Here is a 49667-nt window from a genome sequence, read left to right on the forward strand (position 1 = left end):
CGGGCTTTTCCGCCCCGCACTCAAGTGCGGGGCTACCAAGCTATCCTTTTGTGTGCAAAGTCAGCCAAGGAAGGGCTTGTTCAGGCAAAGATCGCCTGTACTCCCAGGTTGACCGCCTCGGATTTCACAAGCCACGGCTTGCTTTCCCCTCTTCTACTGCCCCAGGGACTGCAGCCAGCCGATGAGAGTAGTGCCAGACAAGGCTTCAAACAGGATCAGGGCAACAAAACCGATCATCGCCAAACGCCCGTTCAAGCGCTCTGCATAGTCGGTGAAGCCCACCCGCGGAACGGTGTCCACGTACATCTCCGGCTCGATGGCGTAGTTGTTGAGGCGGCCACCTTCTTCGACTACGACGGAGCGATATCTGCTCATAGGATTCTCCTTGCTTTTTCTCTACTAGCGTAGCGCGCTCTACATAGGACTGTAAAGTTTTGTTTACAACTTTGTTCACCCCCGCAACAAGCCGACACTGACTAGGCTAGGAAGAGTTTGTAGGCCGGATTGTGGCTTTCGTCCCAGTAGCGATAGTTCAGGGTATCCAGAAAGCGCTGCCAGGCGGGCATTTCCGAGGTGGGCACTTGCATGCCGATGAGGACGCGACCGTAGTCGGCGCCGTTGTTGCGGTAGTGAAAGAGGCTGATGTTCCAGTTGGGGCTCATGCAAGACAAGAACTGCATCAGGGCCCCGGGCCGCTCCGGGAACTCGAAGCGGTAGAGCAGCTCGTTCTCGGCCAGGGGGGAGCGCCCCCCCACCATGTGGCGTAGATGCAGCTTGGCCAGCTCGTCGTCGGTGAGATCCAAGGTCTTAAAGCCAGCCCGCTCCAGATCCAGGGCCGCTGCCTGGGCATCGGCCCGATCCCGCACCTGTAGGCCGACAAAGATGTGAGCTTCGTGGGTATCGGCAATGCGGTAGTTGAACTCGGTGAGGTTGCGCTGGCCGATGTGGGCGCAGAACCGACGCAGGCTGCCCCGCTCTTCGGGGATGGTGACGGCGAAAATGGCCTCCCGCTGTTCGCCGATCTCGGCTCGCTCGGCCACAAAGCGCAGGCGGTCGAAGTTCATATTGGCCCCGCTGGCCACCGCCACCAGGGTCTGTCCCTGGATGCCGGTGCGGCTGACGTAGGCTTTGAGGCCGGCAATGGCCAAGGCGCCGGCGGGCTCCAAAATAGAGCGGGTATCTTCAAAGACATCCTTGATGGCGGCACAGGTGTCGTCGGTGCTCACCAAGAGGATCTCGTCCACGTACTGCTGACAGAGGCGGAAGGTTTCTTCCCCCACCTCTCGCACCGCCACCCCATCAGCAAACAGGCCTACCTGAGAGAGGCGCACCCTTCGGCCAGCTCGTAGGGAGCGGTACATGGCGTCGGCGTCCAGCGGTTCTACCCCAATGATTTTGATCTCCGGGCGCAGGCGCTTGACGTAGGCGGCGATGCCCGAGATCAGGCCGCCCCCGCCGACGGCGACGAAGATGGCGTGGATGGGCTGTTGAGACTGGCGCAGGATCTCCATGCCGATGGTGCCCTGGCCAGCGATCACCAGGGGATCGTCGAACGGATGGATGAAGGTCAAACCTTTCTCGGCTTCCAGTTGCCGCGCGTGAGCATAGGCATCGTCAAAGGTGTCGCCGTGCAAGACCACCTGGGCCCCCCGCGCCCGCACCGCGTCTATCTTCACCTGGGGGGTGGTGACGGGCATCACGATGACCGCGTGGGTGCCCAGCCGCTGCGCTGCCAGGGCTACCCCTTGGGCGTGGTTGCCCGCAGAGGCCGCGATCACCCCTTGCGCCAGTTGCTCCGGAGGCAGGTGGGCCATCTTGTTGTAGGCCCCCCGCAGCTTAAAGGAGAAAACCGGCTGCAGATCTTCCCGCTTGAGCCAGACCTGGTTGTTCAGGCGGCGGGAGAGGTTAAAAGCCGGCTCCAGGGGGGTTTCTTGGGCGACGTCGTAAACGCGAGCCGTGAGGATCTGAACAAGATAGTCACAATACATCGGGATGTATCGACGTCGATAGGGTTGAAAAATGTCGAAAAACGTTGCTCCCGGTGGTGCGGGCTGCTCAAACGGGCAATGGATATTATCCCAGGGATCCAACCCTTCTCAAACGAGGGGGGCTTGGGGATAATAGCAGGGGCAATGGGAGAAAAAGCGATGTCGGCGCAGGAAAAGTTGAAGGCGCTGCTGGAGGGCCAGCCGGTGGCCAGCTTGGCGGTGCTGGATCACGGATCCCCGGCGGTATCGTTGGTGCCCTTCGTGGTGCAGTGGGATCCCTTGCGCTTTGCCATTGTCATCAGCGACCTTTCTTCCCACACCCAGGCTTTGCGGTCGGATCCGCGAGCCAGCCTGCTCATCCACGAGCCGCCCACGCCGGGGGATCCCCGCAGCAACCACGCTTTGCCGCGGGTGATGGTGAGCGGAAAAGCCCAGTTCCTCAGCCGCAAGGAAGCGCAAGCCCAGGGGTTCGAGGCTCTTTATCGCGCCAAGTACGAGATTGCCGAGATGATCCTGGGCCTAGCGGACTTCCACTTCTGCCAGATCACCCCCACCGGCGGCAGCTTCATTCAGGGGTTTGGCCAGGCCTTCCGGCTGAGCGGCCCCAACCTGGATCAACTGGAGCACCTCGGTCGCTCTTAGGCGGGAGAACCCAGACCTTCCTCCTCGCGGGAGTTGCTAGGGGATCCCGAGCTCAGGTTTTCGGGTGGGATCCCGGATCCAAGCCAGCAGCAGCGGGTTGACCAGCTCCGGGGCCTCGTCTTGGGGGCAGTGGCCAACTCCCGGCAGGGGGATGAACCCCACCACGCAGGGGAACTCGGCCAAGGCCCGCCCCAAAGCAATGGGCTCCCAGGGATCCACCTCTCCCCAGAGGATGAGGACGGGGCAGGTGACCTGGGGCAGGAGATCCTCGGCCAAGGGCCCCTGGGAGTAGCGCACAAAGGCCAAGAACACCTCTGCCGCTCCCGGATCGAGGGCCGGTCGCAGCAAAAGCTGCACCAGGTCTTCCGTAACCGCTTCCTTGCGCCCATACGCTTGGAGGAGGATGTTGCGAATGGCCCAGGGCTGGGCTATCTGGGCAAAGAAAAACCGGCCGAAGGGGGGCCACCCCAGCAAGGACTGGATGAGGGGGGTGGTTCGGCGGCGCAGCCAGGAGATCTGGCGACGCTTGCGCTCGTGCAACAGCCGCAGTGAGGGATCCAACATCGCCACCCCCAAGGCCTGGCCTGGCTCGAAAACAGCCGCCTGCAAGGCCACAATGCAACCAATGGAGTTGCCCACCAGATAAGCTGGCTCCCCCACCACCTCCCGCCCAAAATCGGCCACCTGGGCGCCCCAGGTTTCAAAGGTGTAGGGGAAAGGGGATCCCGGCAAGGGCTTGGCGGATCCCCCAAATCCCAGGAGGTCAAGGGCGTACACGCGGCAGTGCCGCCCCAGCTCCGGCAAATTTTTCCGCCAGTGGTCGCTGCTGGCCCCAAAACCGTGGATAAGCACCACCGCCGGGCCGGCGGATCCCGCCTGTTGGTAGCGGATGGACTGGCCCTGCCAGAGCCAGCGCCCCTCGCGGGGGGCCAAGACGCTTGTAGAAGGCTGTTCAGAGAGCATGGAATCCCTATCTCACCCCGAAGGATAGCGCTCTTTTTTGTTGGCACAATCTGGATTGGGAAGCAAGTTCTCTCCCTAGGCCCGTGGCAATGTCGTTGGTAACCTACTCCCTTTTGGGCGTCAACCTGCACCTTACCCTGCCGGAAACCCATCTGCAGAGCTATACCGCCTGGATTGAAGCCCGCATCAGCCAGGGCCTGGGTGCTCAGGTAGTCACCTGCAATCCGGAGATGATCATGCAGGCGCAGCGGGATCCGGCCTTTGCCCAAGTGCTGCAGGAGGCTGAGCTGGTGATCCCAGACGGCATTGGGGTAGTGTGGGCGTTGCGGCGGCAGGGGATCCGCGTCCAGCGGGTGCCAGGGATCGAGCTGGCCGAAGCCCTAATCTCGACGGCAGCTGCGCGGGGGTGGCGCCTGGCTTTGGTGGGGGGGAAGCCGGAGGTCAACCGGGCCGCGATTCAGCATTGGCAAGCCCGCTTTTCTTCCTTGGCCATCTGGGGCCACCACGGCTACTTCTCCCCCGCCGAGGAGGAAAACCTGCTGCTAGCTCTCCAGGCTTTTCAGCCGCAACTGGTGTGGGTAGGGCTGGGATCCCCGCGCCAAGAGCTGTGGATTGCTCGCTGGCGAGCTCTTTTGCCCCAAGCCATCTGGATGGGAGTAGGCGGCAGCTTCGACATTTGGGCCGGCCAAAAACGGCGAGCCCCCCGCTGGTGGCGTGACCATCACCTGGAATGGTTGTATCGTCTCTATCAGGAACCTTGGCGCTGGCGACGCATGTTGGCTTTGCCCAGGTTTGCCTGGCGGGTGCTGTGGGATCGCTCTTCTCCCTCGCGCTCCTAGCCTGGCAGCTCCACTCGTTCCCTTCTCTCTAGGCGCTTTACCACGATGCTTGGTCAGCACATCGGCTACGCTCCCCGCCTTCACCCTTGGGCTGGTACAGCCCCAAACCCCTCCCTCCTCGTCCCAACCGACCCAGAAACCACCTTGGGCCTCTACCGCAAGCCCCAGACCGGATCCCTGCCAGCCCTAGGTAGCGCTGAGAGCATGGTGTCGCTGCGGGGGGTGAGCAAGGTCTTTCCCAACGGCAACTGGGTTTTCCGAGATGTGAACTTGGAGGTGCGCCGCGGCGAGTTTGTGTTCGTAACCGGGGTGTCGGGGGCGGGCAAGTCCACCCTGCTACGGCTGCTCTACGGGGCCGAACAGGCCACCGAGGGCACGGTGATAGTGGATGGGGTGTGTCTGTTTTCTTCGGAAGGTCGGCGGCGGCCCTACCGCATCCCGCCCCGCCCCCTAGCAATGTTGCGGCGGCGCTTGGGGGTGGTTTTTCAAGACTATCGCCTCTTGGCCAATCGCACCCTGGCGGAAAATGTGGCCTTTGTGCTGCGCGCCCAGGGACTTTCCCCAGCAGAGATTCGCCGCCGCCTGGGGCCGACTTTGAAGATGGTGGGGCTGACCGAGAAGCGGGATTGCTTCCCGGACGAGCTTTCGGGAGGGGAGCAACAGCGCCTCAGCTTGGCCCGCGCCATTGTCAACATGCCCGTCTTGTTGCTGGCCGACGAGCCGACGGGAAATCTGGATCGGGAAAACTCCCTATTGGTGCTCCAAATCCTGGAGCGGCTCAATTCTTTTGGCGTGACGATCCTCATGACTAGCCACGACCCCTATCTGGTGGAGCGGGCGGGTCACCGGGTGGTGCGCCTGGAGGGAGGACATCTGTACGATATGCGCTGAGGGGCTCCCGCCAGAGCGGCGCAGCCCCATCTTCCTCTCCACAACTGCGACGCTAAAGCTTAGAGCGGGCAAACTCTTGGACGGTAGGCAGCATGCACTCTCTCTCCCGATTTCTCAATAAAATCCGCTATCTCCTACAGGAGACTTTTTTGGGGTTGCGGCGGGGGGGCTGGCTGAACTGGGCTGCGATCAGCACCCTGTTGGTGTTGCTGTTTTTGGTCGGGATCGGCGTGGAGCTGTCTCGGGGGGTGGATGCAACGGTCCAGTCGCTGGGGGGGCAACTGGAGATCTCCGTCTATCTGGAGCCGGAACGCCGGGGGGTGGATTTGCAGCCCCAAGTGGCCCAACTGCCTCATGTGGCGGAGGTGAGGGTGATCACCAAAGAGCAAGCTTGGCGCGACCTTTTGCTGGAGATGGGGATCCAGGATGAGGCGGCCCTGGAGACCCAGTTGGGGGATAACCCTTTGGTGGATGCCCTGCGAGTCAAGGCCGATTCTGCCGAGATCCTAGGTCAAGTGGCCGAGCAGATCCGCCAACTGGAGGGGGTAGACGAGGTGTACTACGGCGACCGCATTGTGGAGCAACTGGCCCAAATCCAGGAGGTGCTACGTCTGGGATCCCTGAGCATCACCGGGGTGTTGGCCCTGACGGCAGTGGCGGTGATCACTACCACCATTCGCCTGGTTGTCATGGCGCGGCGGCGGGAGATTGAGGTGATGCAACTGGTGGGTGCGACGGCGACCTGGATTTACTTGCCCTTTATTTTGCAGGGCTGCCTGTTCGGGGTAGTCAGTGCGCTGGGGGCTTGGGGCTTGGTTCTGGGATCCCAACAGTTACTGCAGGAGGCGCTGGAGCAGTTGATTGCGCTGCCCTTCCTCAAGGTGATGCAGGCCGATCCCGGCCAGGCGGAGTTTTGGTTTCTGCCGCTGCTGTTGCTGGGGATGGGGGTTTTTCTGGGCACCAGCAGCAGCTTGATTGCAGTGCGCAAGTCGGCGGGGCGTTGGTTTTGATCGGGGATCCCTCGCCCTGGGCCGGGCTGACGCCCTTATGAGCTGCGAGAGGTTTGCTAAGATAAAAGGCTACCTGGTAACAAGACGCCGACCATGACCTTGCGTAACCCTCACTTGGGCATCGACAACGACGAGCTGATGCGTCGGGTAGAGGCGTTAATTAACGCTTCCAAAAACCGCTATCGCATCACAGTGCAGGTGGCCAATCGGGCCAAGCGTCGCCGCTACGATGACCCCAACGATGTGGAAGAGGGCTGGATGAAGCCCATTCGCCGCGCCATCATCGAAATGTCCGATGAGCTGACCGAGCCGGAAATCATCGGCGACGAGTAGCCGCCTGGCCCCCTTGGAGCTGCGATGGCCAGCTAGGGAGGAAGTTGGCCGGCTCGCTCCTCAGAAATGGGATCGGGGTTGCTCAGCCGTGACTCCATTGGGTGCAAAAGGCGGTGGGTTTCTTCCGGGCTGAGGCCCTGGATGCGCATCTCCAGTGGGCTGCGGAACCAGAGGGCTTGTTGCGGAAACGGGATCTGGATCCCGGCTTGGTCGAAGGCATGCTTGAGGCGACGGCGGTATTCCCGCGTCACCCGCCACTGCTGCAGCGGTTGCACCTTGATCCAGATGCGCAATGTAATCCCCCGCTCCCCCAGGTCATCGACGCCGTGCATCTCGGGGGGCTCGCGGATCTTGTCCCGCCAGGCCGGCTCCCGATACATCTGTAGAGCCACCTGCTCGGTAATGCGGATGGCCTGTTCCAGGTCGTTTTCGTAGGCGATCACGATCCCCAGATCCACCCGCGACCAGCCGTTGGAGAGGTTCTCCACCACCCGAATGGCGCTGTTGGGAATGGAGCGGGCCCGCTGCGACACCGGCGGCAGGCTGCCGGGATCCCCCTGTGGCGCGGCGACCAAGAACAGCCGCCGCCCATCCAGTGTCACGGCCTCCGTTTGGATGGAAGCGGTGGGCAGGCTGAGCGCTTGCCGCAGCTCTTCCAGAGCATCCAAGCGGCTGAGCAAAGGCACGTTGGAGGCGGTGCCGTGGTTTTGAGAAGTTTCCTGCCCCCAGGCAGGCTCGATGGCCGGAGATAGGGCGAGGGACGCGCCGAAAAGGAGCGGCCACAGCAGGGATCCCATTTTCCCCGACTTATCTACCGGTCGCAGCTGGCGCAACATGAATCGTTTGCGTCCGCGGTGTGGAGTACTTGAACAACCTCACTCCAAAAAGAAAAAAGCAATGCCGAGAATGGCATAGGTGGCCAAGAGCAACAGCCCCTCCAGCCAGTTGGAGCGACCGTCGCTGCTGACGGAGTTGACCAGCAACACCGAGACGGCAATGGCCACCAGCTCCACTGTGCCGAAGTTAAAGTTCATCGGCTGGCCCAGCACGTTCCCGGCCAGCACCAACAGAGGCGCCACGAACAGGGCAATTTGCATCGTCGAGCCCAGAGATACTGAGAAGGAGAGATCCATCTTGTCTTTCATGGCCACCGTGATTGCCGTCGCATGTTCGGCCGCATTGCCGATGATCGGCAGCAAAATCACCCCCATGAACAGCGAGGTAATGTGCAAGTGCTCCAGAGTATGCTCCAGGGTGCTCACCAACAGTTCCGACTCCAGCGCCACCAACACCGTCAACCCCAAGAGGGCCAACAGCCAAAACCCCAAACCGGCCCGCTCGGGCGGGGCCGTCAACACTTGGGGAATGGATCCCTCTGCCTGCAAAACCGGATTGGGGGCGAGACGGGCAGCGGCTTCATGTTCTGCCGCCTCTGCCTCGTGAATGGTGTAAAGGTAGCTGTGGGTTTTGAGGGAAAACAGCAAGGTAAGGCCATAAACCCCGATCAGCACCAAAGCCACCGCTGTAGAGAGCTCTTGGATGGAGAGCGCGCCCAAGTTGGCGTCGGCATAGGTGACCACGCTGGGCAAGATCAGGGCCACCACCGCCAGGTTCATTACCGAGGCGTTCATACGCGCCACTTCGGGCCGAAAGCTCTGCTCGCGAAACTTAATGCCGCCCAAAAACATGGCCAGCCCGGCCACCAGCAGCAGGTTGCTGATGATCGAGCCGGTGATGGAGGCTTTCACCACCTCCACCAGTCCCGCCTGCAGCGCCACCAGGCCAATGATTAGCTCGGTGGCGTTGCCAAAGGTGGCGTTGATCAGTCCCCCGATCGTCGGCCCGGTCAAGGCAGCGATCTCCTCGGTGGCTTGACCCATAAACTTCGCCAAGGCCACCACCGCCAAGGCCGCACAAAGGAAGACCAGATTGGGATCCCAGCCCTGCAAGTGGCCTGTCCACGAGAGGGGAACCCCCAGCAGCAGCAGGAACATCAAGCCGTTCAGCGCTCTCTGCCAGCCTGCTGCAGGGCGAACTGAGGAAACCAGAGAATTTGCATCGGCCAGAGTCATAGTTCCGGGGAATAGAGGCTGATAGATAGTTTCAGAAGTGTGGCGGCGGCAGCAGCGGCCTTCCAAAGCAGTCTAGCTGCTGCCAGGGAGGCTTGAGTAGGTACTGCCATTAGAGGGAGATGACTCGATGGCGCTGCAGCAGGCGGAGGAGCTCGGCTCCCAGTTGATCCACCAGGTGCTGCGGATCGCCGATTTTCAAAAAGCTGCTGCCTTCCACCTCAAAGGGAAAGGATCCCTCGATGCCGTGGCGGGGCAGTTGCACCAGCAGCAGTTGCTCGGGGCGCTTCGATTGCAGGGCATAGCCCAGCTCCAGACAGACCTGTGGGCTGGGCAGAGGCCGCCCCCGGCCATTGACCTGCACAGGGGTGACATCGGCCACCACCAGCAACGCCTGCTTGAGCTTGCGAATCAGCGCTGCGTCGATGAGGGGTGTCTCTGGGGATCCCTGCAGTTGTAGCGGAAGAACCGGCTGATGATGGCGGTTAATGGCCTCCACCACCGTCTGCAACGCCTGGTGCAGCGTGGCGCTGGAGTCGGGGTAATCTGATTGGCCACAGAAGTAGATGGCCGGCTCCGTGATGCTTAGGGCAGCCCGCTTATTGAAGTAGATCTCGCGGCTGATTAAATCGAGGTTGGAGATGCTGTAGGCGCCGCTGCCCTCGATGTAAAACTCCACCAGCTCCCCTTCCAAGTAGCGCTGCCACCAGACAGAGGCCTTCACCTGCTCCACATCGTCGAGGAAATCGGCTCGCATCGCCGTTTTCAGGAGGCCGGTACGGCTTAGGCGCAAGTCAGGGGCTCGCTGTTGCACTTGGGAGGCAGACAACACCGAATCCAAATACCAGGCTCTCAAGACAATGATCGCCATCGGATCCCTCTGCGCTTAGCCTCAAAGGTACCTGATTTTGGCCGGCTATCCAAGTCAGCCTAGGCGCAGGGCCAGATCCAGCAGCCGGTGAGCCAGGGTCGATTTGGTGGCCAACGGGAGCAGTTCCGGGTTGCCCTGCCGCGGGATCCAGTAGCCTTGGTTGTGGCTGCTGCCAAAGCCGCTCTCCGGCTGGTCGATGGGGTTGGCCACAATGGCGTCCAGCCCTTTCTGCTGCAGCTTCTCCTTGGCCGGGGGGAGAGGATCCCCGCTCTGGGCAGCAAAGCCGATAAGAAGCTGGCCGGGACGTCGGTGACGGGCTAGGGCTGCCACCAAATCGGGGACAGGCTCCAAGGGCAGCAGCAGGGGCAGCTCGGCCTTGGCCAGCTTGCCCGCATAGGTCTGCGTGGGCCGCACATCCCCCACTGCCGCTGCCATCCAGAGCACGTCCACCTGGGGAAACTCCGCCCGCAAAACCTGCTCCAGTTGGGCTGCTGTCTCCACCGGGATGGCCCGAATGGCGAAGGGTGCTGGATCAAAGGGGATCCCCAGCGGCCCATGCACCAGCGTGACTTCGGCCCCCCGACAGGCGGCGGCCACCGCCAGCGCCACCCCCATCCGCCCACTGGCCGGGTTGCCGATAAAGCGCACCGCGTCGATGGGCTCGCGGGTGCCTCCTGCCGTCACCAACACCCGCTTCCCTTGCCAGTCTTTTTGCCCCCCTGTCCAGAGCAGAGCCCGCACATACTCCTGCAGCGCCTCTGGCTCCAGCAGGCGCCCTTCCCCCACCGCATCGCAGGCCAGGCGGCCCCTGGCCGTGGGCAAGGCCCAGAAGCGGGGATCCCGTTGCAGCCGCTGCCAATTCTCGGCCACTGCTTCAGCCTTCCACATGTGGGTATTCATGGCCGGCGCCAAGGCCACCGGACAGTGGGAGGCCAAAACCACGTTGGTGAGCAAATTGTCCGCCAGCCCCTGGGCCAGCTTGCCCAAGGTGTTGGCCGAAAGCGGCGCAATCAGGAGAGCCTCGGCCCATTCCCCCAGCTCGATGTGCAGCGGCCGTCCCCGCGCAGCTTGCCAGAACTCGGCATCTGTAAAAGCCGGCTGACGGGACACAGTGGCAAACGTCAGCGGGGAGATAAACTGTTGTGCAGCTTGCGTCAAAACCACCCTCACCTCTGCCCCCTGCTGGGCCAGAGCAGACACCAAAACCGCAGTTTTGTAGGCAGCAATTCCCCCGCTCACCCCAACCAGCAGACGCCGCCCCGACCAAAAGGGATCCATATCAGCGAATACTCAAACAGCCCTGTTTCCAGTTTCCCTGCCTTTGCCAGCAACACAACAGGAATCCCTCGCCCAAAGTGCTAGGGCTCAGGCCGCCGATCCCGCCGAGAACAGCACTTGCGAGCCTAGGGCTTGCCTGGGGAGAACCCCTCTTTCGCAAGTCCGACCTCGACTCTACAGGTTCTGTCCCGCAGGGGGAATTCGCTACTGCTGTTTTGCGCACTCGCCTCTTCAGATCCCATTCCGCTTGCCGAACTTGTCTCCTCTAATAAGAAAGAGTTGAAGGCAACTTATTGCAATCGCTATTTGTTTTTGGCTACACTAACTGTTGTCCTTGAGCCATCTTGATATGACTACGACCGGTAAACCAAAACCACTCACTGGCCAAGAGCTCCTCGACAAGGTAACTTCGATGGGAAATGCGGATCGCAAGGAAAAAGCTCGCGCCTGTGGCTACGTCACCTATACCAAGAATGGTCAGGAGCGAGTGAATCTGATGCAGTTCAACAATGCCTTGCTGAAGGCAGTCGGTGTGGATCTCGATGCTAGTGATGAGAACGGTTCCCGCGGTCGGGCTCCGACTTACCGGGTTTCGGTTCACAAGAATGGCAACCTCCTCATCGGAGCTGCCTACACCAAGAAGATGGGCCTCAAGCCGGGGGATCAGTTCGAGATCAAGTTGGGCCACCACAACATCAAGCTAGAGCGCATCGACTGATTTCCTGTCGCCTGCCTTGTCGAGGTTCTCTCTGCTGATAACAGCGTTTCAGCTTGGGTAAAGCCCTCGATGGTTAGGGAAGAGCGAGATGCTTCTTTCCCTCCATCGTCACTCTGTTTTTAGGCGGACAAGGGATCCTCGTATTCGTTGAGGATCCCTATCTGTCTGTATCATCTGTATCAATAGGTATCAATTGATGGCTGAAGCGCAGAGGGCTTCGTTATTCTGACAAAAGTTAAAGTTCATGAGGGCGGCGGCAATGTACACTCCAACTGCACAGAACCTGGCCCGTCGGTGGCGACGCTGGCGAATTTGGGTGGGGCTGGTGGTGTTGGCAGTGGTGTTCTGGGCCGTTCAGCCTCATCTGCAGGTTGAGTCGCAATCGAATGCGCCGCTGCAGTGGGTCTCCTCTCAGCCAGCCCCCGAGCAGCAGGATGTTTTTGTGGACGGGGTTCTACGGCTGCAATTCGATCGGCCGCTGGATCCCAATCTACAACGGCTGGCGGTTCAGTTGGAGCCGCCGGCAGCGGTCATTTTCGACGTGCAGGGAGACGAGTTGTTGCTTAAACCTCGGGATCCCTTGCGCTTTAGCACCGACTACACCCTCACGATCGCGCCGCAGGAGGGGCTGCCGCTGGAGCAGACCATCCAACTGCGCTTTCGCACCGAGCCGCAGTTTACCTACGAGCGGGACATCAAGCCGTTGCTGGAGGCCAGTTGTGTCGGCTGCCACCAGCCGGCAGGGCGACAGCGCACCCAGTTGCTGGACAGCTACGAGGCGGTTCTGGCCTACGTCAAGCCAGGGGATCCCAACAGCGAGTTGATCGATCCCCGCTGGACGCGCCGCCACGCCACCATCCTCAACGCCAACAACCCCAACCGCCCTCAGGCCCGCGGCGGATCCCCGGAGATCGCCTACCTCCAGGCCCGCGGGCTGCCCCTCTCTCGTCTGGGCTTTTGGACGCCGGAGGAGGTGGAGATCGTCCGCACTTGGATCGTCCAAGATGGGGCCCCCCGCAGCAGCGCCCGCGCTCAGGCGGGCAACTAGTCTCACCGCCATGACCGCTCCCCAACCGCTAGCCACCGTCATCCAGGGATCCCTGAGTCGGGGCTTGGAAGCTCGCCTCAACCCCGGTGTCTCGGTAGAAGACCTGCGGGTGGGCAAGTTTGTGGTGATCCAGGGGGAGCGCCACCGCTTCTTCGGCCTGCTCACCGACGTTACCTTAGCAACCAGCAACCCGCAGATCTTGGTCAATCCCCCCCGCCCGGAAGAGACCCTGCTGCAGGAGGTGCTGGCGGGTACCGGCACCTACGGGGTTATCGCCCTCACGCCCATGCTGATGCTGGTGCCGCGGCAGACGGAAGCAGAGAGGCTGTATCCCCTCATCGATCCCAAGCGGCCAGACGACTGCGGCTCAGCCCCTCCTGCTGCCGAGGCGATGGAGCTGTTGCCGGTGAAAACGGTGCCGGCCCACTTTTCCCAGGTGTACGAGGCGCGGGAGCTGGACTTTCGCACCGTCTTCGGCTGGGAAGACGACCCCACTCGGCGCAACTTCGCCATCGGCCAACCCTTGGACATGGCGGTGCCCATTTGTCTGGATCTGGATCGCTGGGTGGAGCGCAGCAACGGCATCTTCGGCAAGTCCGGTACCGGCAAATCCTTTTTGGCCCGCCTGATCCTGGCGGGCATCATCCGCAAACGGGCGGCGGTAAACCTGGTTTTTGATATGCACTCTGAGTATGGCTGGGAGGCGGCCAGCGAGGATAGGCAGGCCACCACCGTCAAGGGGCTGCGGCAGCTCTTCCCCGGCCAGGTGCAAATCTATACCTTGGATCCCGATTCCACGCGGCGGCGAGGGGTGCGGGATGCCCGCGAGCTGTTTATTGCCTACAACCAGATCGAGGTGGAGGATCTGGCGCTGTTGGCAGAGGAGCTCAACCTCTCCGAGGCCAGTCTGGAAAACGCCATTATCCTGCGCAACGAGTTTGGCCGCGACTGGATCAGCCGTCTTTTGAGCCTTTCCAACGCCGAGATTCAGGAGTTTTGCGAGCAAAAAATGGGCAACAAGGCCTCGATCCTGGCCCTGCAGCGCAAGCTCACCCGTCTCGACGACCTCAAGTACATCCGCAACAGCCTGCCCCACAACTACATCGGCGAGATCCTGGAGGCCCTCAGCCGCGGCATTCACGTGGTCATCGAGTTCGGATCCCAGTCCAACCTGCTCTCCTACATGTTGGCGGCCAACGTCATCACCCGCCGCATTCACCAGGCCTATGTGCAGCAGACGGAGCGGTACTTGCAGTCCAAAAATCCCCTCGACCGGCCCCGGCAACTGTGCATCACCATCGAGGAAGCGCACCGCTTTCTGGATCCGCGGGCGGCCAAGCAGACCATTTTCGGCACCATCGCCCGCGAGATGCGCAAGTACTTTGTGACGCTGCTGGTGGTGGATCAGCGCCCTTCCAGTCTCGACCGCGAGGTGATGTCGCAGTTGGGCACCCGCATCACGGCCCTTCTCAACGATGACCAAGATATCGAGGCTGTGTTCACGGGTGTAGCCGGCAGCCAGAACTTGAAAACGGTGCTGGCCAAGCTGGATTCCAAACAGCAGGCCCTGGTTCTCGGCCATGCCGTGCCCATGCCGGTGGTGGTGCAAACCCGCTCCTACGACCAGAGGTTCTACGCCGAGATCGCCGATCCCGATTGGTCAGAGGCCGCCGATGCGGAGGTGCTTTGGGCAGCTCAGAAGGCCAAGGAGGAACTGGGGCTGTAGGGAGGGCTGCCCCACAGCCCGGTCATCAGGCGCAGCAAAAAGCGCCGCAGCGGCGGAAAGCGTATCATCCCTATCAAAACCAAGCGCCGCAAGACCACCAGGGGCCAGTAGGAGTTGGAGAAAGTGCGGGTGAGGAGATCCGTAAAGAGCAACACCACCCAGTTTTCCCAGCGGCGACGGCGACCGTAGCGCCGCAGGACTTGGACCTTTCCCAAATCCTCCTGTCGTCTCCAGGCGTCCAGCAACACTTGGGCCAAGGCAGCGGCATCGCGGATGCCGAGGTTCAGCCCTTGGCCAGCTACGGGATGACAGTGGTGAGCGGCGTCCCCCACCAAAGCCAGGCGGTGCTGATAGTAGCGGCGGCTCTGGCGCAGGCGGGCCGGGAAGACTTGGGGCGGGTTCAGCAAGGTAAGGTAGCCGCCCTGGTCGCCGTAGTAGCGCTGCATCTCGGCCAAGAAGTCGGCCTGGGAAAGGGCCAGCGTGGCCTTGGCCTGCTCGTGGGGCAGGATCCAGACCACCTGGCAGCGGTTGCCGGGCAGGGGCAGGATGGCGAAGGGGCCGGCAGGCCAAAAGCGCTCGTAGGCGACGTTTTGGTGGTCTTGGGCAGGGGCCACCAGGGCGGTGATACACGACTGCCAGTAGTCCCAGCCGTCGCTCGGGATCCCTGCCCGCTGGCGCACTTGGGAGCGCAGGCCATCGGCGGCTACCACCAGGGAGGCGGCCAGCCGGCGGCGGCCTTGGGTCGTTTCCAGCTCTACCTCAGCCGCAGCCTCCCCGTAGGTTACGCTCTCCACCCTGGCTTCGTAGTAGCAGGTGATCTGGGGATCGGCAGCCACCCGCTCCTGGAGCGCCTGCTGCAGCCGAGCATGTTCGCCGCAGTAGAAAACTGCCGTTTCCCCCACATCCTCCGGCCTAAACGTCACCCGCTGGGGAGCGTCGGCGTCGGTCAGAATCACCTGGGCAAAGGGTGTGATGTGGGGAGCCAGCGCCTCCCACACCCCGATGGCCCGAAAGATGCGGATCGACAACGGCGAAAGGGCATAGGCCAAGGGGCGCTGCCTGACTGCCTCAGCCGACTGGGCCTCAATGAGGGCCAAGCGCAGGCCGGATCCCTGCAGGGCACAAGCTAGGGTCAAGCCCGCAATGCCGCCGCCGACGATGATCACGTCGTAAACGGCTGCCAAGGTAGTCGGAGTGGGAGCAAGGGTTGTCATTTCTAGTGCTGAGTGCTGTGGGCAACTACTTCTGGGCGGGCGGAGTTTGCCGGCGTGGCGGCCCGCACCGCTCGGAACATGCCAAAGCGGCAGAGGCCAGTGCCGAAGGCCAGGCGCATGAGCAAGAAAGTGGGCACCTCCCGCAGCGACTTGATCAAGCCCACCAAGCCAAACTTCAGCAACCCTTCGGGACGGACAACCCCCTGCCAGATGGAATCCAGCCAAGAAGGAAGAGTTTCTTGCGTCCAGTCGGCAGTTTGCACCTGTCCTTCCACCAGGCCCGTGGCTTGCAACTGTTCGGCAAACCCCTCGATGCTGGAAAAGGCGGGGTGCGACCACTGATCCAACAACTGCCGCATCACCAGCCGCTCCCAGAAGTTGAGGGGCTTTTGACGGTCGTCGCGCTGGTTCCAGTCCGCCACCACCAAGATGCCGCCTGGCTTGAGCACCCGCAGCATCTCGCTGGCGTAGCGAGCCTTGTCCGGCATGTGGGGCCCCGCCTCGATGGACCAGACCACATCAAAGCTGGCGTCGGGGAAGGGCAGGTTGAGGGCGTCGGCCACCTGAAACCGGACGGGCAGATCGGGGGGGGTGAGCTCCTGGGCCCGCTGCACCTGCTGCGGGCTGATGGTGATGCCGGTCACCACAAAGCCATAGTCGCGGGCCAAGATGCGACAACTACCGCCAATGCCGCAGCCCACATCCAACACCGTCGTCCCCGGCGGCAGCCGATCCAGCCCGCCCCAGCGCACCATCTCGTGGACAAAGTCGTGCTTGGCCTGGATGAAGTTCTTCCGCCGCGGCGGGGATCCGTAGTGGCCCAGGTGAATATGCTCGCCCCAGTAGAACTCCAGGATCCCGTCTCGCGTCCATTCGTCGTAGGCGCGGGCTACCGATTCAGGAGAGCGGTACTTGCGGGCGGTCAACAGGTAGGCTCCCAATCCTATAGCTAGGAGCAGGACTAGGCCCCAAAAAACCCAGAGTGTTGGATTCATTAGAACTACCTTGAGATGGCTAGAGATGGCAATTGATGATTGTTGCTGCGGTGGCAACAGACACAGCGGGGATCCCTTCTGGCCTCCGTTGATCCAGCGGAGCAAAGCCCCACTCTCATCTTGCCCTATTTGCCAGCCGCAAGGCGGCCTAGGAGTGTCGTAGCCGCACGGTTGCCCGCGGAGGAGACGCTGGCCTGAGCAACCTTGCCGGGGGCTAGGTGGCCTGGAGCTCCTCCCTTAGACGCTGAGTGGCTGCCACCATGTTTTTCAGGGCAGGGATCACTTCCTCCCAGCGGCGGGTTTTTAGGCCGCAGTCGGGGTTGACCCAGGTTTGCTCTAGCGGCAAGTGGGCCACTCCCAGGCGCAGTTGCCGGAGAATCTGCTCGGTGTCGGGCACCGCCGGGCTGTGAACGTCGTAAACGCCGTTGCCTACCTGGTGGCGATAGCCGGCTTGGGCAATCTGCAGCAAGGTTTTGTTGCTGCTGCGGCTGTTTTCGATGGAGAGGACGTCGGCATCCAGACGCTCGATGTGCTCGATGATGTCCCCGAACTCCGAGTAGCACATGTGGGTGTGGATCTGGGTTTCGGGCTTGGCGCCAGCGGTAGTCAGGCGGAAGGCCTCCACCGCCCAACTTAAGTATTCTGGCCAGCGCTCTTTTTTCAAGGGCAGCCCCTCTCGCAGCGCTGGCTCGTCCACCTGCACCATCGCGGCTCCGGCAGCTTCCAAGTCGGCCACCTCTGCCCGCAGGGCCAGGGCAATTTGCAGGGCCTGCTCGCGACGGGAAACGTCAACGCGGGGGAAGGACCAGTTGAGCATGGTTACCGGCCCTGTCAGCATCCCCTTGACCGGCTTTTGAGTCAGAGATTGGGCCACCTTGAACTCCCGCACCGTCATGGGGCGAGGGCGAGACACGTCGCCGTAGAGAATGGGGGGACGCACGCAGCGGCTGCCATAGCTCTGCACCCAGCCGTGCTCGGTAAAGGCAAAGCCCTGCAGTTGTTGGGCGAAGTATTCCACCATGTCGGTGCGCTCGAACTCACCATGCACCAGCACATCCAGGCCAATTTCTTCTTGGATGCGGATGCACTTGGCAATTTCGGCGTCGATGGCAGCTTCGTATTCGGCCTGGGAGATCTCGCCCTTTTTGTACTTGACCCGCCACTGCCGGACTTCGGGGGTTTGGGGAAAAGAGCCGATGGTGGTGGTCGGCAGCGGTGGCAGCTTGACCTGCCGGCCTATACGCTGCTCGTAGGGAAGGGAGCGCTGGAAGTCCTGCGCCGTCAGGTTGGCCAAGGCCTGGCGCACTGTAGAGTTGGGGGGATTGAAGTCCTGGAAGGCCTGCCACTGCTGCTCCAGCTCCTGCTGCTGGGCGGCGGTGTCTTCGCCGTTGAGGGTGCGGGCCAGCAGAACCACCTCGGCCAGCTTCTGCTCGGCAAAGCTGAGAACATTGCGCAAAGGCTCTGGCAGGTGGGTTTCCAGAGCAGCGTCGTGGGGCACAAATTGGAGCGAGCAAGAAGGCTGCACCCGCAGGTTGGGGGCTAGGGCTTGCAGCTCTTGCAGAGTGGCCAGAACGGCTTTGGGCTGGATCTGCCAGACGTTGCGCCCGTCCACTACCCCCGCCCCCAGGATCTTGTCGGCGGGGAAGCCGTGGGCTCTGACCAGTTCCAGGTTGTGGCCGCGGGTGAAGTCGAGGCTGAGGCCAGCTACCGGAAGCTCCACCGCCCAGGGGTAAGTCTCCCCCAAGTCGTCAAAGTAGGTAACCAGGTGGAGAGGGATCCCCACGCTTGCAAGCCAGCGGTAGGTCTGCTCCACCGCTTCCTGAAGACTTTTGCCTTCGCTGGTCACCAAGATGGGCTCATGGACTTGCACTTCCCGGATCCCCAGGCGCTGCAGCTCCTGCAAGAGTTCTCTGTAGAGAGGAAGCAGCTTCTCCAGATCCCCCCGCAACTCGCCAGAGCGCTGGCTTAGAGCAAGAAGGGTAACCGGACTGAGGAGGACGGGGCTGGTGCGGTTTCCTAGGATCCCTTGCGCCCGTCGCACCGTGGCCAGGAAGTCGTCGAAATGGGCCTGAGGGATCGCGTCGGCCTCAATTTCCGGCACCAAGTAGTGGTAGTTGGTGTCAAACCACTTGGTCATTTCCAAGGCCGGCAGCCCCTCCTGCCCCCGCGCCATGGCAAAGTAGCGCTCCAGGCCTGATAAGCTCTGAAACCGGGAGGGAATCAGCCCCAGCCAGGTGGCCCAGTCCAAAACGTGGTCGTAGAGGGTTTGATCTCCTACGGCAATGTGGTCGAGGTTGGCCTGTCGCTGGGTTCGCCAGGCCTGACTCTCCAGATCCTGCAGCGTCGCCAACAAGGCTTCCGCCTCCAGGGTGCCGCCCCAAAAGGCCTCCAGGGCTTTCTTCAGCTCGCGGCGCTTGCCCATGCGGGCATAGCCTAGGGTTTGAGTTTCAATGGCCATAAGGTACCTTGTCCTGAATCGAATTCGGTAATTGAGGTTGCCGCCAGTTGTCATCCAACCTAGGCAGCAAGAGATGGCCGCCGACATGCCTATCGGTGGCATCCCGGCAGAAGGTTTTCCCTAGGCCAGGAAACCTGCCGGAGCTGTCAAGGCGTTCCTTCACCCTGGCGGCTTGCCCACTCTGCACAGGGGGATGCCCAGAGGACTCTTTTGTGCAACCAAAGCGAGCAACCGTCCTCCTAGCTGCCCCTGAGCTAACTGCTCAGCTCTCTTGTCCGCGCTTTTGACTGAGTGCCTACGATCCGAGAGCGTCGAAAATCCGTAAGCAGGCCGATGAAAAAACTTCGAGACGGGAACGGGCTAACGTCAAAATGGGGAGCATATCTGTACCTCGCAGATATGGTGAACTGTGGAAAAACCGCCGGCGGGCATTCTGACTTGCTCAGTTTTGGAGGGGCTGGCTTGCGTCTCAAGGCCTCTTGCAACAACGAACTAGGGATCCCAAGTCCAAAACCGGCTCACAGCTGCGGGACAGCGGCAGATTCTCACTGCACTTTCCCCGTTGCCTCTGACGGCTGATCCCCGTCAGAACCGACAGTAGACTTTATCCTATCACTGGTTTTAGCGGGACTGGGCGGATTTGAACCGCCGACCTAGCGCTTAGGAGGCGCTTGCTCTATCCAGGCTGAGCTACAGCCCCAGGTCAGGTACCTCACTGATACTAGCAGAGAGGCTAGGGGGTATCGCCGCAAGGCTGCCGAGCAATAGCGTTCTTATGGAATTGCTGGAACAAAGGCTTTGCTTTCTGACACAAAACCCAACGCGGCGGCTCACCCCAGTAGTACTCTTTTTTCCAAATGGGCAAGCGCTCCTTGATTGCATCAATGATGTAACGTGCTCCAGCAAAAGCGGCGCCGCGATGTTCAGCTGTAGCACCAACCCAAACCGCAATATCACCAATTGCAAGATGACCCTGGCGGTGACAGGCAACAGCACCGCAGAGGCCAAACTTGGCGTGGGCTTCTCGGAGGATCTTCTCGCCCTCCTTCTGGGCAAGGATCTCGTAGACTTCGTACTCCAAGCTGAGAACAGGTTTGCCCTGGCTGTGGTTGCGTACCCAGCCCTCGAAGGTTACTAAGGCACCCGCTGTGTTATTGACGAGCAAACGACTGAGTTCAGCTGGCTGGATGGTGCTATCCACAATTAGAAAACGCAGCATTTAGCCCCCACAAACTGGTGGAATGAAAACTGCCAAGGCACCTTCATCTATCGGCCTAGTCAAGTCACAGAACTCATGATTGACAGCAACCTTAACGTCCTCCGCTGCTAGCGAAAATCCATACTTTGCTTGCAGCTGCTGATAGAGCTCTAGGTAGTTTGCTGCACTGGTTTGCAGCACTTCGCTGCTCCGCTGAGCCTGTTCCCGCAGCACTGCTACATATTGAATTGTTACGGTCTTACTTAGGACAGATTGAGTTACCATGGCTGCAACTACCCCAAACTGATTGGAAAGTGGCATACTCCTCGGCGGTATTGACGTTCATGAGCTCGACCTCATGGTTGGGGGTAACTAGGGTGCAGGGCTGCCTGCTGAGGATTTCCACAGGGCAGTACACCCCTTCCGCGTAAGCCCTTTCTAGTACCGCTGCAGCTTGAGGAGTATAGATGGCGCAAAGAGCTTCCGGGAAGCCGCGCTCGGGGTTAACATAGCAAGTCGCGATTGTTTCGGCTTGGTAGTGATCCAGCAGCTTTTGGATTGTTTCTGACCGAAGGTTCAGTAGATCACAGGCAACAACCAACCAGTTAGCTTCAGGATGAGTATTCAAGGCAGTCAATAGGCCACTGATCGGGCCAACGCTTTCTACTAGATCTGGTAGTGTGGGCAAGAGCTCTAGAGCTGTGCCCGACCACTGACCGGCACGCGCTGACAAGTAAACCTGCTGGCAGTAGGGCTGCAGCAGTTCATAGAGATAGGCGGCGTGGGGTTTGCCAAAAGGGTTCAGCAGCGCTTTATCGCGACCCATGCGCTTGCTACGTCCCCCTGTGAGCACCAAGCCATAGAGGGGACGTTCCAGGAGGGCGTTTTTGCCGCCGGACTTAGTTACTAGGCGGGTCTCCTGGATGCAGATATGGGGCGACACCGACTTGCACATGTCATAGATTGTCAGCGCTGCTGTTGCCGCACCACAGAGAGCTTCCATTTCAACCCCTGTCTTAGCGCTGGTCTTGACAGTGCAGTGGATGGTTACAAGCAAGTGATCATCAATTGTGATATCAAAGGTGCAGTCTTCAACAGGGATCTGATGACAAAAGGGGATCAGTTGGTCAGTTCTTTTAACAGCCATTGTACCGGCAATGGTTGCTGTCTGAAATACCGGTCCTTTTTTCAGGTGGATATCTTGGCCAACAACATAGGATCTGAGAGCAGGTGGCAGTTGAACTCTTGCCCGTGCTGTGGCCGTTCGCAAAGACACCGATTTGTGGCTAATATCTACCATATGCGGATGGCCTTGAGCATTAAGATGGGCCCATGTACGATCAGCTTTGTCCATAGAGCTAGCCCCCTAAGCCGTACATTGGGTGTGAGACCTGCTCAACCCGGCGCAGTGGTTTCATCCCCAAAAGCTGCTGGTAAATTTGCTGACGTTGGCCTGGTGTTTTGTCTCGAACCGAGAGACCCTCCTCACTAAATAGGCAGGCAAAGAGACGACCATCAGCTGTCAAGCGCCACCGGGAACAGCTGCTGCAGAAGGGCTGAGACTCAGAGGCAATAAATCCAACTTTAACATTCTCGTCGATTGTAAAGTAAAACGCTGTCGAATCAGGTGCCGCTGGAAGGGGGGTTAGAGTATAGCGTTCTTGCAGACGGGCAATGCACTCTTGTGCTGAAACGTAGTGTTCTTCATAGAGAGAGTTGGCATAGCCGACCCGCATCAGCTCCAGAAAGCGAACTGTCACGCCTGTCTTGCGGGCAAACTCAACGAAATCAAATAGCTCGCAATCGTTGATCCCCCGCATTACAACCGTATTGACTTTGAGGCTAAATCCCCGGGCAATACCCTCCTGGATATTACGGAGAATATCCGCCAGGCAGTCGCGACGGGCAATTGCAGCTTGGGTGGAGGGCTGTAGGCTATCGAGGCTGACATTAAGGTTGAGAACATTGGCAGCCTTGAGAACGTCCCAGTAGCGGTGGAGCAGCAGGCCATTGGTTGTTAGGCTGAGGGACGGGATCTTCAGCTTGGCAAGTTCCTGAATGACTTCATCAAAGTCTTGCCGAACCAGAGGCTCACCACCTGTAATGCGAACTTCTTCAATGCCATAGTCCAGCAACTCGCCAATAATTTCTTTGTATTGCTGCGGAGTTAAGTAGCTACTTTTGTCCAGAAATTCTGGATGCAAAGGCATGCAGTAGCGGCAGCGAAGGTTGCATTGATCGGTTAGAGAAACCCTTAGCTTGCGAATGCGACGATTCCATTGATCCACTAGCTGCATCTTAGTACCACGGATAGAATTGGATGCTTTGCTCGGGGCTGAGGATAGTTTGAGCCGGGGGTAACTCTACAAAGCCATCGCTGTCTGTTAGAGCGATGAAGTCTCCGGAGTTGTTAGGCATAATCGGTGTAAAGACTCGGTTGGCGCTCATCTTAACGGGCACAAAAAGAGTGAGATTGGGTTTGAAGGTAATGACTTCACTTAGGTGCCCAGAGTCAGTGTTACGGTTGAGGAGATAACGATGCAAACATACAAGAGCTGAGATGGGGTTGCCTGGGAGGCCCCAAACTATAGTATTGGCCTGATGGTCGATGCCAAACCACATTGGCTTGCCTGGCTTTTGCGCCACGCCGTGGATGTAGGCAGTAACACCACAGCTTTGCCAGATGGCCGGCAAGTAGTCACACTTTCCCCTTGAAACACCCCCAGAGTAAATCAAGAGGTCGTAGTTTGGGGTATTGGCTTGGTAGTGGGTGGCAATGGCAGCAGGATCGTCCGGAAGGTGATCGGTCTCAACCTCGGTATACCCGTAGGCAAGAAGAGCCGCTCGGAGGGCCTCAGCGTTGGAGCGCCGCAGTTGGTAGGGTGCAGGGGTCTGCTCAATGGGAATCAATTCGCTGCCAGTTGCCACAACTTTGATGCGAGGAGTCCTCTCAACTTGGATGCGGCTGTAGCCAAAGGAGGCCAAGATCCCGACGTGGATGCTCTTGAGGGTAATGCCGGGGCGGAGAACCAGCGCTCCTGCAGAACAATCGCTACCTTGGGGATGAACAAAATCACCCCTGTTGCGTTCGACTTCCTGGGTGATGGTGGCAATTCCTCCCTCGATACGAATTTGCTCGTAGGGAATGACGAGATCACTACCCAGCGGCAGGGCACAGCCAGTCATCACTTCCAAGCACTGCTGCGGATCGGGCAGGGTGGCAGGGCTTGTCCCCGCAGGGGCTATGCCTGCAACAGCAAAGCTTCGCTGCCCAGCAGCATAAGCGGCATAGTTGATGGCGATACCGTCCATCAGGACCCGGTTAATTGGCGGGTAGTCCCGATCGGCGTAGATCGGCTCTGCCAAAACCCGGCCCACACAGCTTGCAATCGGGATCGACTCGGTTTTGGCTGGCAGCCAGTGGTCTTTAATAATGGCTTCAGCTTCCTGGACAGTGACCATAGGTGTGGGGTGCGGAAAATTCCTGAAAGGCAGGTAGGAAATTGCGGTTTTCGTGGCCAGGGCGACTGAGCTTAATGAGGGCAAAGCGCTGCAACGGGGTCAGCTTTTGCCATAGCTCAAGAGTCAGCACGACCCCCTTGGCTGCCGCCTGCTCAAGAACGCAGTCAGGGATGGTGGTAGCGTCTTCCCAGGCAGGGTTTGGATCAACAGTTACCTCAGCGGCCTGCTCTTGGCAGACACTTTCGATAAGGTGAATTAGGTAGGCGCGGTAGGCAGCTCGGTTGTCAGCGGTATCCGTTGGCAGGTCAACCAAACTTTGGCGCTGCTGGTAACTAAAACGCAGCCACTGATGTAACTTGAGCTTGATGCCGCACTGATCGAGCTTTAAGCGCACGATCATGGGAATGCAGCGAAGGCTGTCGGCAAAGTCTTGCTCAAACTTAAAGATCATTTTGGTGGCAGCTCGATGCGACTAAGCTTGACGGCACAGGCTTTGAGTTCAGGTTGCTTTGAGCTGGGGCAGGCAACCGGGTGGGTGAGAGCGTTACAGCTTGTATCATTGCCCCACAATGCCCCCCAGTGCATGGGCATGAACACTGTGCCAGGGCTGATGGCGCAGGTAATTTTAACCGGCAGGGTAGCCTTGCCGCGCCGTGATTCAATCCTCACCCAGTCACCCTCAGTTAGCCCTACCTTGCTGGCATCGCGGGGATGGATTTCGAGAAAGGGTTGGGGGTGCATTGCTCGGATTTTGGCGACATGTCCAGTGCGGGTTTGGGTGTGCCAATGGCCATAGAGACGTCCTGTGGTGAGGATGTAGGGATATTCAGGGTCGGGCGGCTCGGCAAGGCCGCGGGAATGGCTGGGGATAAAGCGGGCACGACCTGTGGGCGTTGGGAAACGGTGAAAGGACTCCGTCCCGCTGGCGCGATCGGTATAGAGGTTGTGGGTCTCCACTGAACCTGTGCGCGGATATGGCCATTGCTGAGGCCCCTGGCGCAGGAGCTCATGGCTGAGGCCAGACTGATCGCAGAGACGCCCGGCAGTTAGACCCACATATTCGGCAAAGACCTCAGCGCTATCGGCAAAGTCAAATGCCTTGGCAAAGCCCAGGCGGCGGCCTACTTCCGCCCAAATTTCCCAATCAGCCCGCGCTTCACCAGGAGGGTTACGCCAAGCTGGACAGAGGGTAACGCGGCGCTCCGAATTGGTCATGGTGCCTGTCTTTTCGCCCCACTGGGCAGCAGGGAGTACCAGATGGGCATAGGCAGTGCTTTCGGTGGGGAAGTAGGCGTCTTGGACAATCGTAAAGGGCGACCGCGCCAGAGCTGCTTCTACCCGACGTAGATCAGGCAGGCTCACCAGGGGATTGGTGGCGGCAATCCAGAAAATATCGAGGGCATCGGCTTCGAGGGCACGGATCATCCCCAGCGCATCAAGGCCAGGTTCAGGGTTAATTGGGCCAAGCTGCCAGTGCTGCTCCACTGCTGCCCGATCCTCTGGATTCGTAACCTTGCGGTAGCCGGGCAATAGATGTGCCAAGCCGCCCGCTTCTCGACCGCCCATAGCATTGGGCTGACCTGTTAGCGAAAAGGGCCCTGCCCCTGCAAACCCTATCTGGCCGGTGAGCAAATGGAGATTGATGAGGCTGGTCACCTTGGCCGTGCCTTCGCTGGACTGGTTAAGCCCCATCGACCACATGGAAAGCGTTTTCTGCGACTGCTGCCACAGTCGCGCAACAGCAAGTACCTCCTCAACTTCTAGGCCACAGCGGCTGGCTACTTGCTCAGGGGTGTAGTCGGCAACCAGGGCAGCATAGGCTTCAAAGCCTTCGGTGTGCTGGGCAATGAAGTCATGGTTGATGGCGCCCCACTGAATGAGTAGGTGAGCAATGCCATTGAGCAAGTCAATATCGCTACCTGGAGTAATCCTCAGATACAAATCGGCCTCCTCAGCCGTCTGCGTACGACGGGGATCCACCACAACAATCTTTAGGCTTGGGTCGCTTTTGTGGCGCTTGCGCAAGCGATTGAACAGAATTGGGTGGCATTCAGCGGTATTGGTGCCGATCAAAAAAGCCAGCTCGCAGCTATCGAGATCCGTGTAGCTACAGGGGGGGCCGTCCGAGCCGAGACTCTGGCTGTAGCCCTCTACGGCAGAAGACATGCAGAGGCGGGAATTGCTGTCGAAGTTATTGCTTCCTAGACACCCCTTAAGTAGCTTTTGGGCAATGTAGTAATCTTCGGTTAGCAACTGCCCTGAGCCGTAGATGGCAATCCTTTCGGGAGAGGTCTGGCGAATGCGCTCGACAATTAAATCCAGCGCTTGATCCCAGCTCACCGGCTGGAAATCCTCGCTGAGGCTAGGGCGATAGAGAGGCACCGTAGCCCGATTGCAATCGAGGGTTTCCAGGAGAGTCGCACCCTTAACGCAAACCATGCCCTGGCTGGACGGATGAGCTCGATCGCCGCGAATTTTTGTGCCGTCGGCCAGAATTTCTAGGCCACAACCAACCCCACAGTAGGGACAAAGGCTGCGTACGTTATCCATGTTCCCCCTCTGTTGTTACTTGGCTTGGTGTGGGCAAGGCGGCCGTAGGGAAAGAAGCTAGGGGTGTTGGGCCTAAGGCCTGCTTATCTAGCTGTCCTTGCCGCGGTTCTCACAAGTTCCAACGCCCCAGCCTAGAGACATTGACCTGGAACTTTTGTAGCTTGCGTTACTTTTTGCTCCTCACTATGCGGAAACATCATAGGAGGAATGCTTGAGCAGCATAGCCACCTCCTGCCAACTGCGGTTAGGTCTCTAGGCAAAGCAAGGGAGAAACAGGCAAGGAGTGCTCCTAAAGGCTCCGTCCTGCTAGACGAGGCGAGGAAAGTTTTAGGTCTGTAAAGGGCAACCTGAGATCAAGCTGCATAGAAAGGCCCCCGAGTCGTTTGCACTTGGATACTGACGCTCCAAAGGGGAAGCAGACGCTGCTATGAGCTGACTTTCTCTTCATAAAGCCTATCTAATGCTCTGCCGTCGAGCAACTAAAGCTCCGCACGTCATGACCTTGATCAAGCTGCTGGCGGTAATCGTAATTGTCGGCATTCTCTCTGCTATTAGCATTCCCAATTTTCTTAACCACATTCGCCGTTCCAGAGTTGCAGAAGCCCAGACAGCTCTAGCAGCTATCGGCGGTGCTTCAGAAGTTTTCCGAATGGACTTCATGGTTTATCCTCCTGCCTACGCCGATATTGAATTTGGCGGGATCCACAGGGATCGCTATTTGCAAGATCCTTGGCAAGCCCCCAACTATCGTCTTCCTGAAGTTGTTCCTCCCACTGCTAGCTCAAGCGGCGTTCGTTGGATGACTGAGTCTCACACACATACAACTGTTAGTGGGGATCTCCTGCGCTGCGACCTTGGCTTAGGGGATCGCCAGCAAGAGGTTTTGGCCTCTGGCTACGACCTGCGCAGCTCTTGCAACCTCTATCGCTAGGAAGACAAGACTCGGGCAACTTGAGCTTGAGCTGCCGACTAGCTGTTCCATCGATTGGCCGGTTCTTAACCTGCTCGACAGGTGTTATCTTGAAAGCGCCTGTGAAAGGGGAAGCAGAGCTTTGGCCAGTAGCCTTCTGATCCGCAATGCCGAGCTGGTGGTACCGGAAGGGGATCCCTGGGTGGGAGATGTGCTGGTGCAGGAGGGGCGGATTGCCCAGATTGGCCAACATCTCTCCACAGAAGGGGTGGCTAGGGTCATCGATGCCAAGGGCCATACCCTGATGCCGGGGGTGATCGATCCCCAGGTTCACTTCCGCGAGCCAGGCCGGGAGCACAAAGAAGACCTGCAGACGGGATCCTGGGCTTGCGCTCGCGGCGGGGTAACTAGCTTTTTGGAGATGCCCAATACAGATCCGCCGACAATTGACCAGAGAACGCTGGAGGACAAATTGGCGCGGGCTGCCAGCAAGTGCGTCGTCAACTACGGCTTTTTCATTGGAGCCACTGCCGATAACTTAAAGGAGCTGCAACGGGCGCAAGGAGCCTGCGGCATCAAGATCTTCATGGGATCCATGCATGGCCCCCTATTGGTGGATGATCAGGCTGCCCTAGAGAGGATCTTTGCCGAAACGGATCCCAACCTGGTCATTGCTGTCCACGCTGAGGATCACGCGCGAATTCAGGCCCGCCGAGCTCTTTTTGCCGGACGCACGGACGTAGCCGTTCACTCGCAAATCCAGGACGAGGAAGCGGCGCTCATCGCCTCGCGGCGGGCTTTGGACCTGGCCACCCGCTATCGCCATCGCCTGCACATTTTGCACCTTTCCACCGGCTTGGAAGTGGAGCTGCTGCGCCGGCACAAGCCCGCCTGGGTCAGCGCCGAGGTCACCCCCCAACACCTGTTGCTCAGCACTGCCGACTACGCCCGCCTGGGATCCCTGGCCCAAATGAACCCGCCGCTGCGGGATCCGGCTACCCTCCCCCAGCTTTGGCAGGGGCTGCACGAGGGCATCCTGGATTGCATCGCCACCGACCATGCCCCCCACACCCTGGCCGAAAAAGCCCAGCCCTACCCCCACTCCCCCTCCGGCATGCCGGGGGTGGAGACGGCCCTGCCCCTGATGCTGACTGCCGCCCAGCAGGGCCGCTGTACCCTGCGCCAGGTGGTGCAGTGGATGTGCGAGGCGCCCGCCCGCCTCTACGGGATCCCCAACAAAGGACGGCTGCAGGTGGGCTACGACGCCGACCTGGTGCTGGTGGATCGCCACACGCCCAAGCCGGTGCGGCGGGAAGAGCTGCTCACCAAATGCGGCTGGAGCCCGTTTGAGGGCTGGGAGCTGGTGGGCTGGCCGCTGCTCACCATCGTGGGCGGGCAGATCGCCTTCCAAAATGGCCAGGTGGATCCCTCAGTGCGCGGCAGGGCCCTGACCTTTCGGCGCTAGGGGGATCCCCTTCGAGGTTGCACCTGTTCAAACCTTTCAAGATAGCGGTTGAACACTGGGCTGCTTTGGCTTCTCCCTACTTAAGCAAGAGGAGCAGAGCGCCGGATCCCATCTCAGTTTATACAAATAGCAGTGAAACGGTTCGTTACGTCGTTATTGCCACGCAACACTGTCGCGAACGCGCCGCTCTAACTCCCCTCTCCCTCTGGGAGAGGGGCTGGGGGTGAGGATAGTGACGAGGAACGCTTGGGGAGTGTCTTACGCCCTTTCAGTAAGCCGTGCTACTTTGAAGGCGATAATCGATGATAATCAAGTTGGAAAACACCTAAGGAGCGACTATGAAAGTTGCCTACGTCTTCATCACCCCCCGCGGCGGCACCTACAAGCTGGGCCAGATGATCCTGCCCCAGCTAGAAGCAGGGGTACACGGCGCGGAAGTGGTGGGCATGTTCTTTTTCGACGACAACTGCTTTGTCTTGCGGCAGGGGGATCCCATCGGCGAGCGCCTGGCCAAGATTGCCGAAGCGCAGAACATTTTGCTGATGATGTGCGACATGTGCGCCCTGGAGCGCAACCTGGCGGAAGGGGAACCCAAGTGGTGCGACTCAAAAGGCCAGGGGCGCAAGGAGCCGGGCCATTGTGTTCCCAAAAACGTGGTCAAAGGGGTGCAGGTGGGCTGCTTCCCCGACCTCTACGCGGCCTTGCAAGACAACCCACCTGACCAGGTGATCAGCCTCTAGCCAACTGGCCTAGCTGACGGCTACAGCAGCAGGCGGCTCTTGGCGGGGCTGAGAGCCGATCTTGCGGAAGATCAGCCGCTCGTTGGCCACCTCCACCAGGATGCGGTCGCCGGGCAGGAACTCGTTTTCCAGCAGCTTGGTGGCGAGGGGGTTTTCGATCTCCCGCTGGATTACCCGCTTCAGCGGGCGGGCGCCAAACACGGGGTCGTAGCCCAGCTCGGCCAGGTAGTCCTTGGCCTCTTCGGTGAGGACAATTTCAATTTGCTGATCCGCCAGCAACTGCTCCACCCGCCGCATCTGCAGGCTGACGATCTGGCGGATTTGCTCTTTGGTTAGAGCGTGGAAGATGATCAGTTCATCCACCCGGTTGAGGAACTCCGGCCGGAAGTGGTGCCGCAGCATGGCCAGCACCTGGCTTTTCATCTCCTCGTAGCGGCTCTCGTCGCCGCCAATTTCCAGGATGAGCTCGCTGCCAATGTTGCTGGTCATGATGATGATGGTGTTTTTGAAGTCCACCGTCCTGCCTTGGGAGTCGGTGATGCGGCCGTCGTCCAGCACCTGCAGCAGGATGTTGAAGACATCAGGGTGGGCTTTTTCCACCTCGTCAAAGAGCACCACCGAGTAGGGGCGCCGCCGCACCGCTTCCGAGAGCTGCCCGCCTTCTTCGTAGCCCACATAGCCCGGCGGAGCCCCAATCAAGCGGGAGACGGAGTGCTTCTCCATGTACTCCGACATGTCGATGCGCACCATGGCCTCGGAGGTGTCGAAGAGGAACTCCGCCAGGGCGCGGGCCAGCTCGGTCTTCCCGACGCCGGTGGGCCCCATGAACAGGAACGAGCCGATGGGCCGATTGGGATCCTTGAGGCCGGCCCGGGCCCGCCGGATGGCGGCTGCCACCGCCGCTACCGCCTCGTCCTGGCCCACCACCCGCTGGTGCAAGTGGGCTTCCAGGCGCAGCAGCTTCTGCTTTTCCGACTCCATCAGGCTGGTGACCGGGATCCCGGTCCAGCGGGAGACGATCTCGGCAATGTCTTCGGGCGTCACCTGCTCCCGCAACAAGGGCTCGCCGTTGGCCTGCAGCTTGGCCAGGTGGGCCTCCTGCTCTTGGATCTGGCGCTCCAGCTCCATGAGCTTGCCGTATTTGAGCTCGGCAGCGCGGTTGAGGTCATATTTTTGTTCTGCCTGTTCAATCTGCAGCTTGACGGCATCCCGCTCGGCCTTGAGGTTTTGCAGCCGCTCGATGGCCTCTTTTTCCATCTGCCAACGGGCGCTCAGCTCCCGCTGCCGCTCCATCAAGTTGGCCAGCTCCTGCTCAATTTTGCCCAGGCGCTCTTTGGAGGCGGGGTCGTCTTCTTTCTTGAGGGAGAGCTCCTCCATCTGCAGTTGCATGATGCGCCGGTCGATTTCATCCAATTCGACGGGCTTGGAGGTGATCTCCATCTTCAGCTTGGCCGCCGCTTCGTCCACCAGGTCGATGGCCTTGTCGGGCAGGAAGCGCTCGGAGATGTAGCGGTTGGAGAGGACTGCCGCTGCCACCAGGGCCGAGTCGCTGATTTTGACCCCGTGGTGCAGCTCGTAGCGCTCTTTGAGGCCGCGCAGGATGGAGATGGTGTCTTCCACGGAGGGCTGATCCACATACACCGGCTGGAAGCGGCGCTCCAGGGCGGCGTCTTTTTCGATGTGCTTGCGGTATTCATCCAGGGTGGTGGCGCCAATGCAGCGCAATTCGCCGCGGGCCAGCATGGGCTTGAGCAGGTTGCCGGCATCCATCGCCCCTTCGGCCGCCCCTGCCCCCACCACGGTGTGCAGCTCGTCGATGAAGAGGATGATCTGCCCTTCCGATTCGGTGACCTCCTTGAGCACGGCTTTGAGGCGGTCTTCAAACTCGCCGCGGTACTTGGCGCCGGCAATCAGGGATCCCATATCCAGGGCGATCACCCGCCGGTTTTTCAGCGACTCCGGCACGTCTCCCCGGTTGATGCGCTGGGCCAGGCCCTCGACGATGGCGGTTTTCCCCACACCCGGCTCGCCGATGAGGACGGGGTTGTTTTTGGTGCGGCGGGAGAGCACCTGAATGACGCGGCGGATCTCGTCGTCCCGCCCAATCACCGGATCCAGCTTCCCTTCGCGGGCGGCCTTGGTCAAGTCGCGGCCATAGCGCTCCAGGGCCTCGTAGCGGGACTCGGGATTTTTGTCGGTAACCCGCTGTTTGCCTCGCACCTGTTGGATAACGGGCTTGAGGCGCTCGACCGTCAAGCCCAGGGGTGCTAGAACGCGCTTGCCCACCCGCTCGTCGTCCAGGGATCCCAAAAGCAAGTGCTCTACCGAGATAAAATCATCGCCATACTCTTTGCGAAACTCCTCGGCTCGATCCAGCGTGGTCTCCAGGCCGCGGCCTAGGTAGAGCTGATCCACCCGCGCCAGCTTGGGCTGCTGGTTGATAAAGCTTTCCACTCTATCCCGCACCAGCCTCGGATCGAGGCCGGCCCGCTGCAAAATGGTCTGGGTGAGACCCCCCTCTTGATCCAGAAGGGAGATCAGCAAATGCTCGGTTTCCAACTGTTGCTGCTGGTGCCGCCGGGCTACATCTTGGGATTGGACAATGGCGCTCCAGGCTTTCTCGGTAAATTGGTTGGGATTGGTGGGCTGCATAGGGGTTTGGCAGGAGTTTTTTTACAGTGTATAGGAAGACAATGCAGGGGGCAGCCAAGGGGCTCTCAGCCCTTGCTGCCGACTTGGGGAAGCGCTGCTGGCATCCTACGATCCAGGTATCGCCTATTTTGCCAAAGCCGGAGTTCGCAACAACCGTCCCCTCCTACCGCGATTGATGGACGGATCCCCGCCTTATTCCTCTTCTTCGTAGGGCCGTCCCTCGCCGATCACCGCCAGGTCAATTTGTTGGCGGTAGTAGTCTACGTTTTTAATCTGCACCTCCACCCGATCCCCCAGGCGGAACTGGCGCCGGCTTTTGCGCCCTACCAGGGCCTGCTGGCGGCTGCGGTATTCGTACCAGTCGTTTTTCAGGGTGCTGACCCGCACCAAGCCTTCCGCCAAGATGGGATCCACCTGCACAAAAAAGCCGTAGTTCTGGACGCTGACGATCAGGCCGGGGAACGTCTCCCCCAGGTGTTTTTGCATGAACTCGCACCGCTTCAAGCCCATCAGCTCCCGCTCTGCCTGTTGATGGAGCTGATATCCCGCCTGGATTTTGGGCAGTTGCGCTTGGAGAAAGGCCTGCCACTCCTCATGCACTTTTGGCGGCAGCACCTGCCAATCAATTTGGTCGTAGCTGCCGGGGCCATGCAGATCCACCACGGTTTTGGAGCGCGGGCTGCGGCGATCCCGTCCTTTGCTCAAGGCTAGGTGCAGAGCCCGCAAATTCAGCAAATCGGCATAGCGGCGCAAAGGGGCAGTAAAAGAGGCGTAGGGCTCTTTGAGGCCAAGGCCAAAATGGCCGAGCGGCTCCTGCAGCGGCTGCAGGCAATACTCGACGGGGGGCAGAGTAGCCAACAACTGGGCCACCAAGGCTGGGCTAGTCCCTGCGGCCAAGACATCGGGGGCGGTGATGCGGGCACAGATCCGCTGCCAATCGGCTAACGTCACAGCTTCTGGATCCTGCAAGTTCAGATCCAGCTTCATGGCGTTGGCCAGACGCAAAAAGTTCTGCAGGGCCTCAGCGGTGGGGGGCTTCTGCACGCGGGCCAACGAAGGGATCCCCAATTGGCGCAAATGGTGGCCCAAGGTTTGGTTGGCCAGCAGCAGAATTTCGGTCATCAGGGCGTGGGCGCCGAGGCGATCGCTGACCAGCAGGGGCCCATAGCCGCTTTCATCGGCAGAGTAGGGGGTGAGCAAATCCAACAGGGGCAGATCGAACCCGCCTGCCTGGTGGCGCTTGACTCGCAGGACTTGGCTGAGACGGAGCAGGTTTTGCAGCAGGGCCATCAACTCCGGCACCTCCTCATCGGGGCCCAGATCCGCGGCGGTGGCCAAGAGAGCCTGCACCTGGCCGTAGGAGAGGTGGGCCCGCGACTGCACCAGGCTGGGGTGGATCTCGAAGTTGCGCACCACCCCTTCGGGGTCAATGGTCAGCAGCAGCGAGTAGGCCAGACGCTCCTGCTGCGGCAACAGAGCCAGGCGGCTGTGCACTTCCGGCGGGAAAAGGGGCAGCACCACGCTATCCAGGTAAACCGTGGCGGTGCGCCGCTGCGCCTCCCGCTCCAGGGGGTGATCCGGATCCAGCCAGTGGGCTACATCGGCAATGTGCACCCCCAGCAGCCAGTGGCCCTCTTCTTGCCGCTGCAGGGAGACGGCCACGTTGGGCTCGAGGCCGTGGGGGTGCTGCAAGTCCAGCGGCTCCAGCGTGACGCAAAACCAGTCCCGCAGATCGCGACGGTTCTTTTGGTCGGAGCGGCTCAGCTTTTTGGGCAGAGTTGCCGCAGCCTCCAGCACCGCCGGGGGAAACTCCTGGGGCAGGTCGTACTTGCAGCAGACCAGATCCGCATCGATGGACGCCTCCGGGCCATTGCCCAAGATCTTGCGAATCGTGCCCACGGGGGGCAAGTTGCCCAGCGGGTAGCGCTCCACTTCCACATAGGCCACCCGACCTTCCGCCAGCTCGGCAGGGGATCCCTCGGTCAAGGCCAGCTCGAACAGCAGCCGGTCATCCAGAGGCACCACCCGGAAACCCTCTTCCGTCTGTTTGAGGCGGCCCACGAGAGTGGGATTGGCCCGTTCCACAACAGCTACCACCTCTCCCTCTGGGCTGCGGCGGCGATTGCCTTCTTTGGTAATCCGGGCTATCACTTGGTCGCCGTTCCAAGCGCCGCTAAGGTTGCTGCCGTGGATATACACATCCTCTGCCCCCGGTTCATCCCGCACGGCAAAGCAAAAGCCCTTGCTGGAACAGCGCAAACGCCCCACCACCAAGGATTCATCCGGCTTACGCCGATAGCGGGGCGGATCCCCTGTCCGTTCGAGAAACCCCGCCCGTACCAGACCATCGAGGGCAATCTCGAGCATTTCCGGCGCTTCTGGGTCTGAGGCTGGCAGGAGGGCAAGCAGCGCGTCTTTATCGGTCCATTGCTCGGCAGGTTGAGAGAAAAAGTGATGAAAAATCCGAGAGAAATCCATTGCGGGTATCCAGGGGGAATGAGAGCCGCGATTAAGGGACAGGCGCAGCCACTTGGATTAGTCGCGGTGGCCGGTGACGATAAAGGCTACTCGCTGACCGATGTTGGTGCAGTGGTCGGCCAGACGCTCTAGGTAGCGGATCGCCAGCAACATCAACAGGATAGGCTCGATCGATCCCTTGATGTCAGACTGCTGCGCCAACGTATTGTAAAGGTTGGTGTAGTCTTCATCAACGGCGTCGTCTTCCCCCTTCAGTTGTCGGCCCAGCTCGGCATCCAACTCCGTCAGGGCGGCCAGGCTGTGGCTGAGCATTTTCTGGCAGCGCTGCATCATCAGGCGAATGCGGCTCAGCTCCGGGGGCGGCGGGTACATGACCAAGCGCAGGGCCACTTCGGCCAAATCTTTGGCGTAGTCGCCAATCCGCTCCAGATCGCGTACCAGTTGCATCAGGGTACTGATCCAGCGCAGATCCCGCGCCACCGGGGAGCGCAAGGCAATCAAATTAATACAGTCTTTCTCGATTTGACGATAAAAACGGTCAATTTGCTTGTCTTGGGCGATCACCTGTTCGGCGGCGGCCAAGTTCTGTTCAAACAGGGCCTGCTGGGCCAAGACCACCGACTTTTCCACCAGCGCCCCCATGCGCAGCACGTCCTGCTGTACCCGTTTGATGTGAAGTTGCAGCTCAGCTTGCCCCATGGCTTTCTCCCATGGATGTGGGCAGGGGGGAAATGTCTGCAGTCGTTTTGGATTCAACAGAGCCAGCTGATCTCAATCATGGCAAACTTCGCCTGGAATAGGGGCAGGGAAGATGGCCAACTTGGGGGAAGATGAAAATAGCGGTTGCCCTTTGAGGGGAATTCGTCTGTCTGGAGTTCTCGGGTTGCTTTGTCTATTGAGACGGTCTCATGGCTCTCCCCCCTATCGTTGTGTTGGACGATGATCCCACCGGATCCCAAACCGTTCACAGTTGCTTGCTCCTCACGCGCTGGGATCCGCAAACACTCAAGCTAGGGCTGCAGGATAGCTCGCCGATTCGCTTTATCCTCACCAACACCCGATCCCTGCCAGCGGCGGAGGCTGCCGAGGTGACGCGGTCGGTCTGCCGGGCCCTGAAGCAGGCCATGGGAGAGCTGGGGTGGGAGCGGGCCCTTTTTATCAGCCGCTCCGACTCGACGCTGCGCGGGCACTATCCCTTGGAGACGGATGTGATGGCGGCGGAGCTGGGGCCTTTTGATGCCCACTTTCTGGTGCCGGCCTTTTTTGAAGGAGGACGCATCACCCGCAACAGTGTCCATTATCTACGGGTGGAGGGCCGCTGGGTGCCAGTCCATGAGACGGAGTTTGCCCGCGATGCGGTGTTTGGCTACCACCACAGCTATTTGCCCGAGTATGTGCAGGAAAAGACCCAGGGGCGGATCCGGGCCGAGCAGGTGGTGCGACTGACCCTGGAGCAGATTCGCGCTGGCTGTCTGGAGCAGCTTTTAAGCCTAGGGGGGAATGTCTGCTGTGTGGTGGATGGAGAAACCCAGGCAGATCTGGATCGTTTTGCCCAGGATGTCTGGGCGGCCATAGAGCAGGGGAAGCGCTTTTTGTTTCGCAGCGCCGCCAGCCTCTTGACGGCTTTGGCCCAGTTGCCGCCGCAGCCAGTTCCGCCAGAAGAGATGGGGCAGTTTGTCCGCTCTGACCGGCCAGGGGTGGTGATCGTGGGATCCCATGTCCAAAAGACCAGCCAGCAGTTGGCCCGCCTGCTCCAGGAGCCAGGGATCCAGGGCATCGAGGTGGAGGTAAGGCGGCTCTTGGAGGCGGGGAAGGAAGCCGAGCTGCTGCCGGCAATCCTGGAGCAAGTCCACCGCGCCTACGGGCAGGGCCTGACGCCGGTGGTCTACACCAGCCGGGAAGAAGTGGGGTTTGACGGCGCCAACCCGGAGGCACGCCTGGCCTTTGGGCAGAGAGTTTCCCGCCTGTTGATGGCCATTGTGCAGGGGCTGCCGGAAGGGATCGGCTATCTCATCAGCAAGGGCGGCATTACCTCCAACAACATCCTCAGCGTTGGCCTCAACCTGCCAGCGGTGCGGCTGCTGGGGCAGATCTACCCAGGGATCTCCATGGTGCTCACGCCAGCAGACCATCCCCGCTTTCCCAACTTGCCGGTAGTGCTGTTTCCGGGCAACGTGGGCGAGGCGGATACGCTGGTTTTGATCTACCGTCGCCTCCGCAGCCGCGGCTTGGTCTAGCCTAGTCCTTCCCGCCATGGCTGAACTCGTCTCCCCACCTGAAACTCTGCCTGCCTTGGAGGCCTGGTGGGGATCCCTGCGGCAGAAACCAACGGTGCTGCCCCCGGCGGTGGTTCACTGCTGTTCTGAGAGCCTGGGCAGCCCCGATGCCGATGTGGTGATTGCCGGCGGCACCCTGGGGCTTCTCTTGGGAGCGGCCTTGGCCAAGCGGGGCTGGCGGGTGATCCTAATTGAGCGCGGCATCCTGCGGGGGCGGGAGCAGGAGTGGAACACCTCCCGGCGGGAGCTACAAGTGCTGTTGGAGCTGGAGCTGCTCACCCCGACCGAATGGGAGGCGGTGCAGGTGACCCACTACCCCCGAGGGCGCATTGGCTTTGGGGAGGGCCCTACCTGGTGGGTGGAAGGGGTGCTCAATGTAGGCGTGGATCCAGTCAGCTTGCTGGAGTTCCTCAAGCAGCACTTCCTAGACTGGGGAGGGCAGTTGCAGGAGCAAACTGGCTTTCTTGGCGCCACAATCCACCCCGACGGGATCCGCATCCAGACCACCACCGGCCAGCTCAGCGCCCAGCTCCTGGTGGATGCCATGGGGCACCGCTCCCCCATCGTGGCCCAGGCCCGCCAAGGGCAGCCGCCGGACAGCGTCTGTCTGGTGGTGGGATCCTGTGCCCAGGGGCTGCCGGAGCAACCCACGGGGGATCTGTTCTACAGCTTTACCCCAGCCCAGAACGGCTACCAGCCCTTCTGGGAGGCCTTCCCCGCCCGCGATGGGCGCACCACCTATCTGTTTACCTACTGCGACCGGGATCCCCGCCGACCGAGTCTAGAGAGGCTCTGGGAAGACTACTGCCGGCTGCTCCCTGCCTACCAGGGGGTTGAGCTGGAGCAAATCCGCTGGGTGCGCAAGCTGGGTGGCGTTTTCCCCGCCTACCGGCGCAGCCCGCTGCAACTGCCCTGGGATCGCCTCTTGGCAGTGGGAGACAGCAGCGGCAGCCAGTCGCCCTTGAGCTTTGGCGGCTTTGGGGCGATGTTGCGCCACCTGGATCGCCTGCAACAGGGGATCCACGAGGCCCTGGCGCAGCGGCAGCTCGACCGGGCGGCCCTGGCCCTGCTGCAGCCCTACCAGCCCAATTTGGCGGTGACCTGGCTGTTTCAGAAGGCGATGATCCCCCCTTTGGCGGAGAAAAACTGGGATCCCAACAGCATTAACCGCTTGTTGAGCAGAGTGTTTGAGGCCATGATGGCCGCCGGCCCCCAGGTGGTGCAGCCCTTTTTGCAGGATGTGGTGCAGTTGGGCGGCTTGGCCCAAGCGCTGTGGGGCGTGATGAGGCGGGATCCCTGGCTGGTAGTCGAGCTTTTGCCCCGGCTGGGCTTGCCGGAGCTGGTGGAATGGGCGGGCCACTTCGGCGCCCTCGGCCTCTACGAGCTTTTGCAAAGGCTAGCTGACCGCCCAGAAGCAACCCCGCAAGACTACTTTTGGAAGCGGCGGCGCGAGGCCTGGCGCTACGGCTGCGGCCGGGATCACCTCTCCTAGGTGTTCTGGCCGTACACCACCACCCCATAGGGCGGTATCTCAACGGGCTCCCCTTGGTTTTTTGCCGGCAGGGAGGATCCCTGGTCGCCGCTATCTAGAAGCTTCTGCCAACTGCCGCCGGGCCATTGGGCGTAGGTGACCACCTGGTCGGGGCTGAAGTTCAACAGGGCCAGGACAGCTTGGGATCCCTGGTGGCGGTGCAGGGCCAGGCCAGTTTGGGCAAACAGCTCCACCTCCACCGAGTTCCGCTCCAGGTTTTGCAGCGGCGCCAGGGTCTTGCGCAAGTGAATGAGGGTTTGGTACCACCGCCGCAAGACCTGGTGATGGCCGGCGTGGCCCAGTTCCCAGTTGAGCTTCGAGCGCAAGAAAGTCTCTTCCGCTTGGGGATCCGGCACCTCCCCTTGCCAGGCAAAGGCGCTGAACTCGCGGCGGCGTCCTTGGCGCACCGCTTCCACCAGGTCGGGATCCCCGTGGCTGACAAAATACAGAAACGGCGCCACCTCCCCGTATTCTTCCCCCATAAACAGCAGCGGCAGCATGGGGGCCAGCAGCAAAGCAGCGGCAGCCAACTTGAGACCTTCAAAAGAAGTGAGCTGGCTGAGGCGCTCTCCCAGCCTGCGGTTGCCCACCTGGTCGTGGTTTTGGATGCAGATTACAAACTGGGATCCCGGCCTGCCGATGGCGGAATTGCCGTGGCGCCTGCCGCGGTAGGGGGAGTACTGGCCGGAATAGACGTAGCTTTCGCGGTAGGCCTTGGCTAGGTGCTCCAATTGGCCAAAGTCTTGGTAGTAGCCTGTCTTTTCCCCGGTCAGCAGGGTGTGAACCGAGTGATGGAAGTCGTCGCACCACTGGGCATCTAGCCCGTAGCCCCCCTGCTCGCGGGGGGTGATGAGGCGGACATCGTTGAGGTCGCTTTCCGCTACCAGAACCCTAGGCCAGCCGCTGCGCGCTTCTAGGGCATCTACCCGCTCCGCCAATTCTTGCAAAAAAGGGTGGGCGCTGAAGTCGTAGATGGCGTGCACCGCGTCCAGCCGCAGGCCGTCCAGGTGAAACTCCTCTAGCCAGTACTCGGCATTTTGCAGGAAAAACTCCCGCACGCCGTCGGAGGAGCGGTCGTCGAAGTTGAGGGCCTCTCCCCAAGGAGTGCGGTACTTGTCGGTGAAGTAGGGGCCAAAGTCCCGCAGGTAGTTCCCCTCCGGCCCCAGGTGGTTGTAGACCACATCCAAAACAACCGCCAGGCCCTGCTGATGGCAGGCGTTGACCAGTGCTTTCAGGCCCGCTGCTCCCCCATAGCTGGCCTGCACGGCATAGGGATAGACGCCGTCATAGCCCCAGTTGCGCTCCCCCGGAAACTGGGCCACCGGCATCAGCTCCAGCACGTTGACCCCCAGCTCCACCAGGTGCGGCAGGCGAGGGATCAGGGCGGCAAAGGTGCCCTCTGGGGTAAAGGTGCCTACATGGAGCTCGTAGAGGATCCACTGGGAGAGCGGGATCCCCCGCCAGCCCTGATCCTGCCAGTCGAAGTGGGGATCCACCACCCGCGATGGGCCGTGGACGCCGTAGGGCTGGCAGCGGGAAGCGGGATCTGGCCGCTCCACCACCCCCGCTGCGGTGTGCAGACGGTAGAGGTAGTCCACCGGCCCCGGCGGGATCCCCTCCACCTCCGCCTGCCAATAGCCCTGCTCCTCCTGCTTGAGAGGGATAACCTGTTGGACAGGGCTGATTATCTTCAGCTCCACTTGTTCGACTAAGGGCGCCCATACCGAGAAGCGATAGCGGCCCTGCCCCAAGGGATAGGCGCCCATCCGTCCGAGCGGAGGAGAAGTCTGAAGCACGAAACCTGTCTGCACAACTTGGCTTCTACTATAGCGCCTTGCTCCCCTACACAAAAGGATAGCTTGGTAGCCCCGTACTTTAGTACGGGGCGGAAAAGCCCTTGAGCAACTTTAGTTGCTTCTTTTAGCTAGTACAGAGCTTCTCCAGGAAAACGACCTACTGCGGTGCAAAACCCGCGCGGCAATAACTAACCTGGAGGAACTTAAGTCCGAAGTAAGCAGAACTTTGAGGTTATGCCTCAAAGAACTGTCTAGGGGCGTGTTGAAAGCGCCTTCGCGAGTCCATTTTGAGCTGCGTAAGAATCCCCTGGGTGGGAGTGTCAAAGAACCTAAACTCTCCTGCTTCCCCTGCTGAGAAGGAGCCAGCCAGGCAAGAGGGCACCTGGCTCAAAAGAACCCTAGGGGAAGTTGCACCTGCAAACCCCCTCGGCGGATTCCCTTCTGGATGCAGGCGTGCTCAGCGCTATTCGGCGCTCCGCCCCCTTTCCTCCCTTGCCGAAGAGGTTTGCCGGCGAGAAACTGGTGCTGGAAGTTAAGGTGTTGAGCGGATCCCTGAAGGCTAGCCTCGTTGGGGATCCGAAAAACTAAGCCGAACCCTGGTTTGGCTACCTTGTATAGCCACAAGCCAAGTTCAGACTACTGAGAATTGCCTAGGCCATGGACTTACGGCGGTTGCGCCGCATGGCTACCGCTTTGCGCTTGCGCTTTTCCAGGTTGGTTTCAAAGTGGCGATGGTTGCGCAGATCCCGCAGAATGCCCGCCTTGGAGACCTGGCGCTTGAAGCGGCGCAGCGCCGATTCGATCCCTTCGTTTTCGCCAATCGTCACTTGAGTCATAAAGAAGCTATCTCCTCCGTCGATGAGTAGAACGAAAGCACAATCGGGATCCCTATCCTAAACCATCTCCGCCCTGCTGCTGACGGTTACAGGGCGCGGCTGCCAAAGTTGAGGCCCGAAACCGCCTCACCCTCTCTCAAATTCACGACAAACGAGGCCGTTGTTCCGGTGGAAGGCGGCGGAGAAGGCGTTGGCGCTGGGCTGGGGGCGCTGCCGATTACGGATTGTACAAAACCCACAAAGCTGGACACTCGCGTGTACACCCCGTAGAAATTGGGCTGGGCGCAACCTTGGCCAAAACTGGTGATCCCGGCTAGGGCAAAGCCACTGCTGGTAGGAACAACCAAGGGCCCACCGCTATCACCCTTGCAAGTATCCACACCCCCTTGAGGAAAGCCAGCGCAGAGCATGGTTTCCAAAATGGCGCCGTTGTAAGACTGGGGAGCATTGCACACCTCGTTGCTGACGAGGGGAACTTCGGCCTGCTGTAGAGCCCTGGGAAAGCCGCTGGGCTCCTCCTCGAGAGTGCGGGGGAAGGTGGCTCCCCAGCCGAGGATGGTGGCGAGAGTACCAGGGGCAGTCAGATTGGTTTGGTCGGGTTGCACTAGCGGCAGGATAGGCAGCGCCGCCGGCTGAGAGAGGCGCACCAGGGCAATGTCATTCCCCCCCTCTGGCCCTCGTTGGGGGTCGTAGTTGGGGTGGATAACAATTTGCGCAGCCCGAATTCGCTGGCCGGCACCGATTTGCAAGACGGTGGTACCCAACAGCAGATCCAGACTTTGGACATCCACGTCCGGCTCGCCTTGGTCGTCGAAAAAGCAGTGGGCGGCGGTAAGCACCCACTCCGGGGCAATCAGGGATCCCCCGCAAGACAGCGCCTGAAAAGGATCCGGTTCAGTCGCGTCTAGCAAGGCCACCATCCAGGGAAAGGCTCCCGGCTGAGCCGGCCTACCACCGACAATCCGCCCCGCTCCTGGGCGCGGCGTGGTGAACACTCGCCCTGGAGGCAAGATGGCAGTAACCCGGTAGGTGCCGGGGGACAAGTTGGAGAAACGAAAGTTGCCGTTGGCATCGCTGACAGTGCTGGGTTCCCCTGGATCGAGGCGTCCATTGCTGTTCAAGTCCAGAAAGGTGGTGATGCCCGGCAGCCCCGGCTCCCCCGGATCCCGTAGGCCATTGCCGTTGAGGTCGTCAAAATGGGATCCCTCGATGCGTCCTGCAGGAGGGGCCGGGAGCGGCGGCAGGGGGCGACCGGAATTCCCTCCGCCACAGGCGCTGAGGCCCAGAGCCAGCCACAGCCCCACCACAGGAGACCAGGAGCGAGACTTTGAGGGATGGGCCATGCTCAGCTTCTCCGGGACGAGGAAGGGAGGTAGCGTCCGAGGGCGAGGGGCTGGGAGAGAGCCCGCAGTTCCTCAGCCGGCTTTGCCGACCAAGGATATCGTACCAGCGAAGCCCCTCGCGTGCGGAGAGAGGAAAACGTGATGCGGCGCTCGGATCCCCTCAGTTGCCCAAAACCCCAGGCTCCGGCGCGCGGATGCACAGCTTGCCTCTTTCCGCCTCTGGAAGTGGGCTGTAAAACCAGGTTGGGAGGGTGTGTGGCAGATGAATATCGCGGTCTTGGGGTTCAAAGGAGGTGTGGGCAAAACCACCACGGCGGTCCATCTGGCCCTCTACCTTCAACAACGGTGCGCAGCCCAGGCAGGTACACCCCAGGTGTCGCTGCTGCTCGACGCCGATCCCAATCGCTCTGCTTCTCGCTGGGCAGAACGCGGCTCTCCCTTTCCTGTCTAAAGTGGTGGCCGGGGATCCCACCACGCCCACGCCCACGAGCTTTCAGCATACGCTGATCGACACCCCCGCCCGCCCCACCCCCGAACAGTTGAGCCTGGTGGCGGAGCGGTGTGAAGTATTGCTTTTGCCCTGTTCTCCAGATGCCCTGGCCCTGGATGCTCTGATGCTGACTGTTAACGCCCTGAACCGTTTGGGGGCAAAACACTGCAAAGTTTTGCTGACGCTGGTTCCCCCCTGGCCCAACCGGGATGGGGCCGAGGCCCGCAGCTTTCTCCAACAGGCCGGGATCCCGCTCTGCCACCATTCGATTCGCCGCACGGTGGCCTTTCAGCAGGCTGCCCTGGAGGGAGTCTGTGTCAACGAGATCCCGGATCCCAGAGCCAAGCAAGCCTGGTCAGACTACGTTGCGGTGGGAGAGGAAATCCTGTCATGAGCAAGTTTAAGCGCCTGCTCGACCGACAGCCAGAGGGGATCCCGGCTCGCCCTGCCCCCAAAAAACTGAGCGCCCAAGCCTACAAGATCCCTGAGCCGCCGGAAGCAGGCGCCAAGCCCAACAGCTCTGAGTACGTCAAGCTGACGGCCTACATTTCCAAAGAGACGCACCGAGCTGTGAAGCGCCTCCTGCTGGAATCGGATCAAGACCTCTCGGAGTTGATCGAGGCTCTGCTCGCCCAGTGGCTGCGCTCTCAATCGGCTAAGGCCTGGCCCTCGGAGGATCCCTTGTCATCGAGAGGGCTGGCCTCAGGTGGAGCAGACCAGCCCAGATAGGAATAAGATGAGGGCGGGAGGCAGGCCTACCCCTCTGCGAGGTGGAGCGCTAGGGCACAATGCGCCGTAAGGGCAGCGGTTTTTTTGCGCTCCTTCTCCTCAAGTTGATTAAATTGACTGGTGCAAAAGGGATCCCTTATGCAAGCCATCACTCTGCTCGGCTCCACCGGCTCCATTGGCACCCAAACTCTGGATTTGGTGGCCCAGTATCCAGAGCGTTTTCGGGTTGTCGGCTTGACCAGCTACAGCAATGTTACCCTCCTGGCAGAACAGGTGTGGCGGTTTCGGCCCCAGATTGTGGCCATCGGGCGGGAGGAGCTGCTGCCGGAGCTGCGATCCCTGCTGACCGGGATGCGGCCGCTGCCGGAGCTGGTGGCGGGAACGGAGGGGCTGTGTCAGGTGGCGGCCCACCCGGCGGCCCAGCGGGTGGTGACCGGGATCGTTGGCTGTGCCGGCCTCTTGCCCACCTTGGCCGCTATCCGCGCCGGCAAAGACATTGCCCTGGCCAACAAAGAAACCCTGGTGGCAGGCGGCCCGGTGGTGCTGCCCCTGGTACGAGAGTACGGCGTCAAGCTCATCCCGGTGGACTCGGAGCATTCGGCCATCTTTCAATGCCTACAGGGGGTGCCGCCGGGATCCCTGCGCAGGATCTTGTTGACGGCTTCCGGGGGAGCTTTTCGGGATTGGCCTGCCGAAAAACTAGATCAGGTCACCTTGGCCGACGCCCTCAAACACCCCAACTGGGTGATGGGGCGCAAGATCACCATCGACTCGGCTACCCTGATGAACAAGGGCCTGGAGGTGATCGAGGCCCACTGGCTGTTTGGTTTGGATTATGACCGGATCGAGGTCCTCATCCACCCCCAGAGCATTGTCCACTCCTTGATCGAGCTGGCAGATACTTCTGTTCTGGCCCAGTTGGGCTGGCCGGATATGCACCTGCCCATCCTCTATGGCCTCAGTTGGCCGGAGCGCTTAGCCACCCCTTGGGATCCCCTCGATTTGGTCAAGCTGGGATCCCTCACTTTTAAGGCTCCGGATCACCGCAAGTACCCTTGCCTACAACTGGCTTATGCTGCTGGACAGGCAGGAGGAACCCTGCCGGCAGTGTTGAATGCCGCCAACGAAGCGGCGGTGGCCCTCTTCCTACAGGAGCGCATCCGCTTTTTGGACATCCCTCGCCTTTTGGAGCAGGTGTGCGAGCGGCACCAGGTCATCCCTGCCCCCAGCCTGGAGGACATTCTGGAAGTGGATGCCTGGGCGCGGCAACAGGTGGAGCTGCTGGCGCAGCAGGCCCCGGCCCAAGTTCTGGCCTGATCCCTACCGGGGGGATCCGGCACAGCGCTAGAGTGGGAAAAGGCTTGAGGAGCACCTGAGTGGCGGGATCCCATCTCCGACAACTGGCCCATTATCTGCGCCCCTATCGCCGGCAGGTGGCGCTGGGCATTGGATCCCTGCTGGTGGTAAACGGCCTGGGGGTGTTCCTGCCCTGGTACGTCAAGCTGGCCATCGACGATCTCAGCCAGAACTTGGCCGCCCTGTCGCCGCAGCGCATTGCACTTTACGCCCTGACGGTGTTGATCGTCTCCAGCCTGATGATGGGCATTCGCATTGCCTCGCGGGTGTGGATGTTTGGCGTGGGGCGGCAGGTGGAGTTCCGCCTCAAGCAGGCCATCTTCGAGCATTTGCTGACGCTGCAGCCTTCCTACTTTGCCCAGCAGACGGTTGGGGATATCCTCACCCGCATCACCAGCGATGTGGAAAATGTCCGCCGCCTGTTGGGCTTTGCCCTGCTTAACTTGGCCAACACGATCTTTGCCTACGGCAGTACGCTGCCGGCCATGTTTGGCATTGAGCCGCGTCTGAGCGCCCTGGCCCTATCGGTGTTTCCGGTGATGCTGGTGCTGGTGAAGTTGAGCAGCTCCCGTCTGCAGCAGGAGCAGCTCCAGGTGCAGCAGGAGCTGGCGGATCTAAGCGATCTCATCCAGGAGGACATGAACGGCATTGCCCTGATCAAGGTGTATGCCCAGGAAGAGCACGAGCAGAGGGAGTTTCGCCGCCGCAACGAGCGGCTGCTGCAGGCCAATTTGCGCCTGGCCCTCACCCGCAACCTGCTTTTTCCTTCCCTGGTGGCCTTGGTCAGCCTGAGCCTGCTGCTGCTGCTGGCGGTGGGCGGACCCCAGATTGCCGCCGGGACGCTGACGATTGGGGATTTTTCTGCCCTCACCCTCTACGTGGAACGGCTGGTGTTTCCCACCACTCTGCTGGGCTTTACCATCACTGCCTACCAGCGGGGCCAGGTCAGCCTGGAGCGGATCGACGCCCTGCTGCGGGTAGAGCCCACCATCCGCGATGCTCCCCAGGCTCTACCCCTACCTCTGGAACAGGTGCAGGGGTGTATCGAGGCCAGGGGCCTGACTTTTGCCTATGCCGACACAGGATCCGCAACGCCGGCGCTGCAGGATCTGCACTTTTGCGTCGAGCCGGGCCAATTGGTGGCGGTGGTGGGGCCGATTGGGGCGGGCAAATCCACCCTGGCCAATGCCCTGCCCCGCCTGCTGGAGATCCAGCCGGGGCAACTGTTTTTGGATGGGCAGGACATCACCCAGCTCCAACTGGGATCCCTGCGGCGGGCCATTGCCTACGTGCCCCAGGAGAGCTTTCTGTTCAGCGCCAGTGTTCGGGATAACATCCGCTACGGCAAGCCGGATGCCGAAGACTGGGAAGTGGAATGGGCCGCCAAGGCCGCCCACATCCACGCCGAGATCCTCACCTTTCCCAAGGGCTACGACACGCTGGTGGGGGAGCGGGGCATCACCCTTTCTGGCGGCCAGCGGCAGCGGGTGGCCCTGGCGCGGGCTCTGCTGGTGGATGCGCCGATTTTGATCCTGGATGACTGTCTCTCCAGCGTGGACAACCAGACGGCCCAGGCCATTCTCCGCCACCTGCGCCAGGCCAGGGCCCAGAAAACGGCGATCTTCATTACCCATCGCCTCACGGCGGCGGTGGAGGCGGATCAGATCTGGGTCATGGACAAGGGCCGCATCGTGCAGCAGGGATCCCATGCCCAGTTGCTGGCAGATCCCCAGGGGCTCTACGCCCGTCTCTGGGCCAAGCAGAAGCTGGAAGAGGCCCTGGCCTAGGTTTTCTCGGGGAGAGATCTGGCGGATCTATGGCCAGGAAGCCGGCTGAGCGGATACCGTAGGCGGCAAAGCATTGGGGTGAGAGGTGACATGGAGACTGCCGGGATCGTTGGCGTTAGCGGTGCGGAGCCTTCTCTAGGCCAATTGCTCAACCAAGCCGGGATCCAACCCCAGGTGGTTCAGGGATCCCTAGAGGGCGTGCAGGTCAGGGGTCTGTGTGCCGATTCGCGCCAGGTGCAGGCTGGGGATCTCTTCTTGGGCATGCCGGGATCCCGCGTTGACGGCGGCGAGTTTGTCCGCGAGGCGCTCACCCGAGGAGCCGTGGCGGCCCTTATTGCCCAGGAGGCTTGGGAGAAAGTTAGCGGAGAGGCTGGAGGAGGCAGTCAGCCCATTCTGGTTTTGCCCCGCAGCGGCATCAACAGGGCCCTGGCCCAGGTGGCGGCGGCCTTCTACGGCTTTCCCGCCCGCCAGCTTACCCTGGTGGGAGTTACCGGCACCAACGGCAAGACCACCACCACCCATCTCATCGAGCATCTGCTGCAGGCCGCCGGTCGCCCCACTGCTTTGCTGGGCACCCTCTACAACCGCTGGCCTGGGCACTGTGAAGTAGCCCCCCACACCACCCTGTTTCCGCTGGAGCTGCAGCGCAGCCTGAGACAAGCCAAAGAAGCCGGGGCGGAGGTGGCGGTGATGGAGGTCAGCTCCCATGCCTTGGCCCAGGATCGGGCCTGGGGGTGTAGCTTTGCCGCTGCCGTCTGGACCAACCTCACCCAGGATCACCTGGATTTCCACGGCAGCATGGAAAACTACTGGCAGGCCAAGGCCACCCTCTTCCAGCCGGAGTACTTGCAGGGGCGGGCGGTGGTCAACGCCGACGACGAGGGGGGACGGCGGCTGCTTGAGACCATCCCAGCCTCTCTGGAGCCCTGGGCCTATTCCCTGCAGCCCCTGGAAGGGATCCCTGCCCTCTGGCCCGGCGACGTTCAAGTTCACCCCAACGGCCTGCAGGCCACCCTGCACACCCCTCTGGGCACCTTGGCCGTGGCAGCGCCCCTGGTGGGATCCTTCAACCTGGCCAACCTGCTGGCGGCGGTGGGGGTGGCGCTGCACCTGGGGATCCCCCTTGAGCTCATCCAGGCGGCCCTGCCCCATTTTCCCGGGGTGCCGGGGCGGATGGAGCGGGTAACCTTGCCGGGGCAGGACATCACGGTAATCGTGGACTATGCCCACACCCCCGATGGGCTGGAGAACTTGCTCAAGGCCCTGCGCCCGCAAGTGCAAGGCCGGCTGATCTGCGTCTTTGGCTGTGGCGGGGATCGGGATCGGGGCAAACGCCCACAGATGGGCCGCATTGCCGCCACCTGGGCAGATCAGGTGATCGTTACCTCCGACAACCCCCGCACCGAAGATCCCCAGCAGATCCTACGGGATATTTTGGCCGGGATCCCTGGATCCCCCAGGGCGGTGGAGGTGGATCGGCGGCAGGCCATTCGCCTGGCCATCCTCGCAGCCCAGCCAGGGGATACGGTGGTCATTGCCGGCAAAGGCCATGAGGACTACCAGATCCTGGGCACCGAGAAGATTCACTTCGACGACCGAGAAGAAGCCCGTGCCGCCCTCGCCCTACGCCTCTGCTCCCCTCTCCCTTTGGGAGAGGGGCTGGGGGTGAGGGAATCCCTCAGGGAGAGGGGCTGGGGGTGAGGGGCGGCTAACGCGAGCGGTTTTGCAGCATCAGCTCGACAAACTCCCGAAAGAGGTGGTCGGCATCGTGGGGGCCGGGGCTGGCTTCCGGGTGGTACTGCACCGAAAAGAGGGGCAACTGGCGGTGGCGGATCCCGGCCACGGTGCGGTCATTGAGGTTGAGGTAGCTGATCGCCACCCCATCCCCAGGGAGCGAAGCGGCCTCCACCGCAAAGCCGTGGTTTTGGCTGGTGATCTCCACTTCCTTCTCCAGCCCACAGGGGTGGTTGAGGCCGCGGTGGCCGAACTTGAGCTTGTAGGTGGATCCGCCCAGGGCCAGGCTGAGGATCTGGTGGCCTAGGCAGATGCCGAACATCGGCTTCCCGCTCTGCAGCAGCGCCTGGGTGGTGCGGATGGCCGTCGTCTCTGCCGCCGGATCCCCCGGCCCGTTGGAGAGGAGGATCCCGTCGGGGTTGTAACTCAAAATCTCCTCGGGGCTGGCGTGGGCCGGCAACACCATCACCCGGCAGCCGTAGCGGGCCAGGCGGCGCAAGATGTTGCGCTTGATGCCAAAATCCAGCGCCACCACCCGCAAGGGGGGATCCGGAATCGGGATCCCTTGGCTGCGGCCATAGTCCCAATCGGCAGGCGTAGGCTCCAGCCACTCGTAGGGTTGAGGAGTGGTAACCTCTGCCACCAAGCTCAACCCCTGCATGGAAGGAGCCTGGCGCACCCGCTCCAACAAAACCTGGGGATCCAAAGTCTCTGTGGAAAGGGCCCCGTTCATCACCCCCTGAGAGCGCAGCCGCCGTGCCAAAGCCCGCGTATCTACCCCAGCAATGCCCGGGATCCCATGCTGTTGCAGATAGTGGGGAAGGGTGGATGTAGCCCGCCAGGAGCTGGCCAAGCGCGATACATTGCGGGCAATCACCCCTGCTACTTGGGGCCGAGCCGATTCTTCGTCCAGCTCATTGACTCCGGTGTTTCCCAGCTCAGGGCAGGTAAAGGTCACAATCTGCCCCCGGTAGCTGGGATCGGTCATCACCTCCTGGTAGCCAGTCATGCCCGTGTTGAACACCACCTCGCCCACCGCCGTGCCCGGCGCCCCAAAAGACCAGCCGGCAAAGGAAGTGCCATCCGCCAGCACGAGCAGAGCCGGCTGCCGAGTTTGCCAGGGGAAGGCTTTTTGTGAAGCTTCAAGAGTTGGGGAAGAGGTCAGCATAGCCAATGACCTACGGCAGCTTAGGACAGGAGCCTGGCAACCTTTAAGCCACGGCCTGACCATCCTACCCGCTCCGAAAGACTTATGCAACGCTGAACAAAGCAGAACTTTGCCCAGCATCGC

Annotated in this window: 44 protein-coding genes, 1 tRNA gene and 1 riboswitch; of the genes, 20 read left to right on the forward strand and 25 right to left on the reverse strand. The window is 60.9% G+C overall.

Translation table 11 applies throughout. The features are described 5' to 3' along the window. Window positions 1-153 precede the first annotated feature (153 nt). Both NW855_RS12500 and ilvA read right to left on the reverse strand, forming a co-directional pair. Entirely contained in the window at window positions 154-375 is a 222-nt protein-coding gene (locus NW855_RS12500) for a high light inducible protein (RefSeq protein ID WP_011429062.1), read from the reverse strand. A gap of 101 nt (window positions 376-476) precedes the next feature. Next, a complete protein-coding gene (gene ilvA, locus NW855_RS12505) occupies window positions 477-1988 on the reverse strand; it encodes a threonine ammonia-lyase, biosynthetic (RefSeq protein WP_011429063.1) in 1512 nt (503 codons plus the stop codon). A 159-nt stretch (window positions 1989-2147) separates the two neighbouring features. Here ilvA and NW855_RS12510 point away from each other — a divergent pair, with 159 nt between their 5' ends. Then, window positions 2148-2630, forward strand: a complete 483-nt coding sequence (locus tag NW855_RS12510) for a pyridoxamine 5'-phosphate oxidase family protein (RefSeq protein WP_414402480.1) — start codon at window positions 2148-2150, stop codon at window positions 2628-2630. Between the two features lie 36 nt (window positions 2631-2666). Here NW855_RS12510 and NW855_RS12515 read toward each other — a convergent pair whose 3' ends face one another. Continuing rightward, entirely contained in the window at window positions 2667-3593 is a 927-nt protein-coding gene (locus NW855_RS12515) for an alpha/beta fold hydrolase (RefSeq protein ID WP_099812602.1), read from the reverse strand. An 89-nt stretch (window positions 3594-3682) separates the two neighbouring features. On the opposite strand from NW855_RS12515, the gene NW855_RS12520 reads away from it, so the two are divergent. The 4 genes from NW855_RS12520 (at window position 3683) to NW855_RS12535 (ending at window position 6666) form a co-directional block, all read left to right on the forward strand. Beyond that, window positions 3683-4432, forward strand: coding sequence for a WecB/TagA/CpsF family glycosyltransferase (locus tag NW855_RS12520; RefSeq protein ID WP_414402479.1), 750 nt, complete (start codon window positions 3683-3685; stop codon window positions 4430-4432). A 45-nt stretch (window positions 4433-4477) separates the two neighbouring features. Next, on the forward strand, window positions 4478-5323 hold the full coding sequence (locus tag NW855_RS12525; RefSeq protein ID WP_240527761.1) for a cell division ATP-binding protein FtsE: 846 nt from the start codon (window positions 4478-4480) through the stop codon (window positions 5321-5323). Window positions 5324-5415: 92 nt separating this feature from the next. Continuing rightward, a complete protein-coding gene (locus tag NW855_RS12530; RefSeq protein ID WP_011429074.1) occupies window positions 5416-6333 on the forward strand; it encodes a cell division protein FtsX in 918 nt (305 codons plus the stop codon). Window positions 6334-6426: 93 nt separating this feature from the next. Further along, window positions 6427-6666 (forward strand): DNA-directed RNA polymerase subunit omega, encoded by a 240-nt coding sequence (locus tag NW855_RS12535; RefSeq protein ID WP_011429075.1) that lies wholly within the window; start codon window positions 6427-6429, stop codon window positions 6664-6666. Between the two features lie 32 nt (window positions 6667-6698). Here the strand turns inward: NW855_RS12535 and NW855_RS12540 are convergent, their stop codons facing one another. The 4 genes from NW855_RS12540 to coaBC form a co-directional block, all read right to left on the reverse strand. Beyond that, entirely contained in the window at window positions 6699-7502 is an 804-nt protein-coding gene (locus tag NW855_RS12540; protein WP_099812601.1) for a mechanosensitive ion channel family protein, read from the reverse strand. A gap of 39 nt (window positions 7503-7541) precedes the next feature. Next, entirely contained in the window at window positions 7542-8660 is a 1119-nt protein-coding gene (cax, locus tag NW855_RS12545; protein WP_011429079.1) for a calcium/proton exchanger, read from the reverse strand. A gap of 187 nt (window positions 8661-8847) precedes the next feature. Then, entirely contained in the window at window positions 8848-9606 is a 759-nt protein-coding gene (locus NW855_RS12550) for a hypothetical protein (protein WP_011429080.1), read from the reverse strand. A gap of 54 nt (window positions 9607-9660) precedes the next feature. Then, on the reverse strand, window positions 9661-10884 hold the full coding sequence (gene coaBC / locus NW855_RS12555; protein ID WP_099812599.1) for a bifunctional phosphopantothenoylcysteine decarboxylase/phosphopantothenate--cysteine ligase CoaBC: 1224 nt from the start codon (window positions 10882-10884) through the stop codon (window positions 9661-9663). Window positions 10885-11233: 349 nt separating this feature from the next. Between coaBC and NW855_RS12560 the strand changes: the two genes are divergently transcribed. The 3 genes from NW855_RS12560 to NW855_RS12570 all read left to right on the forward strand — a co-directional run bounded on the left by NW855_RS12560 (window position 11234) and on the right by NW855_RS12570 (window position 14376). Then, entirely contained in the window at window positions 11234-11602 is a 369-nt protein-coding gene (locus NW855_RS12560) for an AbrB family transcriptional regulator (RefSeq protein WP_011429082.1), read from the forward strand. A gap of 259 nt (window positions 11603-11861) precedes the next feature. Then, window positions 11862-12650 (forward strand): Ig-like domain-containing protein, encoded by a 789-nt coding sequence (locus NW855_RS12565; RefSeq protein WP_011429083.1) that lies wholly within the window; start codon window positions 11862-11864, stop codon window positions 12648-12650. 10 nt (window positions 12651-12660) lie between these two features. Beyond that, entirely contained in the window at window positions 12661-14376 is a 1716-nt protein-coding gene (locus tag NW855_RS12570; RefSeq protein WP_041438042.1) for a helicase HerA domain-containing protein, read from the forward strand. On the opposite strand, the gene NW855_RS12575 is transcribed toward NW855_RS12570, so the two are convergent. The 11 genes from NW855_RS12575 to NW855_RS12625 all read right to left on the reverse strand — a co-directional run bounded on the left by NW855_RS12575 (window position 14346) and on the right by NW855_RS12625 (window position 26253). Continuing rightward, window positions 14346-15590 carry an FAD-dependent hydroxylase gene (locus NW855_RS12575; RefSeq protein ID WP_414402478.1) on the reverse strand — a complete coding sequence of 415 codons (1245 nt, stop codon included), beginning with the start codon at window positions 15588-15590 and terminating at the stop codon, window positions 14346-14348. The genes NW855_RS12570 and NW855_RS12575 overlap by 31 nt on opposite strands. A 2-nt stretch (window positions 15591-15592) precedes the next feature. Continuing rightward, window positions 15593-16585 carry a methyltransferase domain-containing protein gene (locus tag NW855_RS12580; RefSeq protein WP_011429086.1) on the reverse strand — a complete coding sequence of 331 codons (993 nt, stop codon included), beginning with the start codon at window positions 16583-16585 and terminating at the stop codon, window positions 15593-15595. A 214-nt stretch (window positions 16586-16799) separates the two neighbouring features. Further along, entirely contained in the window at window positions 16800-19043 is a 2244-nt protein-coding gene (gene metE, locus NW855_RS12585; RefSeq protein ID WP_099812596.1) for a 5-methyltetrahydropteroyltriglutamate--homocysteine S-methyltransferase, read from the reverse strand. Between the two features lie 405 nt (window positions 19044-19448). After that, window positions 19449-19654, reverse strand: a riboswitch (cobalamin riboswitch). 14 nt (window positions 19655-19668) lie between these two features. After that, window positions 19669-19743 (reverse strand) — tRNA-Arg (locus tag NW855_RS12590). Between the two features lie 33 nt (window positions 19744-19776). Then, window positions 19777-20262 carry a molybdopterin synthase catalytic subunit gene (locus NW855_RS12595; protein ID WP_011429088.1) on the reverse strand — a complete coding sequence of 162 codons (486 nt, stop codon included), beginning with the start codon at window positions 20260-20262 and terminating at the stop codon, window positions 19777-19779. After that, complete coding sequence (locus tag NW855_RS12600) at window positions 20263-20562, reverse strand: MoaD/ThiS family protein (RefSeq protein ID WP_414508842.1); 300 nt, start codon at window positions 20560-20562, stop codon at window positions 20263-20265. Further along, window positions 20501-21595: a cyclic pyranopterin monophosphate synthase MoaC gene (gene moaC, locus NW855_RS12605; RefSeq protein WP_011429090.1), complete on the reverse strand. Its 1095-nt coding sequence runs from the start codon at window positions 21593-21595 to the stop codon at window positions 20501-20503. The genes NW855_RS12600 and moaC overlap by 62 nt, the downstream gene beginning before the upstream one ends. 4 nt (window positions 21596-21599) lie before the next feature. Further along, window positions 21600-22538, reverse strand: coding sequence for a GTP 3',8-cyclase MoaA (gene moaA / locus NW855_RS12610; protein WP_011429091.1), 939 nt, complete (start codon window positions 22536-22538; stop codon window positions 21600-21602). A 1-nt stretch (window position 22539) separates the two neighbouring features. After that, complete coding sequence (locus tag NW855_RS12615) at window positions 22540-23703, reverse strand: molybdopterin molybdotransferase MoeA (protein ID WP_011429092.1); 1164 nt, start codon at window positions 23701-23703, stop codon at window positions 22540-22542. Next, window positions 23681-24154, reverse strand: a complete 474-nt coding sequence (locus NW855_RS12620) for a nitrate reductase associated protein (protein WP_011429093.1) — start codon at window positions 24152-24154, stop codon at window positions 23681-23683. The genes NW855_RS12615 and NW855_RS12620 overlap by 23 nt, the downstream gene beginning before the upstream one ends. Then, complete coding sequence (locus NW855_RS12625) at window positions 24151-26253, reverse strand: molybdopterin oxidoreductase family protein (RefSeq protein WP_414402476.1); 2103 nt, start codon at window positions 26251-26253, stop codon at window positions 24151-24153. Before NW855_RS12625 ends, NW855_RS12620 begins: the two co-directional genes overlap by 4 nt. Before the next feature lie 496 nt (window positions 26254-26749). On the opposite strand from NW855_RS12625, the gene NW855_RS12630 reads away from it, so the two are divergent. The 3 genes from NW855_RS12630 to NW855_RS12640 all read left to right on the forward strand — a co-directional run bounded on the left by NW855_RS12630 (window position 26750) and on the right by NW855_RS12640 (window position 29368). Next, window positions 26750-27184: a type IV pilin protein gene (locus NW855_RS12630; RefSeq protein ID WP_099812592.1), complete on the forward strand. Its 435-nt coding sequence runs from the start codon at window positions 26750-26752 to the stop codon at window positions 27182-27184. Window positions 27185-27305: 121 nt separating this feature from the next. Continuing rightward, window positions 27306-28628: a dihydroorotase gene (locus tag NW855_RS12635; protein ID WP_414402475.1), complete on the forward strand. Its 1323-nt coding sequence runs from the start codon at window positions 27306-27308 to the stop codon at window positions 28626-28628. 338 nt (window positions 28629-28966) lie between these two features. Beyond that, window positions 28967-29368 carry a SaoD/DsrE family protein gene (locus NW855_RS12640; RefSeq protein WP_011429096.1) on the forward strand — a complete coding sequence of 134 codons (402 nt, stop codon included), beginning with the start codon at window positions 28967-28969 and terminating at the stop codon, window positions 29366-29368. Window positions 29369-29377: 9 nt separating this feature from the next. Here NW855_RS12640 and clpB read toward each other — a convergent pair whose 3' ends face one another. The 3 genes from clpB to phoU form a co-directional block, all read right to left on the reverse strand. Then, the gene (gene clpB, locus NW855_RS12645) at window positions 29378-32020 is read right to left on the reverse strand and encodes an ATP-dependent chaperone ClpB (protein WP_011429097.1); all 2643 of its coding nucleotides are present in this window, start codon (window positions 32018-32020) and stop codon (window positions 29378-29380) included. A 192-nt stretch (window positions 32021-32212) separates the two neighbouring features. After that, window positions 32213-34498 carry a ribonuclease R family protein gene (locus tag NW855_RS12650; protein WP_099812589.1) on the reverse strand — a complete coding sequence of 762 codons (2286 nt, stop codon included), beginning with the start codon at window positions 34496-34498 and terminating at the stop codon, window positions 32213-32215. Between the two features lie 57 nt (window positions 34499-34555). Continuing rightward, window positions 34556-35197, reverse strand: coding sequence for a phosphate signaling complex protein PhoU (phoU, locus tag NW855_RS12655; protein WP_414402474.1), 642 nt, complete (start codon window positions 35195-35197; stop codon window positions 34556-34558). Window positions 35198-35406: 209 nt separating this feature from the next. On the opposite strand from phoU, the gene NW855_RS12660 reads away from it, so the two are divergent. Together NW855_RS12660 and NW855_RS12665 are read left to right on the forward strand one after the other, a co-directional pair. After that, the gene (locus NW855_RS12660; RefSeq protein WP_414402473.1) at window positions 35407-36735 is read left to right on the forward strand and encodes a four-carbon acid sugar kinase family protein; all 1329 of its coding nucleotides are present in this window, start codon (window positions 35407-35409) and stop codon (window positions 36733-36735) included. Window positions 36736-36751: 16 nt separating this feature from the next. Then, complete coding sequence (locus NW855_RS12665) at window positions 36752-38266, forward strand: FAD-binding oxidoreductase (RefSeq protein ID WP_414402472.1); 1515 nt, start codon at window positions 36752-36754, stop codon at window positions 38264-38266. Here the strand turns inward: NW855_RS12665 and treZ are convergent. Further along, window positions 38263-40101, reverse strand: coding sequence for a malto-oligosyltrehalose trehalohydrolase (gene treZ / locus NW855_RS12670; RefSeq protein WP_240527760.1), 1839 nt, complete (start codon window positions 40099-40101; stop codon window positions 38263-38265). The two genes, NW855_RS12665 and treZ, sit on opposite strands and share 4 nt — an antisense overlap. A 408-nt stretch (window positions 40102-40509) precedes the next feature. On the opposite strand from treZ, the gene NW855_RS12675 reads away from it, so the two are divergent. After that, window positions 40510-40689, forward strand: coding sequence for a hypothetical protein (locus NW855_RS12675; RefSeq protein WP_011429104.1), 180 nt, complete (start codon window positions 40510-40512; stop codon window positions 40687-40689). A gap of 62 nt (window positions 40690-40751) precedes the next feature. Here NW855_RS12675 and rpsU read toward each other — a convergent pair whose 3' ends face one another. Next, window positions 40752-40937 (reverse strand): 30S ribosomal protein S21, encoded by a 186-nt coding sequence (gene rpsU / locus NW855_RS12680; RefSeq protein WP_011429105.1) that lies wholly within the window; start codon window positions 40935-40937, stop codon window positions 40752-40754. 86 nt (window positions 40938-41023) lie between these two features. Further along, the gene (locus NW855_RS12685) at window positions 41024-42280 is read right to left on the reverse strand and encodes a trypsin-like serine protease (RefSeq protein ID WP_414402471.1); all 1257 of its coding nucleotides are present in this window, start codon (window positions 42278-42280) and stop codon (window positions 41024-41026) included. Between the two features lie 262 nt (window positions 42281-42542). Between NW855_RS12685 and NW855_RS12690 the strand changes: the two genes are divergently transcribed. The 6 genes from NW855_RS12690 (at window position 42543) to NW855_RS12715 (ending at window position 48343) form a co-directional block, all read left to right on the forward strand. After that, the gene (locus tag NW855_RS12690; RefSeq protein ID WP_168175280.1) at window positions 42543-42731 is read left to right on the forward strand and encodes a ParA family protein; all 189 of its coding nucleotides are present in this window, start codon (window positions 42543-42545) and stop codon (window positions 42729-42731) included. Between the two features lie 4 nt (window positions 42732-42735). After that, on the forward strand, window positions 42736-43164 hold the full coding sequence (locus NW855_RS12695; protein WP_414508843.1) for a hypothetical protein: 429 nt from the start codon (window positions 42736-42738) through the stop codon (window positions 43162-43164). Beyond that, on the forward strand, window positions 43161-43499 hold the full coding sequence (locus tag NW855_RS12700; protein ID WP_414401455.1) for a hypothetical protein: 339 nt from the start codon (window positions 43161-43163) through the stop codon (window positions 43497-43499). Before NW855_RS12695 ends, NW855_RS12700 begins: the two co-directional genes overlap by 4 nt. Window positions 43500-43637: 138 nt before the next feature. Next, window positions 43638-44816 (forward strand): 1-deoxy-D-xylulose-5-phosphate reductoisomerase, encoded by a 1179-nt coding sequence (locus NW855_RS12705; protein WP_011429108.1) that lies wholly within the window; start codon window positions 43638-43640, stop codon window positions 44814-44816. A 59-nt stretch (window positions 44817-44875) separates the two neighbouring features. Beyond that, the gene (locus NW855_RS12710; protein WP_414508844.1) at window positions 44876-46642 is read left to right on the forward strand and encodes an ABC transporter ATP-binding protein; all 1767 of its coding nucleotides are present in this window, start codon (window positions 44876-44878) and stop codon (window positions 46640-46642) included. 90 nt (window positions 46643-46732) lie between these two features. Continuing rightward, window positions 46733-48343, forward strand: coding sequence for a UDP-N-acetylmuramoyl-L-alanyl-D-glutamate--2,6-diaminopimelate ligase (locus NW855_RS12715; protein WP_414508845.1), 1611 nt, complete (start codon window positions 46733-46735; stop codon window positions 48341-48343). A gap of 7 nt (window positions 48344-48350) precedes the next feature. On the opposite strand, the gene carA is transcribed toward NW855_RS12715, so the two are convergent. Beyond that, window positions 48351-49544, reverse strand: coding sequence for a glutamine-hydrolyzing carbamoyl-phosphate synthase small subunit (gene carA, locus NW855_RS12720; protein ID WP_414508846.1), 1194 nt, complete (start codon window positions 49542-49544; stop codon window positions 48351-48353). Between the last annotated feature and the right edge of the window lie 123 nt (window positions 49545-49667).

It is taken from the genome of Synechococcus sp. RC10B2, from assembly GCF_047502635.1.

Excerpts from the sequence above, each read along its gene's own strand:
- NW855_RS12500 (WP_011429062.1), bottom strand. The coding sequence starts at position 375 with ATGAGCAGATATCGCTCCGTCGTAGTCGAAGAAGGTGGCCGCCTCAAC.
- ilvA (WP_011429063.1), bottom strand. The coding sequence starts at position 1,988 with ATGTATTGTGACTATCTTGTTCAGATCCTCACGGCTCGCGTTTACGAC.
- NW855_RS12510 (WP_414402480.1), top strand. The coding sequence starts at position 2,148 with ATGTCGGCGCAGGAAAAGTTGAAGGCGCTGCTGGAGGGCCAGCCGGTG.
- NW855_RS12515 (WP_099812602.1), bottom strand. The coding sequence starts at position 3,593 with ATGCTCTCTGAACAGCCTTCTACAAGCGTCTTGGCCCCCCGCGAGGGG.
- NW855_RS12520 (WP_414402479.1), top strand. The coding sequence starts at position 3,683 with ATGTCGTTGGTAACCTACTCCCTTTTGGGCGTCAACCTGCACCTTACC.
- NW855_RS12525 (WP_240527761.1), top strand. The coding sequence starts at position 4,478 with ATGCTTGGTCAGCACATCGGCTACGCTCCCCGCCTTCACCCTTGGGCT.
- NW855_RS12530 (WP_011429074.1), top strand. The coding sequence starts at position 5,416 with ATGCACTCTCTCTCCCGATTTCTCAATAAAATCCGCTATCTCCTACAG.
- NW855_RS12535 (WP_011429075.1), top strand. The coding sequence starts at position 6,427 with ATGACCTTGCGTAACCCTCACTTGGGCATCGACAACGACGAGCTGATG.
- NW855_RS12540 (WP_099812601.1), bottom strand. The coding sequence starts at position 7,502 with ATGTTGCGCCAGCTGCGACCGGTAGATAAGTCGGGGAAAATGGGATCC.
- cax (WP_011429079.1), bottom strand. The coding sequence starts at position 8,660 with ATGTTCCTGCTGCTGCTGGGGGTTCCCCTCTCGTGGACAGGCCACTTG.
- NW855_RS12550 (WP_011429080.1), bottom strand. The coding sequence starts at position 9,606 with ATGGCGATCATTGTCTTGAGAGCCTGGTATTTGGATTCGGTGTTGTCT.
- coaBC (WP_099812599.1), bottom strand. The coding sequence starts at position 10,884 with ATGGATCCCTTTTGGTCGGGGCGGCGTCTGCTGGTTGGGGTGAGCGGG.
- NW855_RS12560 (WP_011429082.1), top strand. The coding sequence starts at position 11,234 with ATGACTACGACCGGTAAACCAAAACCACTCACTGGCCAAGAGCTCCTC.
- NW855_RS12565 (WP_011429083.1), top strand. The coding sequence starts at position 11,862 with ATGTACACTCCAACTGCACAGAACCTGGCCCGTCGGTGGCGACGCTGG.
- NW855_RS12570 (WP_041438042.1), top strand. The coding sequence starts at position 12,661 with ATGACCGCTCCCCAACCGCTAGCCACCGTCATCCAGGGATCCCTGAGT.
- NW855_RS12575 (WP_414402478.1), bottom strand. The coding sequence starts at position 15,590 with ATGACAACCCTTGCTCCCACTCCGACTACCTTGGCAGCCGTTTACGAC.
- NW855_RS12580 (WP_011429086.1), bottom strand. The coding sequence starts at position 16,585 with ATGAATCCAACACTCTGGGTTTTTTGGGGCCTAGTCCTGCTCCTAGCT.
- metE (WP_099812596.1), bottom strand. The coding sequence starts at position 19,043 with ATGGCCATTGAAACTCAAACCCTAGGCTATGCCCGCATGGGCAAGCGC.
- NW855_RS12595 (WP_011429088.1), bottom strand. The coding sequence starts at position 20,262 with ATGCTGCGTTTTCTAATTGTGGATAGCACCATCCAGCCAGCTGAACTC.
- NW855_RS12600 (WP_414508842.1), bottom strand. The coding sequence starts at position 20,562 with ATGCCACTTTCCAATCAGTTTGGGGTAGTTGCAGCCATGGTAACTCAA.
- moaC (WP_011429090.1), bottom strand. The coding sequence starts at position 21,595 with ATGGACAAAGCTGATCGTACATGGGCCCATCTTAATGCTCAAGGCCAT.
- moaA (WP_011429091.1), bottom strand. The coding sequence starts at position 22,538 with ATGCAGCTAGTGGATCAATGGAATCGTCGCATTCGCAAGCTAAGGGTT.
- NW855_RS12615 (WP_011429092.1), bottom strand. The coding sequence starts at position 23,703 with ATGGTCACTGTCCAGGAAGCTGAAGCCATTATTAAAGACCACTGGCTG.
- NW855_RS12620 (WP_011429093.1), bottom strand. The coding sequence starts at position 24,154 with ATGATCTTTAAGTTTGAGCAAGACTTTGCCGACAGCCTTCGCTGCATT.
- NW855_RS12625 (WP_414402476.1), bottom strand. The coding sequence starts at position 26,253 with ATGGATAACGTACGCAGCCTTTGTCCCTACTGTGGGGTTGGTTGTGGC.
- NW855_RS12630 (WP_099812592.1), top strand. The coding sequence starts at position 26,750 with ATGACCTTGATCAAGCTGCTGGCGGTAATCGTAATTGTCGGCATTCTC.
- NW855_RS12640 (WP_011429096.1), top strand. The coding sequence starts at position 28,967 with ATGAAAGTTGCCTACGTCTTCATCACCCCCCGCGGCGGCACCTACAAG.
- clpB (WP_011429097.1), bottom strand. The coding sequence starts at position 32,020 with ATGCAGCCCACCAATCCCAACCAATTTACCGAGAAAGCCTGGAGCGCC.
- NW855_RS12650 (WP_099812589.1), bottom strand. The coding sequence starts at position 34,498 with ATGGATTTCTCTCGGATTTTTCATCACTTTTTCTCTCAACCTGCCGAG.
- phoU (WP_414402474.1), bottom strand. The coding sequence starts at position 35,197 with ATGGGGCAAGCTGAGCTGCAACTTCACATCAAACGGGTACAGCAGGAC.
- NW855_RS12660 (WP_414402473.1), top strand. The coding sequence starts at position 35,407 with ATGGCTCTCCCCCCTATCGTTGTGTTGGACGATGATCCCACCGGATCC.
- NW855_RS12665 (WP_414402472.1), top strand. The coding sequence starts at position 36,752 with ATGGCTGAACTCGTCTCCCCACCTGAAACTCTGCCTGCCTTGGAGGCC.
- rpsU (WP_011429105.1), bottom strand. The coding sequence starts at position 40,937 with ATGACTCAAGTGACGATTGGCGAAAACGAAGGGATCGAATCGGCGCTG.
- NW855_RS12685 (WP_414402471.1), bottom strand. The coding sequence starts at position 42,280 with ATGGCCCATCCCTCAAAGTCTCGCTCCTGGTCTCCTGTGGTGGGGCTG.
- NW855_RS12690 (WP_168175280.1), top strand. The coding sequence starts at position 42,543 with ATGAATATCGCGGTCTTGGGGTTCAAAGGAGGTGTGGGCAAAACCACC.
- NW855_RS12700 (WP_414401455.1), top strand. The coding sequence starts at position 43,161 with ATGAGCAAGTTTAAGCGCCTGCTCGACCGACAGCCAGAGGGGATCCCG.
- NW855_RS12705 (WP_011429108.1), top strand. The coding sequence starts at position 43,638 with ATGCAAGCCATCACTCTGCTCGGCTCCACCGGCTCCATTGGCACCCAA.
- NW855_RS12715 (WP_414508845.1), top strand. The coding sequence starts at position 46,733 with ATGGAGACTGCCGGGATCGTTGGCGTTAGCGGTGCGGAGCCTTCTCTA.
- carA (WP_414508846.1), bottom strand. The coding sequence starts at position 49,544 with ATGCTGACCTCTTCCCCAACTCTTGAAGCTTCACAAAAAGCCTTCCCC.